Genomic DNA, 47500 nt, shown 5'->3' on the forward strand with positions numbered 1-47500 from the left:
AATACTTTACATTACTGACCATCAACAGCCCTGCTAAGGCAACAATTGCAGCAAAGACCATAATAAAACTGATATGTAAATCTTCCGCTGCAACTCCATCCTCACTGATAGCCCACACCGCCCACACAGTACCGGCCACCACACCAGCGGCTGCAGGGCTAGCCAAACCAATAAACCAGCGTTTATCAACCTTGCCTATCTGAGTATTAAAACGTGCTAAACGTAAAGCAGCACAAGCAGCAAAGATAAAAGACACCCCTAACCCTAACTGCCCCATCTCAATTAAGGCCCACTGATAGGCCAGCACCGCAGGCGCCAAGCCAAAGGCCACCATATCTGACAAGGAGTCATACTCGGCGCCGAAGGCACTTTGCGTATTGGTCATACGCGCTACACGCCCATCTAAGCCATCCAAAATCATCGCAATAAAGATAATCATCGCTGCAGTATTGAATTGCCCAGACATGGTGCAAACCAATGAGTAAAATCCTGCAAACAAATTGGCCGTAGTAAATAAATTCGGTAACAAGTAAACACCACGGTGACGTGCCTTTTCCCCATCGGGATTTTGCACCTCCTCCACATGCTCACCCACCGGTAACACACCTTCAATTTTGGCCGTTAAAGGTTTCTCTTGTTTGTCACTCATAAAACCGTTCCGCTATTGATAAAAGATAATGACCACACTACCACTAACCTAGAGTTTTTTCTCAGGCTGTTATCACCCTGCAACAAAAAAGCGCAGCTAAATAGCTGCGCTTCAGACTGCTGACAAACCCCTCGTTCCCATCGAGGGGTTTGTTTTTTATACTGGGCACACATCTGCTGCAGGAGTTGTACAGTGTTACGTGATCGCCCCCAGACCCAGTCCGAACTCGAATTTGTCTGTATTGACGAGCTGGTTCCTTCTGACCATTTACTACGCAAAGTAGATCGTCATATCGATTTCTCGTTTATCCATGATCTGGTCAAAGACTTGTACTGCGCGAACAACGGTCGCCCAGCGCTGGATCCAACCCTACTGTTTAAACTGCTGCTTATAGGCTATTTATTCGGTATTCGTAGTGAACGTCAGTTGATTCGTGAGGTTCAGGTCAATGTAGCCTACCGCTGGTTCCTCGGTTTAAACCTGACCGACAAAGTCCCTGATGCCAGCACCCTTAGCCAGAACCGTCGCCGCCGCTTTAATGACTCGGATATCTACCAGCAAATTTTTGATGAAATCGTCTTGCAGGCGATGCAGCGTAAGTTGGTATCCGGCACGGTACTGTATACCGATTCAACCCACCTGAAAGCCAATGCTAACAAGGGGAAATGGGTCAAAGCACACGCCGTTTCAGAACGGCAAGCCTATATGGATAAGTTGGATCAGGCGATCGAGGAGGATCGCCTAGCCCACGGAAAAAAGCCCTTGCCGCCGCCATCGAGCGAACCTCAGGTGCGGGAAATCAAACAAAGTAAGACCGACCCTGAAAGCGGCTTTATGACTCGGGATAATAAGCCCAAAGGCTTCTTCTATCTTGACCATCGTACGGTGGATACCAAAGCCAATATCATTACCGATGTGCATGTCACGGCGGGTAACGTCCACGACGCAGTGCCCTATTTGGCCCGATTGGAACGGCAGACACAGCGTTTTGGCTTTAACGTCCAGTATGTTGGTCTAGATGCAGGCTATCACACCACAGCCATCAGCAAGGGTCTGGAAGACAAAGGGGTAAAAGCGGTGTTTGGCTATCGGCGACCGACCCATCGCCAAGGGTACTTGCGTAAACGTGAGTTTATCTATATTGCCGAAACAGACCAGTATGTGTGCCCACAAGGACAGGCTTTGATTTACAGTACAACCAACCGAGAAGGGTATCGCCACTATGTATCTGATCCAGCTGTGTGCCGACAATGCCCGCTGCTTTCACGCTGTACTCAGAACGCCAAACAACAAAAAACGGTCACCCGTCATGTGTGGGAAGGCAGCAGAGAACGGCAGGATGCTAACCGGCTGACGCCTTGGGGCAAGGCGATCTATCAGAGGCGCAAAGAAACAGTAGAGCGAAGCTTTGCTGATGCCAAAGAGCTGCATCAATACCGCTACGCGCGGTATCGTGGTCGTCACAAAGTGCAGGCGCAATGCCTGATGACTGCCGCGGCACAAAACATCAAGAAAATCGCACTATTGGCAGGATAATCCCGCTTTTGTAAACCTCTTGCCCTCATGAGTGCCTGTTTACACGCCTACTTAAGCTCAGATACGCCCAATTTACTTTAAAAAATCTTGGAGCAAAAACTTCCGCTCTTTGAACGCTTATCCCATTTGAGTGCTTATCCCAAAAGAAAAAGCGGCATTGAAGTGCATAAAACAACAAACCCCACCAAAAAAGCGGGGTTTGTCAGCTACCTGAAGCGCAGCTAAATAGCTGCGCTTTTAAGTGGCTTGTTGAATTAGTTTTTAGACTTATCAACAATCTTGTTTGCTGCAATCCAAGGCATCATCGCACGCAGCTTCTCACCCACTTCTTCAATAGGGTGTGCCGCGTTATTGCGACGGTTAGCAGTCATGGATGGATAGTTCATTGCACCCTCAGTAATGAACATCTTCGCGTACTCACCATTTTGAATGCGCTTTAGTGCATTACGCATGGCTTTACGTGACTCTTCGTTAATCACTTCTGGACCGGTAACGTACTCACCGTACTCAGCGTTGTTGGAGATTGAGTAGTTCATGTTGGCAATACCGCCTTCGAACATCAAGTCAACAATCAGCTTCAACTCGTGCAAGCACTCAAAATAAGCCATTTCTGGCGCATAACCTGCTTCAGTTAATACTTCGAAACCAGCTTTAACTAACTCAACTGCACCACCGCAAAGAACCGCTTGCTCACCGAACAGGTCAGTTTCAGTTTCATCTTTAAAGGTTGTTTCGATGATACCGGTACGACCACCACCTACACCGCTGGCGTATGACAGAGCTACGTTTTTCGCATTACCAGAAGCATCTTGGTAGATAGCGATTAAGTCAGGAATACCACCGCCTTTAACGAACTCAGAACGCACCGTGTGACCTGGGGCCTTAGGCGCAATCATGATCACGTCTAAGTCAGCACGTGGTACTACTTGGTTGTAGTGAATTGAGAAGCCGTGGGCAAAGGCTAAGGTAGCGCCTTGCTTTAAGTTTGGCTCTAACTCTTCTTTATACAGCTGACCTTGGAACTCGTCTGGGGTTAACACCATCACCACATCAGCTGCCGCTACCGCACTGGCTACATCGCTAACTTTTAAGCCATGAGCTTCGGCCTTAGCAATTGAAGAAGAACCTGCACGTAGACCCACAGTAACGTCAACGCCTGAATCTTTCAGGTTACACGCGTGCGCGTGACCTTGAGAACCGTAACCGATAATTGCAACTTTCTTACCCTTGATGATATTCAGATCGCAATCTTTATCGTAATAAACTTTCATTGAAGCTCCTAAAATAATTCACAAGCACAGCTAAGGCCTGGTTTTTAAAATAATGTTACTGTGTTTTATACGTTCAGTACTTTATCACCACGGGACAAGCCCGTAGCACCGCTACGTACCACTTCAATTACAGCTGCCGTGCCAATCGCTTGGATAAAGCTATCTAGCTTATCGGCCGTACCGGTTAACTGAATGGTGTAAATGCTGGGTGTCACATCAACAATTTGGCCACGAAAAATATCCGTCGTGCGCTTTACTTCTGCACGTTGAGCGCCACTTGCTTTGACTTTAATCAGCATTAGCTCACGCTCAATATGCGCGCTTTCACTGAGATCAACCAGCTTAACCACCTCAATTAACTTATTGAGGTTTTTGGTGATTTGCTCAATCACATCATCCTTACCAATGGTGGTTAAGGTTAGGCGCGACAAGCTAGGGTCTTCTGTCGCGGCTACGGTCAAGCTTTCAATGTTGTAGTTACGCTGCGAAAACAAGCCAACCACACGAGACAACGCACCTGGCTCGTTTTCTAGCAGCAAGGAAATAATATGTCTCATTAGGTACGCTCCGTTTTACTTAACCACATATCGCGCATTGCGCCATCACGAATCTGCATAGGATAGACGTGCTCACTGGTATCTACGTAAATATCCATAAACACTAAGCGATTTTTCATTGCAAAAGCTTCTTCCATGGCGGGTTTTAAATCGTCTAGTTTTGAGACGGTCATGCCCACATGACCATAAGCTTCAGCCAGCTTCATAAAGTCAGGCAATGACTCCATATACGAGTGGGAATACCGACTGTTGTACTGCATATCTTGCCACTGGCGCACCATGCCCAGCACACCGTTGTTTAGGTTAATAATTTTAACCGGTAGGTCGTACTGTAAGCAGGTGGAAAGCTCTTGAATATTCATCTGAATACTGCCTTCACCGGTAACGCAGGCCACATCTTCATCAGGGAAGTTCAGCTTAACGCCCATGGCCGCCGGCAAACCAAAACCCATGGTGCCAAGACCACCTGAGTTGATCCAACGGTTTGGCTTATTAAAGCGATAATGTTGCGCAGCAAACATTTGGTGCTGCCCAACATCTGACGTAATAAAGGCATCACCCTTGGTCACTTCACACAGTACTTCGATGGCTCTTTGCGGCTTAATGATCACGCCATCGCCTTCATCGAAGGGGAATAAGCGACCATTGCCACGCCACTCATCAATCTGCTTCCACCAGCTTGCCATAGCTTGTTGATCTTGGGTATTGCCCAACTCTTTCAGCACTGACAACATTTCGGTCAACACATTGTCGACCGGGCCAACAATAGGAATATCAGCCTTAATCAGCTTAGAAATGGACGCCGGATCAATATCTACATGGATAATCTTTGCATTCGGACAGAACTTCGCCGCACCGTTAATTACCCGGTCATCAAAGCGCGCGCCAACGGCTAAAATCACATCACTGTGGTGCATCGCTACGTTAGCCAGATAGCTGCCGTGCATTCCTAACATACCTAAGAACTGGCGATCCGTACCTGGGTAGCCACCAAGCCCCATCAGTGTATTGGTTACTGGTAGATTCAGCTGTTTCGCTAATTCGGTTAAAGGTCCCGAACCGTTACCTAAAATAACCCCACCACCGGAGTATAGGATTGGACGCTTAGCAGACAACAGCATTTCAACTGCTTTACGAATTTGCCCTGAATGTCCACGCGTAGCCGGCGCATAGGAGCGCAATTTAGCTTTTTTCGGATAGCTGTACTCAAACTTATCCACCGGGTTAGTCATATCTTTCGGGATATCAATAACCACAGGGCCTGGACGCCCTGACTCAGCGATATAGAATGCTTTTTTAATAATCTCAGGAATTTCTGCAGGATCTTTAACAATAAAGCTATGCTTTACGATAGGGCGCGAAATACCAATCATATCGGTTTCTTGGAACGCATCTGTTCCAACCATATCGCTCGCTACCTGCCCGGCAATGACAACCATAGGAATGGAGTCCATATAAGCCGTTGCGATACCAGTCACCGCATTGGTTGCACCAGGACCTGAGGTAACTAGCACCACACCTGCTTTACCAGTTGCACGTCCATAAGCATCGGCCATATGGGTCGCTGCTTGCTCGTGACGTACAAGAATATGCGTAAGCTCTGGTTCTTTAAACAGAGCATCATACACATGTAATAAGGCACCACCTGGGTAGCCATAGATATACTTAACACCTTCGTCGCGCAAAGAACGAACAACCATTTCTGCGCCAGATAACAATTCCACTGTACACACCTCTAAAACGCCAGAGGACTGTTTACCCCTGTAAACAATCTAAGTTAGGGACTGCTTGTTCATTGGTGGCGAGGATCTTCGCCGTTCTATCGAGCTACTGAACTAAGCAGCGTCAGACAAGTTAACTCACTTATCCACCCAGCGCGAGGTAACGCGATAAGGGTATAGCGGGCGGCGCGGGTACACACCTTAATGAACAACTGCGCGAGCCTTTTTGAAGCCACAGCACAGTGAATGCTCGATTGTTAGGATTAAGGCAGTGTAAGTCAATACTTAGAGCTGCCCATCCATAGATTTTGGTATTAAAACAACAATTTATATTGCAAATTAGCAGATTCAACTAACTTCCAGCGACGGTCATTTGCTCGAGCAAAACTGAGCCTGTGCAAATATTGGCGCGTTTCTCTAGATCATTGCCAATCGCCACCATATCTCTAAACAGCTGCTTTAAGTTGCCAGCAATAGTCACTTCATGGACAGGAAACTGAATTTCCCCATGCTCAACCCAAAAACCTGCTGCACCGCGTGAATAATCACCGGTCACCATATTTAGTCCTTGCCCCATCAGCTCAGTGACCAACAGGCCTTTATCCATTTGTCGCAGTAAGCCCGCCAAGTCCTGATCACCATGACTAACAAATACGTTACGGGCTCCGCCTGAGTTAGCGGTACTGTGCATCCCTAACTTGCGTGCTGAATAAGTACTCAACAAGTAACTTTCAAGCATGCCCTGTTGCACAATATGCTTGTCAAAAGTAGCCAGTCCATCGCCATCAAATGCCGAACTAGATAAGCCTCCAAGCAACTGCGGCTGCTCATACAAATTAAACCACTCAGGAAACAGTTGCTGACCTAAAGCACCTTCTAGAAAGGAAGACTTGCGGTACAGATTGCCTCCAGAAATAGCACCCAACAAACTGCCAAGTAAGCCACTGGCTAATTGTGCTGAAAAAATCACTGGCACTTTACAGGTAGCAATACTGCGCGAACCTAAGCGAGCCAAGGTACGCTCTGCTGCTTTACGTCCAATGACCTCCGGTGCATCGAGCAACTCGCCACGACGATTAAAGTCATACCAGTAATCGCGCTGCATTTCTCCTTGCTGCTCAGCAATCAATACGCTACTTAAGCTATGCTGAGTGCCCACATGGCCGCCAATAAAGCCATGACTATTACCATATACACTGCAACTGGCATAACTACTGAGATTCGTCGCATCGGCCTGCTTAATCCGCGAATCAACCGCCAAACCGGCAGCCTCGCATGCCAACGCTGCCTCTATCGCTTGCTCGGGCGTGATAGCCCAAGGGTGCCACAGATCTAAATCAGGCAACTCGGTAGCCATTAACTCAGCGTCTGCTAAACCGGAGAACTCATCTTCAGAAGTATGCTTTGCAATCGCCAACGCTGCAGCTACGGTTTCTTTAATGGCCTTTTCACCGGTCGTAGTGGTGCTCGCTGAACCTTTGCGTTTACCAGCATAAACAGTAATACCAAAGCCTTGATCACGGTTAAACTCAACCGTTTCAACGTCACCTTGACGGACACTGGTCGACAACCCTTCAGAGACCGACACCGACACTTCACACGCAGTGGCCCCTTGCTTTTTGGCTTGCGCTAGAATGTCGCTCACCTGCTGCTGTAAATGTGGCAGTAAGCTCGGTTCTACTGCTTGCGTGTTACTCATATTTCACTCCAATTGTTTGCTGCTTCTACTGTCATGCCCGCGAGACTGTTATTATGCAAGCTTGTTAACAGGATAAATACCCATGTCTGACCAGATTGATAATCAAGAAGACTTGCTTGAAGAAAAAAGCAAATCGCAAATTAAACGGGAAATGCTCGAGCTGCAAGCGCTTGGCGCGCGCTTATCAACCTTAAGCCCCGAACTGCTAAATAAACTTCCTTTAAGTGATGCGCTGCTCAAAGCCTTAGAAGAAGCTAAACGCCACACAGCACATATTGCTAAAAAACGACACAATCAGTTTCTTGGCAAACTGCTGCGCAGTCATGATGTGGAAGCAATTATGCAGCTGGTTAACTTAGCCGACCATAGCACCCGCGAATATAATGAGCGTTTTCATCTCTTAGAGCGCTGGCGTGATCGCTTACTAACCGAGGGCGACGCCGCCTTGCAACCCTTTATTGAAGCCTATCCTGAAACTGACATTCAGCATTTACGTGGACTGATTCGCCATGCACAGCATGAAGCTAAGCGCAACAAGCCGCCAACTGCTTCGCGTAAAATTTTCCGTTACTTACGTGAACTAGACGAATCTCAGCGCGGCTTAAAATAAAACGCGTGGCCTAGGCCACGCCGTCCCGCTTACTGTCACTTGCTATGGCGGTTAAACACCCGTACCCCCTACGGTGATCGCTTCTAGCTTTAAACTCGGCTGTCCCACGCCAACAGGTACCGACTGCCCTGCTTTACCACACATCCCAACGCCACTGTCTAACGCTAGATCATTACCCACCATCGACACTCCGCGCATCGCCTCTGGGCCGTTACCAATCAAGGTAGCGCCCTTTACCGGCGCAGTAATTTTACCATCTTCAATTAAATACGCTTCACTGGTTGAGAACACAAACTTACCACTAGTGATATCAACCTGCCCGCCACCTAAGTTGGCACAGTACAGCCCTTTTTTAATTGAACGAATCATTTCTTCCGGCTCACTTTCACCGGCCAACATATAGGTATTGGTCATCCGTGGCATAGGCAAGTGCGCATAAGACTCACGCCGCCCATTACCAGTTGACTGCATACCCATTAACCGCGCATTGGTTTTATCTTGCATATAACCGCGTAAAACACCGTTTTCAATTAAGGTGGTGCATTCACTGGGCACTCCCTCATCATCGATACTCAATGAGCCGCGCCGCTCGGGTAAGGTACCGTCATCAACAATAGTACACAGTGGCGAAGCCACTTGTTGACCGAGCTGGCCACTATAGTTAGAGCTACCCTTGCGATTAAAATCACCCTCTAAACCATGACCAACCGCCTCATGCAGGAGCACACCACTCCAGCCTGGCCCTAAAATGATTGGTAAGCTGCCGGCTGGAGCAGCAATCGCCTCTAAATTAACCAATGCTTGGCGCAGTGCCTCACGGGCATAGTCCATCACTCGGTCTTGCGCTAAAAAGTAAGCATAATCTACCCGACCACCGCCACCAAAACTACCGCGCTCGCGGCGCCCCTGCTGCTCGACAATGACACTGACATTAAAACGTACTTGCGGGCGAATATCCGCAGCTAAGCTGCCATCGAGCGCCGCAACTAAAATCTGCTCCCAAGAGCCGGTTAAGCTAACACTCACCTGACAAATACGTGGATCAAGGGCCCGAGTGGCCTGATCTACCCGCTGTAACAGTTGCACTTTCTCTTCGCGCGACACTCCATCTAACGGGTTGGTCTGCTGATAGAGAGGGCTCGGCTGAGCTTGCACAAAGCCTTGGATCCCTAACTGCGCTCCACTACGTGAAATACTACGTGCAGCGTGTGCGGCTTGAGTAAGTGCGTGTTCATTAATCGCATTACTATAGGAAAACCCCGTTTTTTCGCCGGTTTGCGCGCGCACGCCCACTCCCTGATCAACACTGAAGCTGCCATTTTTAACAATGCCATCTTCTAAGGCCCAGGTTTCGGCAATGCGATGCTGAAAATACAAATCGGCTGCATCTATTCCAGGCCCAGCCAGCTGGCCTAAGATCCGTGGTAAACAGTCCACAGATAAATTACCCGGCGCCAGCAACTGTTGACTGACGGTGGATACTAAATCGCTCATTTTTACTCCTTGCATGGTGCTCAATCTGAGCCCAGCAGTGTTTTTTTATGTGCCACCACGGGCATGCGCTGTCGAATATCGTGCAAATAGTCTAAATCACAATCAGCCACTAGCACAGCCTCACCTACGCTCGCTTGCTGTAAAACTTCGCCCCAAGGGCTGACTAACAGCGAATGCCCAAAAGTTTGCCGCCCATTTGGATGATCACCGCCTTGCCCAGCAGCTAATAGATAGCACTGCGTTTCAATTGCTCGGGCCCGCACCAGCACCTCCCAATGCGCAGCACCGGTTACTTGGGTAAAGGCTGAAGGCAAGGCTATACACTCGGCACCCAAGCGCCGTAACTCGGCAAATAACTCAGGAAAGCGCAAGTCATAACACACACCTAAGCCTAAACGGCCAATTGGTGTACTTACTACACTCAGCGAGTCTCCGGGACAATAAGTAGCTGACTCACGGTAACCTCCCTGCTGATCCAAGACTGTGGCATCAAACAGATGCTGTTTATCATACTGGCTAACAATTTGTCCTTGGGCATTAAATAGCCAACAACGTGCCCAATATTTATCCAACGTAGGGTTATACACTGGCACACTGCCCGCTACTAACCATAAACCTAAGGTTTGCGTGATCTGCTGCGCCCAGGCTTGCACTATAGAAGCTGCCTGCATCAGCTGTTCAGAAACCATACCAAAGGTAGCAAAGTTTTCGGGCAGTACTGCCAATTGCGCGCCCTGTTGCCTCGCTTGGATCAGTAACTGCTGGGCCTGACGTAAATTGCTGGCTAAGTCAGGTACACTCAGCATTTGAATTACCGCTGCCTGCATAACATGGTCCTAGATCAATCGCTGGTTAATCATCATCGACTCATTAAACGCTTTCGCCTATGAATCCCCCAAAACAACTCATTGCCTGCAGCCTGCGTGATTTTCCCGAGTGGCATAAGCAGCGTAGTCGGTATGCCGTTTGGACACTGTTATTAGACCAGCCTGAGCTGCAGCAACAACTTGAGCGTTGTCAGCGCCACCTAAGTGCTTGGCTGCATCCGCAGCAACGGCAACTGCATTTAACTTTGTACGTGGCAGGCTTTCCCAGCCATACTCCACGCTACGCTGACTGCATCAGCTGGCAACAACTGCGCTTACAGCAACAGGCTATTAGGCAACTTGGGCTGCAGCCGTTCAGGTTACAACTCACGCAACTCGAAACCTTTGCCCATGCTCCCTACATTAAAGTCGCTAATAACTCACAGCTGACAGCTATCCGCCAATGCTTAGCTCACATCAGCCCTGAGCAACGTTTTAGTGAGTATCTTCCACATATCACTTTGGGTTTGTATCGCCGAGCCCCAAGCCTTGAGCAATTTAATAGGCTGCGTCAAAGCTGCCCTTTTACACCAAGCCACTGGAGCGTACGCAGCCTTTATTTACAGAGTTATTTGGCTACAGATCAGCTGGGGCCACTGCAAACGCACTGGCATTACCGGTTTTAATCTTTCAGCACCAACGGCTTTTCATCGCTTTCATCGGCTTCACCTAAGATGAGGTTTTTATTTTTAGTCGCAGTAACCGCAGGAAAGCGCGACGAGGCAAAGCGCACCACCAGTACTGACAACGCCAGCAATAAAATAGCCCCAGAGACGTACACCACGCCCATATCTGGGCGATTATGGTGGGAAATATCAGAAATCATTAAGCGCGTTAACGCGGTAATCGCCACATAAATTAAAAAACGCACCGGCATATGGTTGGTTTTAAAGTAAATCCCCACCATCGCCCCTAATTCTAAATAAATAAACAGCAGCAAAATGTCATCAATCGTAATCTGTGACTGCCCAAGCATCTTCATCACTGTCAGCAAAGAAGCCCAAGCAGTAATGCCGCCAATTACAAATAGCGCCAAATAATGGAAAGCATCCACTAACAGGTTACCCACGGATTCAGCTTGCTCGTGCATTGCTTGACGCAGTTGTTCTGCTTTATTGCGTTTCATTACCTATTCCTTGCCTTGCAGTTTAAACAAAATATCGCTACTGTATAAAAAAACAGCTAACTATGAGCAGCATCCATGGCCATTGAAACCCTTTACCGCAGCACGCGTGATCCCAAGACCTTATTTATGGAAAAAAACTTAGCCGACCAACATGACAAAATGCTCGAGCTGGCCGAACGCCTCACTGACTTAATTGGTGATGCCGTGCCAGCGCTAACCGAAGATCACTGTGAAGAAGTAGCGATTTACTTAGCTAAACACCGCGACATCTTCGCCCGAGCCTTTCGCAACCAACTCAAAGCCTTAGACGAGTTGACACCCAGCTCAGAAACGCCTGAAGCTTAACTTTTTTTCGGTGGCGTGGGCAGTGGAAAGTTCATCACATTACCGCTGCCAGTCGCTTCACTGATTTTAGCCACCCCTAGCCGCTCAACCTCATCAATACGAATAATTGCCTGAAGTGGAATATAACTACGCACTACCCCTTCAAACTGAGTTTTCAGGCGCTCTTCGCTAGGATCCACCACAATCTGATTACGCTCACCAAAGATGATCTCTTCCACCTCTAAAAAGCCCCAAAGCTCACTTTGAAAAATCGACTTTGCAAAAATCTCAAACACTTCGCCTTGATTTAAAAAGATCACCTTAAAAATAGGACTCTCTGCTGCGCTCATGCACGACTCTCTGTTCAGGTTAAAAGCAGCAAAGCTTAGCACAGGGCTGAGTCAGCTGTAATTATCTACGCTAAAGCTACGCGCCAGTTTATGGCCTCTGGTATCATTCGCCATCTTGAATTTTATCTGGCCGGCCTTGAGCTGACCGTTTGTATTAGCTGGAACCTAACATGCTGCCAACCGAACTGACCGATACCGCCTATCAAGCGCAACTTGCACACAAAAAGCAGCGCCTAAGTGCTTTGCTTGCGCCTTTTGCCGCCCCTGAAATTCAGGTATTTGCCTCACCCTTACAGCATTTTAGATTGCGCGCTGAGTTTAGAATCTGGCGCGAAGGTGATCAGCGACATTACGCGATGTTTGCACCTGGCAGCAAAAATGATGTAATTCTGCTTGAGCAGCTGCCAATTGCTAGCGAAAAAATCAACCAACTGATGCCACAAATTAAAGCAGCCTGGCAAGCCAATCAAAAACTCTGCCATAAGCTATTTCAGGCAGAATTTCTAACCACTTTATCCGGTGAAGCCCTAGTCACCTTGTGTTATCACTGCCCAGTCGATAATGATTGGCAAGCCGCTGCCCAGCCAGTCGCTGAACAATTAGGAATTTCTTTGATTGGCCGCTCTCGCGGTAAACGCCTAGTCGTAGGCCAAGACTATGTCACCGAGCAGCTCACGATTAATCAGCGCCGCTTTAGTTATCGCCAGCCTGAAGGCAGCTTCACTCAGCCCAATGGTGTGATGAATCAGCAGATGATCAGCTGGGCCTGCAAACAACTTGGCCAGCAAGAAGATGACTTGCTAGAACTCTATTGCGGCAATGGTAATTTCACTTTACCTATGTCCACTCAGGTGCGCCGCGTGCTGGCCACAGAGATTAGCAAAACGTCGGTCAAAGCGGCAATGGCTAACCTGACTGAAAACCAGATTGATAATATTCAACTGGCGCGGCTTTCAGCAGAAGAGTTCACCCAAGCTCTCACTGGTGTGCGTGAGTTTCGCCGTTTACAAGAAGCGAACATTGAGCTCGGCAGTTATCAATTTGGCACTGTGTTTGTTGATCCACCACGGGCGGGCATGGATAGTGCAACCTGCGAGCTGATTCGTCAGTTTCCACGGATTATTTACGTCTCCTGCAATCCAGCAACCCTAGCCAAGAATATTGAGCAACTCGCCAGTACCCACCGCCTAACGGCCAGTGCATTATTTGATCAGTTCCCCTGGACTGAGCATATTGAAAGTGGCGTGGTGCTTGAGCGCCGCTGAGGTCTACCCTCTAACGCCAGCCGGTAGCGCACCAGGTCACTACCGGCAGTGATGCCTAACAGTGCTCTTTTTGATTAAGCGCCCATTGATACAAGGCATTTTTTCTGGCGCCAGTAATCTCTGCTGCTAGCTGCGCGGCTTTTTTCAATGGCAACTCGGCCATTAATAGCTGTATCACTCGCAGCGCCTCTGCCGATAGTTCTTGAGCTTCAGCTTTAGCTGCGCCAGCAATTAATAATACGCACTCTCCCCGTTGCTGATTACTATCTGCGGCAATCCACTGCTGTAACTCTGCTAATGGCAACTGACGGATGGTTTCAAAGGTTTTAGTCAGCTCACGCCCCAATACCGCTAAGCGCTCACCACCAAAAATTGCTACGCAATCGGTCACGCACTCTAAAATGCGATGCGGCGCTTCATAAAAGATCAACGTTTGGCTGGCTTCTTTTAACTCAGTCAGCTTGGTCTGCCGCGCAGTGGCTTTGGCGGGTAAAAAACCTTCAAAACTAAAGCGATCCGAAGGTAATCCTGCGGCTGACAAAGCCGTAATCACTGCACTAGGGCCAGGCACTGGCACTACCCGAACGCCTGCCTGCTGCGCCTGCTTAACCAAATGAAAGCCTGGATCAGAAATTAAGGGCGTACCCGCATCAGACACCAAAGCAATCGACTCTCCGGCCAGTAAGCGCTGCACTAATCGACCGCCTTCTTCTCGCTCATTATGATCATGACACGCCACTAACGGGGTTTTAATCGAAAAGTGTTGCAGCAGGCGCTGACTATGACGCGTATCCTCAGCTGCAATCAAATCAACCTCAGCTAGCACCCGTAACGCTCGGGCGCTGATGTCTTCTAAATTACCTATTGGCGTCGCTACAACAAATAGCTGGCCGGCGATGTCAGATGATTGTTCGTAGTTCACAACGCGCACCATTGAAATAAAAGTGGTTATTGTAACCTGATTATCACTTACAAGATCGCACCCTTTGCTTGGCTTAGGTACAATTGTTCGCCTTGTTGCTCACTAGGAGTTTGCTAAATGTTTGCCCCCTCAAAAATATTCAGGACGTTCATCGCCTTAGGCACGCTCAGCTTATTATCTGGCTGCTTACAATCATTGCCGCAAAAAAATAGCAGTACACCCGCTCAACCTACGCAAACTGCTGAGCAGCTACTGGCTCAAGCGCAACAACAAGCACCTGCTAGTGCAAGCAGCAGCCGATTAGAGGCCGCTGATTTATTTAGTCTACAAGGGCAGCCAATCCAAGCTAAGCAAGCATTAAGTCTAGTCGACCCAACGCTATTAACCTCTGAGCAACAGTTGCTTTTACAGCTAATTAGCGCCGAGTTAGCCTTAAACGAGCAGCGCACTGAGCAAGCTCATCGCGCACTGCAGGCCGCTAAATCAGCAGCCGCTATTCCCGAGCAATTAGCCCAGCGCTTTAGCTTAGCCGAAGCAAATCTATTAGAGCAACAAAAGCAGCCCGAACAGGCGTTGCAGTTACGGCTAGCGCTGAATCAAGACTTGGATACACCTTATCTAGCCCAACACAACCGTGAGGCAATTTGGCGGCTAGTCAATCAATTGCCATTAGCGTCTTTTACTAGTGCCAACCCTGAACTGCAGCAATGGGTTGAGCTGGCTAAACTAGTGCGTCAGCCGGCCCCTTTAAAAATGCAACAGCAAGCAATTGAGGCGTGGCAGCACAGCCATCCACAGCATCCTGCTAGCCTGTATCCGCCGCAAGCAATTACCCATTTATTAAGCCTGAGTAGTGATCAACTGCAACACATTGGTTTAGTTTTACCGAGCAGCGGCCCCTTTGCAGTGCCAGCGCAAGCCATTCGCGAAGGCTTTGTTACTGCCCAAGCGCAAGATGGCAGTGAAGCTCCTTTTATTAGTTTTTACGATAGCACCCAACTGACTAATCTAGATGTCTTCTATCAAACGGCTAAATCCGATGGCGTAGAACTACTGGTGGGGCCATGGGAGCGTGAGCTGATTAGCCAAATCGGTAACAAAACCACGTTCGCCATCCCTACCCTAGCCTTAAATTATTTACCAGCCACTGAGCCTTCAATCAATCCCAACTTGTATCAGTTTGGGATCTCACCGGAAGATGAGGCGCGCCAAGTTGCCTTACAAGCAGCCAATGAAGGCTTGACCAAAGCGGCTATTATCAGCCTCCCAGATCATCCGCTCAGCCAACGCGCTACGGCAGCGTTTACCCACACCTTTCAACAAATGGGAGGCAGTATCACCCAAACCATTCAGTTAGCACCTGGTAATCCGCTACAACAAATAATCACCAAGCAACTAGCGAGTGATCAAGAAGCCGAGTTTGTGTTTTTACAAACTTCTCCACCTCTAGCAAAACGCTTACTGCCCTTTATTCAGCGTGATGACTTACCGCTACCGGTGTATGCCATTTCAGTGGCTATCTCAGACTTTAATCAGGATCCGAGCGCAGAGTTAAACGGAGTGCGCTTTACCGAGATTCCTTGGTTTATTGAAGACTCTGCTCTAAAAAATGACATCATTCAAAAATGGCCCGCAGCCAAAGGCAATATGGGGCGTTTTTATGCTTTTGGTGCCGACGCCTATCAGTTAGCTAAACATTATCAGCAATTAAGCCGTATCGCCCACACACAAATTAATGGCTTAACCGGTACCTTATTGCTCAATAACAAACAGCAAATTGAACGTTACACGGACTGGGTTGAACTTCAAGACGGCAAACTCATCGAACTGCCTAATTATGCAACCCCCTAATACCCGACAGCTAGGACAGCACTATGAGGTGCTAGCAGCGCAGTACCTCCAACGTGCGGGATTAGCCTTGTTGCAAACAAATTGGAGTTGTCGCTACGGGGAAATTGATCTGATTTGTGGCCAAGATAATTTACTGATTTTTGTTGAAGTTCGCTTTCGCCGCCACCATCAATGGGGTGGCGCCCTTGAAAGTATTACGGCGCTCAAACAGCAAAAACTAACCCGTAGCGCCCAAGCTTTTTTGCAGCAGCATCCTCACTATCAACACCTAGCGTGTCGTTTTGATGCTGTGTTTATTTCAAAAATGCCGGATAATTCATTAGACTTCAATTGGATTGAAAACGCCTTTGGCGTTTAACTCACTTTTTATTGCTAAGGCCTTTTTATGCAGTCTCGAATTCAGCAAATGTTCCAAGCGAGTATTGATACCAAACAACTTGCCCTTAAAACTCTCCCTGAGTTCATTGAGCAGGCCAGCTTAGTGATGGTCAGCACCTTACTCAATGGCGGTAAAATTCTTGCCTGTGGCAATGGTGGTTCAGCCGGCGATGCCCAGCACTTCTCTTCTGAGATGCTGAACCGCTTCGAACGCGAGCGCCCTAGCTTGCCTGCACTGGCATTAACCACTGACAGCTCAACCATCACTTCAATCGCCAATGATTACAGCTATGCTGAGGTGTTTTCCAAGCAGGTACGGGCCCTTGGGCAAGCCGAAGATGTGCTGTTAGCCATCTCCACCAGCGGTAACTCAGAGAACGTCATTCAAGCCATTCATGCCGCCCATGACCGCAACATGCACGTTATCGCCTTAACCGGGCGCGATGGCGGTAATATGGCGCCCTTGTTGTTACCAACCGACGTTGAAATTCGCGTCCCTTCACCGGTAACAGCACGGGTCCAAGAAGTACACTTATTGGTTATCCACAGTCTCTGCGACTTGATTGATCGTCAATTATTTGGAAGCGAAGAATGATTAAGAAAATTCTTACAGTCAGTGCGCTGGCTATTTTAGTTAGCGCCTGTGGCATGCGTAGTATCGGTAACAACTTGGATGACAAAGTGATTCCGATGCAAGTCAATCGCGCCATCAAAGATGCCCACGTCGACCTTAACAGCACCACTTCCCATATTGTGACCACCAGCTATAACGGCATTGTCTTGCTAGCCGGTCAAACGCCTCGCAACGAGCTGAAAGAGTTAGCCGGTAAAGCCGCTAAGAATGTTGTTGACGTGAAAAAAGTCTATAACGAAATTACTATTGAGCAACCCACCACCATGGGCGCCCGAAGTAATGATGCGTTTTTAACTTCAGCCATTAAAACCCGCTTACTGGCTTACGCTGATGTGCCTTCAGCTAAAATTAAGGTCGTCACCGAAAATGGTGTCGTCTATTTAATGGGGATTTTAACCAGAGCTGAAGCTAATCGCGCAACAAACGTGGTTAAAGATGTAGCCGGTGTGCAGCGCATTGTGCGCTTATTTGAGTACATTGATTAATCTGTCGCGTGGCCACTTGCCGAGCCTTTCATGCAACAGGCAAAACAAGTAGCCACTAGCTAGCCCAGGCTATAGCGCAGCAACATAAACAGCGCCATCCCGCCGCCAATTGTTAGCAAGGTATGGCGCGTGCTAGCGGTGATGACAATGCAGCCAATTCCGGCTAGCAAATAGGCATTGTTCCACTGCAACGCCCACTCTCCCTCTGGCATGACCAAACCTGGGACAATAATGGCCGTCAATACTGAGATCGGTACATAATTAAGGGCTTGGGTTATTTTGGGGCTAAAACGCATCTGCGCAAATGCAAAAAAACTGTAGCGGATCGCAAAGGTAATCAATGCCATACCCACAATACTTAACCAAATTTTCATTAGCCTTTCACCCAACGCTGACAATGCACCCCAGCTAAAACTCCAGCCAATGCCGACAGCATCAAACCAATTTTATAGGGCAAGCTAAAGCTGATTAAAGACACCGCAGCGGCCACTAGCGCTGCACACAATTGCGGTTTATGTTTTAACTGCGGCACCACAATCCCAATAAAGGTTGCCAGCATGGCAAAATCTAAACCCCAACTGGCTAGTTCTGGCACGGCCTGACCAAAGGCAACGCCTAGCAAGGTAAACACCTGCCAGCCCGTGTACATCATACCCACTGAGCCTAAAAAATAAGCCTGATGGTACGGCTGCTGCTCGGCTTGCAAATAATTCTGCTGCACAACAGCAAAGGATTCATCGGTTAAGCCAAAAGCCAACAGTATTCGCCAACGTCTTGGCAAATTACGCACATACGGCTGTAAAGTAGCGCTATACAGTGCATGCCGTAAATTAACGACCAAGGTCGTCAATAAAATAACCATGACACTGGCACTAGCGCCCAACAAACTCAGCACAATAAACTGCGCGGATCCGGCAAATACTAAGAGCGACATTGCCACCGCCTGGCCTGGGGTCAGGCCTGCCGATAAAGCCAGCGCGCCATAAATGACGCCAAAAGGCGCGGCGCCGACTAGCATCGGAAAACTATCGCGGGCGCCCTTAATCAATTGCCGAGAAAATGTCATATCACGCTCAAAACCAAATAATAAGGTAGTATAAACTAATTGTTTTCCCGGCTTTTGCCTTAGACGATTTATGCATAAAAAAAGGCCATCACAATGATGACCTTTCATTTACTCAGTGCGCTGACTAAGGATTAATCCACCCAAACTCGCGCATTGCGGAACATCCGTAACCAAGCGCCATCCTCTTGCCACTCCTCAGGGTACCAAGAGTTTTGCACCGCACGGAATACCCGCTCAGGGTGCGGCATCATAATGGTTGCACGTCCATCACGGCTGGTTAAGCCAGTAATACCACGCGCCGAGCCATTAGGGTTAGCTGGGAAAGCTTCCGTGACTTTGCCGTAGTTATCCACATAACGTAAGCCCACGCAGCCGGATAAATCAGACTCAAGCAGTGCTTCTTGGCTTGGGTATTCCACTTGCCCTTCACCATGGGCAACCACTACAGGTAAACGCGATCCGGCCATTCCTTGCAGGAAGATTGATGGCGACTCTTGCACTTCAACCATGGCTACCCGTGCTTCAAACTGCTCGGAACGGTTACGCACAAAGCGCGGCCAGAATTCTGCCCCAGGAATCAGCTCTTGAAGGTTAGACAGCATTTGACAACCATTACATACGCCTAAGGTAAAGCTATCGGCCCGCTCAAAGAAAGCAGCAAAGTTATCGCGCGCTTTGTTATTAAACAGAATCGATTTAGACCAGCCACCGCCAGCCCCTAAAACGTCACCGTAAGAGAAGCCACCACAAGCCGCTAAGCCTTTAAAGCTCGCCAAATCAATGCGACCTGCCAGAATATCGCTCATATGTACGTCAACAGCTGCAAAGCCTGCCTTATCAAAGGCAGCAGCCATTTCCACATGGCCATTCACACCCTGCTCACGCAACACAGCTACTTTAGGACGCACACCTTTATTGATGTATAGCGCAGCAATATTTTGGTTGATATCAAATGTTACTTTGGCCGACAAGCCAGGATCTTGCTCGTCTAATAGCGCATCAAATTCTTGCTCAGCACATTCTTCGTTGTCCCGTAAGCGCTGAATCTGGTAACTGGTTTCAGTCCAGATACGCTGTAAAATACGCCGCTCACCAACAAATAAGTCATTGCCAGCAAAGCTAATGCGTACTTGGCCACCGGTTACCGGCTGCCCAATAGGCTTAACGCAATCAGCTAAACCATTTTGCTCAAACACAGCCAATACCGCTGCACGGTCAGCTTGAGCAATTTGAATCACTGCTCCTAACTCTTCGTTAAATAACGCTGCCATGGCATCGTCTGCAGAAGAGCACAACTCATCCAGCGTGAGCTGTAAACCACAATGACCGGCAAACACCATTTCAATCGCAGCAGCAGCTAATCCGCCATCTGAGCGGTCATGGTAAGCCAGTAGTTTGCCTTGTTGATTTAACGCTTGGATTGAGTCGAAGAATCCTTTGAGATCGGCAGCACGATCAACGTCTGGTACGCTCTGACCTACTTGGCTATAAACCTGCGCCAAAATAGAAGCCCCCATCCGATTTTGCCCGCGGCCCAAATCAATCACTAGAAGTTCGCTAGCGCCTTTGTCTAAACGCAGCTCTGGAGTCAAGGTGCGACGCACATCTTGAACCGGTGCAAAGCCTGTAATCACCAACGATAACGGAGAAATCACGGCTTTATCTTGGCCTTGCTCTTGCCAGTTGGTTTGCATCGACATCGAGTCTTTGCCCACTGGAATAGTAATGCCAAGCTCAGGGCAAAGTTCCATACCGACTGCTTTTACCGTTTCGTACAGACGTACATCTTCGCCCGGATGCCCAGCTGCCGCCATCCAGTTCGCGGATAAACGAATATCAGACACCTTAGCGATAGCGGCTGCGGCTAAGTTAGTGACCACTTCACCAACCGCCATACGACCAGATGCAGGCGCATCTAATACGGCCAATGGTGTACGCTCACCCATCGCCATGGCTTCACCAGTGTATACATCAAAACTGGTGGCCGTCACCGCACAATCTGCCACTGGTACTTGCCACGGTCCCACAAACTGATCACGAGCGACCAGCCCAGTCACAGAACGATCACCAATGGTGATTAAGAATTTTTTGCTAGCCACGGCTGGATGACGTAAAACACGTTCAATCGCCTCTTGCATAGGCGCTGCAGCGGCGGAGAAATCATCGCCGATCTCAGCTTCACGGGTAACCGAACGATGCATCCGTGGTGCTTTACCTAATAAGACCTCCAGCGGCATGTCCACTGGCTTATTATTAAAATGACTGTCTTCTACGGTGAGCTGGCGTTCTTCAGTGGCCTCACCGACTACGGCAAACGGGCAACGTTCACGCTCACAGATCTCTGTAAAGAGCGCCAAATCTTTGGCATCAACCGACAGTACATAACGCTCTTGGGATTCGTTACACCAAATCTCAAGCGGGCTCATGCCTGGCTCATCATTCGGAATATTGCGTAAGTTAAATACGCCACCGCGTCCCGCATCATTCACCAACTCAGGGAAAGCGTTAGATAAACCGCCGGCACCCACGTCGTGAATAAACTTGATCGGGTTGTTCTCTCCCATTTGCCAGCAGCGATCGATCACTTCTTGGCAGCGACGCTCCATTTCTGGGTTATCCCGTTGCACCGAAGCAAAATCTAAGTCAGCCGAGCTACTACCGGTTGCCATGGAGGAAGCAGCACCGCCACCTAAACCAATCAGCATCGCAGGACCACCCAGCACAATCAGCTTGCCACCAACGGAGATTTCGTCTTTCTGAACGTGATCCTCACGGATATTCCCCATACCACCAGCCAACATAATCGGCTTGTGGTAACCCCGCACTTCTTCACCGCGTGGGGTATTAATGCTTTGCTCAAAGGTACGGAAATAACCGGTTAACGCAGGACGGCCAAATTCGTTGTTAAACGCCGCACCGCCTAAAGGACCTTCAAGCATGATATCCAGCGGCGTTACGATACGCTCTGGCTTACCGTAGGCTTTTTCCCATGGCTGCTCAAACCCTGGAATATTTAAGTTGGAAACAGTAAATCCGGTTAAACCCGCTTTCGGTTTAGCGCCGCGACCAGTCGCCCCTTCATCACGGATCTCACCACCAGAACCGGTTGATGCGCCAGGGAAAGGAGCAATCGCGGTGGGGTGGTTGTGGGTTTCAACCTTCATCAAAATATGCACGGGCTGCTCAATCGCCGCATATTCTTTAGTGTCAGGATTAGGATAGAAACGACCAGCAGTAAATCCTTCCATTACTGCCGCGTTATCTTTATATGCTGACAGCACACCTTCACTGTTCATTTGATAGGTGTTTTTAATCATCGCAAACAGGGACTTTTCTTGGGCTTCGCCATCAATATCCCAGCTGGCATTAAAGATTTTATGGCGGCAATGCTCTGAGTTCGCCTGAGCAAACATCATCAGCTCAACATCATTAGGATTGCGGCCTAACTTAGTAAAGCTTTCGACTAAGTAATCAATTTCATCTTCAGCTAACGCAAGGCCTAAACTAATATTTGCCGCAACTAATGCCTCACGCCCTTCAGTTAATACCGGTACCGAACTCATTGGCTTCGGCTGAGCATGGTTAAATAACGCCGAAGCTTCTTCCATAGCACCAAGCACTAACTCAGTCATCCGATCATGCAGGCTAGCGGCTAATTGTTGGGCGTCGGCATCGGATAACTCACCCGCCACGTAATAGGCAATCCCGCGCTCAATTCGCTCAATCTTGGCCAAACCACAGTTTTGGGCAATATCTGTTGCCTTACTTGACCAAGGAGAAATCGTGCCAAAACGCGGCACTACGAGGAATAATCGACCTGCAGGCTCTTGCTGAGCAACGGTAGGACCGTACTGCAAAAGACGACTAAGGGTTTGCCCTTCTTCACTGCTTAATGCCGAAGATACTTCTACAAAGTGAGCAAACTCGGCATACAAACCAGTAACAGCAGGAACTTTTTGGGTTAATTGCTCGAGCAATTTTCCGTGTCGAAACGGGGAAAGAGCGGGTGCGCCGCGCAAAATCAGCATCGTTGTGACAGCCTCTAACGAGTGAGTGCAAAATGACTGGCTATTCTAGTCAGCATCCACTGATTTAGCCATTCAAATTCAGGTGTTGGTCAGAATGAAATCATGAAAAACCAGCCAAAGAGTGCAGTCAATTAAGCCACAAGACCTTGTGTTTTAATCTAAAGTACAACTTAACCGCGAATAATTACTCTTTGAATGTTCTTCTTAAGATTCAGTATACTGCGCCAATGTTACCACAAGCCTTGCGCCGCCACGCGCTCTTCTACGTAATTTTCCTAGGCTTACTGCTGTTAAGTCTGGCCAGCTGTTCACGCCCTGAGCCCACCTTACTTGAGCACGTTTTACGCTCTGGCGAATTGCATATTATTACCCGTAACAGTCCTGCCACCTATTTTCAAGACCGCAATGGTGAAACTGGCTTTGAATACGAACTAGCCAATCAGTTTGCCAAGCATCTTGGTGTGCGCTTAAAAGTTGAAACGGTAGACAACTTAGATGAGCTGTATCAACGCTTAGCCAGTGAACAGTCCGGCACGCCTATTCTGGCAGCGGCTGGCTTGGTAAAAACCCAGCTCCGTAGCGATCAAGTGATGTATTCCAATGGTTATCTTGAAGTCAAACCTCAGATTATTTATCGTCAAGGCGCTGAGCGACCCAAAAATGTTGCACAGCTGATCGGTAAAAAAATCACTGTTTTACAAGGCGGCTACCATGCCGAAATTATGCGTGATCAACAGCACCAACATCCTGAGCTGAAATTTAATCAATCAGATAAAGTGGAAATTGTTGATCTATTACGCTTAGTCAATGAGCGCAAAATTGATGCCACCCTAGTTAGTTCTAATGAGCTGGCGATTAACCAAGTGTATTTTTCAGAAGTACGGGTGGCCTTTACCCTAAAGCCGTTTCAGCAACAGGTGTGGGCTATGGCTAAGTCAGAAGATACTAGCCTGCTGGCTGCAGCGAACGAGTTTCTGAGCCTAGAGAGCACCAAGGAGCTGCTGCAGCAACTTGAAGAGCGTTACTACGGCCATTTAGATACGCTTGGCTATGTAGGCGCTTATACTTTTGCCCGTCATTTGAAACAGCGCTTGCCCAGTTTTGAGCGTTTCTTTAAGCAAGCAGCCAAAGAGCTAGAGCTGGATTGGCGCTTACTCGCAGCCATGGGTTATCAAGAGTCACACTGGCAGCCAGAAGCCACCTCAAAAACCGGCGTGCGCGGCCTAATGATGCTGACCTTGCCAACCGCTAAAGAAATGGGGGTCACCGACCGCCTTGACCCCAAACAGAGTATTTTTGGCGGTGCGCGCTACATCAAAAAAATCATTCAAGACTTGCCCGCAGGCATCCATGAAGACGATCGTATTTGGTTTGCCCTAGCTGCCTATAACATAGGTATGGGGCACCTCTATGATGCGCGTGGATTAGCCAGCCAAGAAGGCCTCGACCCTGATCGCTGGTTAGATGTTAAGCAAATGCTCCCTCGTCTTGCGGAAAAAAAATGGTACAGCCAAACCCGTCATGGCTATGCCCGTGGCGGTGAGCCTGTTCATTTTGTAAATAACATCCGCCGTTATTACGACATCCTCACGTGGTCAACTCAACCTCAACCTGAAAACAGCACCCTAAATACTCAGCAACTGCATACGCCTGCAATTAAACAGTAATCTCAAGGCCCTTAGTTAACCTGGGCTCTTTGTTGGACGGTTGCTCGGCTAATGGCTGATTGGCGGCTGCTTGTTTAATGAACATAGCCTGCTGCACAAATTGCAGCATACACAGTGCAATTAACTCGCCATCATGCCCTTTAGCATAAGACGCTAGCGCTGCAGCGAGCTGAATCGGCGTATAACGCTCGCGGCGAGTTGCCAATAAGCCTTTAGCAAAGGCTGGAGTAAACTCAGGATGCCCTTGAAAACACAGAACCTGATGCCCGATATAAAACGCCGCATAGGGACAAAACTCGCTACTTAACAACAGCTCTGCTTGGCTAGGCAGTTGTTGCACCTGATCTTGATGGCTGACCAACAAACGCACCTGCTGCAGCTGGGGATTCCACCAACTGGGCGTCGCCTGCAATTGATAAGGATGACTGCCAATCCCCCAGCCTTGGCTAGCGCGCGCACTGACACCGCCTAACGCTAAAGCTATTAATTGATGACCAAAGCAAATACCTAATAGGACTTTTGACTGCTGATAAGCCTGCTGTACATAGGCTCGTAGTTGCTGCACCCAAGCTTCATCCGAAAAGGAATCGGCTTTACTGCCAGTAATTAAATAGGCATCAAACGCTGCATCAGCTTCTGGATAGTGGCCCTGCAATACATCAAACACCTGAAACGAAAGCGTGACTGGCGGTAGCAGCTGCTTAGCGGCCTTAGTCAAGAGGTGCTGAAACATATTTCCATAACTGAGATAGTCTGCTTGCAGATTGGGATGAATCGTATCTGCCTGCAAAATAGCAATGCGCATCTATTTTTCACTCATACGGGGTTCAGTAAAAACTACAAAGCCCGACCCTAGCATCTAGAATCAGGCTTTGTTAGTGCAGTAAAGCGTAGCTATCTGCTCAGGTTGGGTTTACTGCTGTTCTTCCGCTAAGAAGAACCAAGTATCCAACACCGAGTCAGGGTTTAGCGAGACGCTGGCAATGCCCTGCTCCATCAACCAACGAGCTAAGTCGGGATGATCAGAAGGTCCTTGGCCGCAAATTCCGATGTACTTACCCGCCTTATTACAAGCTTGGATCGCCATCGATAATAGTTTTTTGACCGCGGGGTTACGCTCATCAAATAAGTGCGCAATGATTCCAGAGTCGCGATCTAAGCCTAACGCCAGCTGGGTCATATCGTTGGAACCAATGGAGAAACCATCGAAGAAGGCTAAAAACTCTTCCGCTAAGAGTGCGTTTGAAGGCAATTCGCACATCATAATCACTCGTAAACCATTCTCGCCGCGCTTTAAGCCATACTCGGCAAGCAAATCAATCACTTGTGAGGCTTCGCCTAGCGTACGCACGAATGGCACCATTAACTCAACGTTGGTTAAGCCCATTTCATCGCGCACACGCTTCATCGCTCGGCATTCTAGCTCAAAGCAATCACGGAAAGAGTCGCTGATATAGCGCGAAGCGCCACGGAAACCGAGCATCGGGTTTTCTTCTTCCGGCTCGTACAGTTTGCCACCAATTAAGTTGGCATACTCATTGGACTTAAAGTCTGACAGACGCACAATAACTTTCTTTGGCCAAAAAGCAGCGGCTAACGTACTGACACCTTCAACCAATTTGTCCACATAGAAATCAACGGGACTAGCATAGCCGGCGGTGCGTTTTTCAATACTGTCTTTAATGTCTGGCGCTAGCGTCTCAAAATTAAGTAAGGCTTTAGGGTGTACGCCAATCATGCGGTTAATAATAAACTCTAAACGCGCTAAGCCAACCCCCTCATTAGGCAGCTGGGCAAAATCAAATGCTCGATCAGGATTACCAACGTTCATCATAATATCGAACGGAATATCCGGCATGGCATCAACCGAATTAGTACGCACGTCAAAACCAAGCTGTCCCTCGAAGACAAAGCCGGTATCCCCCTCAGCGCAGGAAACCGTCACTCCTTGGCCATCAATTAATAAGTCGGTAGCATTACCGCAACCAACCACCGCCGGAATACCTAGTTCACGGGCAATAATCGCCGCGTGACAAGTGCGCCCACCGCGGTTAGTTACAATCGCGCTGGCGCGCTTCATTACCGGCTCCCAATCAGGATCGGTCATATCAGAAACCAGCACATCACCTGGCTGAACTTTTTCCATTTCCGCAATATCACGGATCACACGTACCGGACCTGCGCCAATTCGCTGCCCAATGGCACGTCCTTCAACCAGAATCTTACCGGTTTCTTTAAGCAGGTAACGCTCCATCACATTGATATTGCTGCGACTTTTTACTGTTTCAGGACGCGCCTGAACAATATATAGCTGGCCATCATCACCATCTTTAGCCCACTCAATATCCATTGGACAACCGTAGTGCTGCTCAATAATCATCGCCTGCTTAGCAAGGTTTTCAACTTCCGCATCAGATAAAGCAAAGCGTGCGCGCTCAGCTGCATCCACTTCAACGGTTTTCACTGACTTACCGGCGGCCGCTTCTTCGCCATAAATCATTTTGATGGCTTTACTGCCTAAATTACGGCGTAAGATAGCTGGACGGCCTGCTGTCAGGGTTGGTTTATGCACATAAAACTCATCTGGGTTTACTGCCCCCTGAACTACAGTTTCACCTAAACCATAAGCGCCGGTAATAAATACGACATCACGAAAGCCCGACTCAGTATCTAAGGTAAACATTACCCCAGCGGTGCCAGTTTCAGAGCGCACCATACGCTGCACGCCTGCTGAGAGTGCTACTTCTTTGTGATCAAAACCTTGGTGCACGCGATAGGAAATAGCGCGGTCATTAAATAGCGAGGCAAATACCTCTTTCGCTGCGCGAATTACGTTATCTACGCCACGAATATTTAAAAAAGTTTCTTGCTGCCCAGCAAAGGATGCATCGGGCAAATCTTCTGCAGTAGCTGAGGAGCGAACCGCCACCGCCATATTTTGATTGCCATTGGCCATTTTTTCAAAAGCCGCCCGAATATCCGCCTCTAACTGCGCGGGAAACTCGGCTTCCATAATCCACTGTCTTATCTGCTTACCCGCTTCAGCCAAAGCAGTGACATCATCTACATCCAGCTGATCTAGCAACTCATGGATCCGCTGATCTAATTGATTCTGCTCGATAAAGTCACGATACGCTTGTGCTGTCGTAGCAAAACCACCGGGAACAGATACACCTGCGCCAGCTAAATTACTGATCATTTCGCCAAGGGAAGCATTTTTACCCCCTACACGCTCAACGTCATGATTGCCGAGTTCTTCGAGGGGAATTACATATTCAACCAAGGTGATGTCTCCACTTCTGTGTAAGTCAGACCAGACAAAATGGCGCAGCTACTGGTCTTGTTTAGGGAAAATAGGTCACAATACTGCCGACTACTGCCCGGCAAGCTGGGCCATAATAGCTGAGAAACGTTCCCAACTTAAGGCTAAAGCTCATGAAACGCACCGCTTTTTTTATTTCCGACGGCACAGGCATCACGGCTGAAACCCTTGGACAAAGCTTACTTGCACAGTTTGGCAATATTGAATTTCGCCGCCTGACTCGTCCCTATATCGATAGCGTCGAAAAAGCTCAGGCCATGGTACAGCAAATTAATGCGGTCGCAGAAGCAGAAAATATGCGACCAATTGTCTTCGACACCATCGTTAATAACGAGATTCGCGACATTTTAGCCGGTGCCAATGCCTTTAAAGTGGATATTTTTTCATCCTTTTTATCCCCGTTAGAAGCCGAGCTTAATGCCAGCTCCTCTTACTCAGTGGGCAAATCCCATGCGATTACCCACACCAATAACTACATGGAACGCATTGAAGCGGTTAACTTCGCCCTAGATAACGATGATGGCGCTAGAACCAGACACTACAACAGTGCTGATATCATTCTTCTTGGCGTATCACGTTGCGGTAAAACCCCTACCTGCTTATATATGGCGATGCAGTATGGAATTCGCGCAGCTAACTATCCGTTTACCGAAGAAGATATGGAGCGTTTAGTGCTGTCTCCAGCATTGCGTGACAACAAAGATAAACTCTTTGGCTTAACCATTGATCCCGATCGTTTGGCGGCAATACGCCATGAGCGCAAGCCTAATAGTCGCTATGCAAGCTATGCCCAGTGTGAGTTTGAAGTACGTGAGGTAGAAAAACTGTTTCAGCGCGAAGGGATTAACTTTATTAATACCACCCAGTTTTCGGTGGAAGAGATTTCAGCCAAAATCTTAGTCGAAAAAGGCATTGAACGGCGCTTTAAGTAATCTTTAAAGCCTAAGAGTGGTAATAAGTCGAACTTGGTTAAAGTCCGACTTACCCTACTCTCCAAACTTCACTGTACGAAGCCTCTATAACGGCTTATTGCCGCGGATCACCCGTAATAAAATGATAATGACAGCAATAACCAATAATATATGAATAAAGCCGCCAATCGTGTAGGAAGACACTAATCCTAAAACCCAGAGAACTAGCAATATCAACGCAATAGTATAAAGCATGATGCATATCCTTCTCTTGCTGTTAAGTCATCGTTTGCCCTAAGCAAACTGTTAGTATTTTGATCTTGCACACTTATCTAGAGAAGCTGGCCACTTATTTAGTTCAGTAAAAAACCGCTCTGTACTACTTATCGTTAAATATTCAGCATAAAAAAAGCCGCTGCCAGTCAGCTGGCAACGGCTTAGGTTAAACTGCCATTACGCTAATCTTCCCATTGATCCTCAGCGTAAGAGAATATTGGTAACGACCATTGATACTTGATCGCGGCTAGACGCATACTTAAACCAAAGGCAAAGGAAACCAATAAATTGAGGTTTTCATTGACCCCATAGGCGCGCATCACCAAGTACAAAATTGCCACTAAAAAGGACACGCTAGCATAGAGCTCGTGGCGTAAGACCTGAGGCGTGCGGTTACACATAATATCGCGCAAAATCCCGCCAAATATCCCGGTGGTAATTCCTGCCATGATCACCACCGGCGTTGGATAATCTAAGCGCAGCGCCACATCACAACCAATAATGGTAAAGGCCACCAGCCCCATGGCATCCACCAATAAAAACACCCGATTCAGCCGATGCATAAAGCGAGCAATAAGCATGGTTAGCAAGCCTGCACCAATGGTGAGATAAATATAAATGGGATGTTGGGTCCAGGTCACTGGAAAATTTCCCAGCAACATATCGCGCACTGTACCACCGCCTAAGGCGGTTAAGAACGCAATTAACGCCACACCGAATAAATCCATATTACGGCGACCCGCGGCTAAAGCTCCAGACATGGCTTCAGCAGTAATAGCAATCATAAAGATATAGCTAAGCACACAGACACTCCTGCGAGAAATGCGCCTCCCCCTCTGTCCTGTGTACCTGAGAGTTTATGCTGCTCGCCCATCACGGATAAGTCAGAGTCAGCTTGCCCCTTCGGTGGATGCTGCTTTGCCAAGCAAAGCCATCGCTCTCCAGTTGGCGATCATAAATTGTGTTGCAGTACATGGGCCTGAGCGTTTATGGGAGTTTGCGCCTTCGGCGGAGGACTAGCCTCTCTCTCCTGCAAGGCGCGCATTATACAAAAAAAACACTCGCTGCACAGCTCTAGCCAAGCGCTTAGTCGCTTAACTGGCTGGATTCAGAGTAGTGGTTAACCACTGCTGTAAAATTCGCTGCTGCGGCGGCGCATAACCTTGCAAAGCGGCGGCTAGCCCTTGCGCTTGTAAGGTTTGAACAAAAGGCGCCAACTCAAGGCCATCCACATGCCAAATACCTAAGGGTTGATCAGGTGTTACCACTACCGCACGCCCAACAATGTAGTTATGCTCTAGCACCGGTTGCTCACGCACTTGAATTTGTTCAAGCCCAACTTGCTGATGCATAACTTCAGTATCAGGCCATTGCCGACGCGCCTGCCAAAAAGGCTGCTCGAGCCAGTGCTGCTCCATTTGATAAAAGTCCCGGCCTAAGCGAGCAAAGCGCATAAATAAATTTTCTACCCGGGTTTGATGAAACTGTTGTGCTAACGGCTGATTCTCTGGCCGTTGCAATAGGGTATGGATCACTGCCGGTGCTTGTAAGGCTGAAGATAATGACTGAAAAATGCCATTGCCTGACAAAGGATCCACCGCCATCGCTGCATCACCAATGCGGATCCAGCGCTCACCTACGGCAGCCTGACTTAAGGTTGAAGTACTACTGCGTGCATGTAAGTCAATCTGCTCAATGCTTGGCTGCTCGGCAAAAAACTGCTGTGAAACACTACAGGCTGCACGGCGCTGAGCACAATAGTCGATCAATTGCTGCTTGCTAGGTAAATTCGCACTGGCAACATCTAACGTCAGCTGCCAATAACAGCGGCCATCTGCTAGCTGCGCCATCCAGCTCCAACCATCAGCTAGGCTAGTGACTGTAGTTTTAGGCGGTGCGCTTTGTCCTTGCCAGCGATTTAATAAACTAATGGTTTCTGGTCCCCGCAGCCCTTTACCCGAAGCAGGCGCTTGGCGACCTCTGGCTTCTACTAAAAAATCTGCACTGAGCCTTTGTCCATCTTTAAGCTGGATCTGAAACCCCGCCTCATGTGCCACCACCTTAATTGCGCTTTGCTCAATGACCTTAATACCTGCCTGCCTGAGTTGGGCTATTAGTGCAGCATCAAATAACGGTCGATCGAGCAAAAATTCTTGATTCTGTGCACTACTATCACCATTCCAACTGACTTGACGCAAACAGGCTTGATTAACACTGGCCAGTGCTAATTCCAAGCCTGCTTGTTTTAATCCATGCAACACTCGCTCTGAGATACCTTCCACCGCAGCAAAACTACGGGCGCTCGTGACTACCGTGACCGTATAGCCTAAGCGCTGCAAACCCAGTGCGCACACGGTGCCTGCTGGCCCTGCCCCTAACACGACAATCTGTTGCATGCTAACCTCTATGCGTTGCTCTGAATTAACTTAGATTATCCTCTAAAACTGCGTCATAAATAGCAACTGGCTATACAGGTTTCGCTTGTTGTCTTTTAACTGAGCTCCGCCTTGACTGACATATTTTTTCGGCTTGTATAACCCCATTACCGGAATAATCGATAAGTGTTGATTGACGTCCCACTGCGCATAAATATCAAACTCGCTACCTGATAAATCACCTTGTTTTTTATCGAGTGTATTAAATTTAAAAGCCAATGCGCCCAAGGTCAGATCCTCGCGTGGCTGAGCTGTTACACCCACATGATGCACCTTGGTATTGCTATTAAATGGTCCAGCATAGTTAGCTGCTACTTCACCTTGGAACCAAGTACCAAAACCCGTACTTAAACCATAAAATAGTGGGTCAAACCCTTTGGAAAAACGACTATAACGATAGGTTGCCGTAGGCTGCCAAGGGGTATCCGCAAACGTCCAGCTAGCTTGGGTAAACCAAGCATTTTCTGTATCGCCGCTACGCTTTTTCTGCCGAGCATACTCGGCCGATAGATCAAGGTTATCAACGCCAAAGCTACTATTACCACGTAAGCTGTAGACCTTCATACCTTTCCGCTCGAGCTGAAACTCATCGGCGTACTCTTTATCGACATCTTTTCCTTTAATGTAGGTGGCGCCAATCGTCCCCATCTCCCCTACATGCTCCAGGTTAGCCACATGCAAAGCGGTTTTTGCCTGGGCTTTGTTTTCTGACTTTAAGTACATCAGATCGCCGCGCCAGCCTGTTTCACCGCCAAGGCGAATAATACCGGTGCGCGCAAAGTTATTGCGTGGCGCTAAATAATAGGCACCTCCACGATCTAAAACGCCATCGGCAATTTGGTTCCCCATATTGACCGGGTCACCATGAATTAAAAATCCACTGCCAACTGAAGCAAACTGTCGTCCGGCAGAAATATCCAGCCCATTCTCGCCCAATGCTGAAATAAGCTGGCCCGATTTCCAGCGGGCCCAACCCTCTTCGATCCGAGTGTGTCGCTCCGAACCATCGGTTAAACCAGCGGCATCGCTATTACCCCACGTCCCCGAGCTGACCCAAGCCAAGCCTGCACTCAACTCAGAATCATCCACCAGTTTTTTCCCTGCACTAAAGCCATACTTAAGATAGCCTTCGCGCCAGCTCGTACTTTGTTCTTTAGTCTCGGGGTTGACTGCTGCATAACTACGCTGGCTGTGAAACAGCCCAAACGCAGCCGACACATCTAGGTTTAAGTAACGTGCATCATCTTGATACAGTTCATAGGCTTGCGCACTGGAAGTGGCAGCGATCGCTAATGTGATGGCGCAAGAAAGCACCGAGCGCTTAGTCATAAAGACACTCCTAAAAGATTATTGTTGTTGTTTAGGAAAGGTGTAGGTGCTGACTGATGTCAGCACCTACGAGGTCGCACTTAACGAATAAAGGTCTGTGCTGTCGTAATCGCCATATCACCACCTGGCAAGGTGATGCTGCCAATTTTCTCTAGCGTGTCTGGGTTATGGATACTGATGTCATTCAAGGTACCCACCAGATAAATTTTATCGGCTTTATCGTTAAAGGTAATGCAATAGTAAGTGTGATCTAGCTCTTGAGCTTTCAAAAGCTTCTCATTTTTGATGTCGTACTTAGTTAAACGGTTAAGTACCGCAAACATCGTATTATCATCTTTAGGATCACGGTAACCAGTGAAGTAAATTTCTTCGGCTACAGCAAAGTCTTTGGTTTCTGTTTTACCAGTCGCCAAGTTGACGTTGTAGAAGCCGTACTTCACATCAGCGGTTTCAGGATCTTGCTTCTCATCTTTAAACTTAGGTGCAGTATATAAAATACTGAAGTCGCGAGTTTTTTGCTGGTGTGGCCAGAAATATAAAACATCCGGTGCACCATAGTTTTCACGCTTCCAGTTACGCACTGGAATTGCCACTTCATATTTACCCGTTTGCACATCAACTTTATAGATATCAGGACCGGCTACATATAAAGATCCATCATCAGCAGCCTGCATGGTATAGAGCTGGCGCGGCATCGGGAACTGACGAATAGGCTTCGCTTTGGTTCCGCCATTAGCGTCATATACAAATAAACGCGACTGTTGCACTTCATAGTGATCGCTAAATTTCAGCACTGGGTTGTTGGCAACATACACCTCTTTGCCATCAACACTAACCGCAAACGAGAACATAGAACGCGCATCTTCGTTCGACTGCTGCGCAAACTTAGCGCGGAATTCAATCTCACAGTTATCCACGTTAAAGCCAAACACTTCACTGAACCCATTACCTAACACATAGGCGCGGGTTTTGTCTGGGCTCATTACTACGGTGCCTGGGCCAAACTTACCTGGGATCTTACAGGTTTTATAGAGCTTATCCTCTTTAGCATCAATGATATGCAAGTTATCTGGGTAGTTAGATACCGCTAAATACTCGCTACCCTTAGCTAAAGGTTTGCTTTCATTGAACGCAAAGGCACTTACGCTGCTTAAACATAGCGCGGTTAATGTTGCGCCTAACCACATTTTTTTATTATTCATAACCTTTCCTCATTGGCAGCAAACATTAAACATCTTCAGGGAAAATTGTCTGCAAGTTGCGCCAGTCAGTTGCAGAGTCAGCCGCGTCTTTGTTCCAGTTTGGGTGCGTGCTCATAATGTCGGGGAGCTGTGCTGGCCACCAGCAAGGATCCGCGCAACCGTATAAGTCAGCTTCCATTGGCTGACACAGAGAGCTAATGCCGCCAAAGGCATCGACTTCCCAACCTGGGTCAACGGTTGCTGTACAGCCAGCGACAATGCTCATCGCTAAAACTTCGTCTTGACGATTTTCAGCAACAGCTTCGGTAAGGTGTTGTGCTTTATTATTGATCGGCTTTAAGTGTTTCATAATTAATGCCCCTTGCGTGGAGTGATGTAGGTGCCAATAAAGGCAGGGTTTTTCGCCATAATGCGGCTATAAACCTCGATACCAAAATCCACCCAGTCACGCATTAGTTCGCAATAGTGATAGGTCGGGTGTGTTGGGTCGCCATAGCGAGCATAACTTTCGTGATAGCAGCCGCCTGAGCAAAGATTACGAATCCGACAGGTTTGACAGCCAGTATTAGTACGATCTAAACGCGCTGACAAAAAGTCATTCAGCTCGACTTGTTTCACACCTTGGTTCAAGACGTTGCCAAAAGTTGGCATTTCAGAACCAGTAAAGCGGTGACACAGGTTTAACTCGCCCTTATGATCAACAGCCAGCATTTTCAAACCAGCGCCGCAGGGCAATAGTTTTTTATGCCCTTCGTGAATGTCTGTAATCATCTGGTGCAGGTTGGAGAAGCCAATATTTTCATGACGCAAGGCCGCATCTAAATAGCGACGACCTAAAGCCTTCATATTGGCAAACACCTGCTCTACTTCTTCGCCTGATAAGTTAAAGCTGCTGATGTCTCCAGTAGTTACTGGAGCAAAGCCTACTTCAGCAAAGCCCACTTCATTAAATAAGTGGTCCCAGATAGTTTCTACATCCGTTATGCCTTTGGTTAAGGTTACACGAGCGCCCACTGGGCGACTGTTATAACGGGCCAATAGCATATCGGCTTTGCGACGCACCACATCGTAAGTACCCTGACCACCCACCGTGATCCGATTACGGTCATGCACCGTTTTAGGCCCATCAATACTGATCGATAAACCAAAGCGGTGAGCATTTAAGTAATCCACGATTTCTTCGGTAAGCAAGGTCGCGTTGGTCGTCATCACAAAGTCTACGCCTTTGCCGAGTGCGCCCAAACGCCGCTCACAGTAGTCAACCATGTGTTCGATTAACGGACGATTACTTAAGGGCTCACCACCAAAGAACACCACGGTATAACGCGGCTCATCCGGTGACTCCTTAAGCAACATCTCAACCGAAGCTTCTGCTGTTTCTGCACCCATTTTTTTGCCAGCCGAAGGCTTATCTAAATCTTCTTTATAGCAATAAGTACAGCTCAGATTGCAGCCGGTATTGACGTTTAAAACCACAGTATTCAGTGCGGTTTTCTCAACCCGTTTATTTCGAATTTCAGGCGTTAGCGGCCTGCCATCGCTGACTACTTCTAAAGCAATTAACTCTTCTAATGTTTGTTTGACATCTTGCGAGTTAAAACGCCCAGCTAAGCGGGTTTGTAATTCTTGCTCAGAACACTCGCCCTGACGCAAGCTGGCAATCACTCCCGAAGTAATTTCATCGCTGGCAAACAATGAACTACTGGGAATATGAAACAGCATGCGCATAGCGTCTACCTGCACTTCATGCAGGTTGTGCTCCACTAAGTTTAATCTCGCACCCATGACTTCACCCTTTTAGACTTATTATTGTGTTACGCATTATGGAATCGGAGGTAGATTCCAGCGCTGTACGGTGACCACCATATGGCTTTCAGCTTCATGGGTTTTACCGTCTTCAGTGACTTTAGCAATCACTTTTAAGTTACCCACGTTACTGGCCATCATCTTCCGCTCAGGGTTAGGTCCCGCGCCAGCTGGTGTAAAGACGCCTGTTTCAGTATCCATGGTTCCAGCAAAACGTAGATCCTCGGCTGCTACCGCTTTTTCATCCCAAGCATCGACTGACCAAGTGGCAGGCATTACGCCTAAACGATAAGGCTTACCTTCCGCGTTCACGGCCCAAGCTTCTGCATCAAAGCGACCTTCAACCTTTTCTACCGTGCCGCCATTACCACCTAAGCGCGCAATCGAGTAGTCAGGTAAGACTTTAATATTGTCAATCGCTTGATAAACCGCCAGCTCAGCACCTTTAGCTTTACCTACTTGCAAGCTATGGGAACCTAATTTGGCATCTGCAGCGACTTTAACCCGTACTTGCATTTGCTCAGCGCTTGCCTGCTCAACGGAAAGCACTTCAATGCCTTTACCAAAGTCAGGTTTACCACTTAAGCCAGCACCAACTAAAGTTAATACTGCTTCACTACCAGCTTTAACATAGCTTGGCTGTACTGCTAACAAACGTGTTTGGCCTTGTTGTGCGGCAACGAAGTCTAAACCACGCTCATCGTTTTTACGCTCAAACATTCGACCTTTCATTTCGCCATTAACAGCTGCAAACACCTGGCGCATCACTACGCCATCAATGGTGATATTAGCTCGCCATTCATAGCCGTTATATAAAATACCGGTACCTTCCCCAACAAATGGCTGACCGTCCGCATACTCACCTTTAACAGTGACTTTAAACTGATCATTGCCTGTTGGTTCGACAGTCATCGCACCACGCACTTCGCCTTTACCGGTGTAGTGGCCGCTAAAGCTCCACGAACCTTTCAAGCTTTCAGCCGCAGGCTTATCTTTCTGCCACTTATCCCAGTCTTTAGAATCAATTGGATAGCGCTCAGCTAACTCAGGCGCAGTTTTATTAATTGCAATATCAAACCAGTCACGATCACGCGACAGCGCTTGATATTCTAATGAAGCCCATTGACCTAAGTGGAAGTTAATCAGCTGCTGCCATTCTTTGGTTGGACGACGCTGTAAAGCCACGCGTGCTCCAGAGTGACAACGTGCGCACATTTCACCGAGTTCCTCCCCGCGGAATGACTCAACGGTATTTAAACGGCGCTCTAAAGCGTAACGTACACCCTCTGTTTCGCTAGGTGCCAAACCTTGAGTATCAGCTAAGTACTTAACCACACTACGGCGGTCTTCATTGCTAATCTCTAAGCCATGGGCAACTTGCATACGCACCACGGTCATCAACCAACCCTCAGGGGTTTTACGCTGATAACTGATGCGGCTAAGTTTTTCATCATCTTGCTTTTGATGGCAAACAGCACAGGTTTCTTGCAAGATTTGCTTCCCAGGACGCGCCTGCTCAGCAAAACTCGACGTTGAAGCTCCCATGACTGCTAATGCAAGCATAGTGGGCATCAGGCACTGCCGTAGTTGTGTCTTCATCAAGACCTCCACTTATTCTTATTCTCGTTTTAGAAATGGCAAACGCGTCACACGATTGCATCACTCCACACCTTTATTGGTAAGCGATTTTCATGCCAACTCAACACAAAACCTTTAAAATCAATTACTTACCAAATAAAGCAAGGTCTTTTAAAGCACTAACTGAGTTTTTTACGATTTTTTTTAATCCAGCTGTAGCAAGTTAAAACACTTAATTCTTATTTGGAAACATGTTTTTGCTCAAGCACTATTTAAACTGCGCTAGATTCATAGAACAGCCCCTATGTGATGGGGTGCGTCAGGATCAACACTCGCTGTCTCACTTTGCGACACTGTCTTGAGCAAAGACTCACTCTGCATTAGCTCTACAACCTCAAAACCGCTCGCAAGGCCATGGGTTAAGGCGGTTTAATTAGAATGGCACGCACTTTGCTTAATTCTAAGTATCACTAATAAAAAAGAGAGATTCTACTATGTCAGTACCTACACCCTCCGCTGCTACCCAAGCATTTATTAGCCAACCTATTGGCCTGTTCATCAATAATGAGTTTGTGTTTAGCGATAGCGGTAACACCCTAGAGCTCAATAACCCAGCAACTGGTGAGCATGTGGCCAGCGTAGCTCACGGTGGAATCAGTGATATGGAGCGCGCTGTCGCTAGCGCGCGTCAAGCATTTGATGATTCTGAATGGTCACGTATGCGTCCTCGTGAGCGCCAAAATTTGCTCTGGAAACTTGCTGATTTAATGGAGCGCGACGGCCAAGTATTAGCTGAACTGGAGTGTCTCAATAACGGTAAAAGCGCAGCAGTAGCCCGCGCGATGGACGTACAGCTGTGCATCGACTTTTTACGCTATATGGCCGGTTGGGCAACTAAATTAGGCGGCAGCACCGTTGAACCATCCTTACCTTTACTACCCGATGCCCACTTCCATGGCTTTACTCGTCGTGAGCCGATTGGCGTAGTCGGTGCTATTGTTGCTTGGAACTTTCCTCTTTTATTAGCTTGCTGGAAAATTGCCCCAGCCCTTGCTACTGGCTGTACCATTGTCATTAAACCAGCCGATGAAACGCCACTAAGCTTGCTCAAGCTAGCCGAATTAGTCAAAGAAGCCGGCTACCCAGCGGGTGTACTTAACGTAATCACTGGTCCTGGCTCTGTAGTTGGCGCAGCACTCAGCAGCCATCCACAGGTGAACAAGCTAACCTTCACTGGTTCAACCCAAGTGGGCCAAACCATCGGTAAAGCGGCCATGGATAACATGACCCGCGTTACCTTAGAATTGGGCGGTAAGTCTCCTGTACTGGTACTCGAAGATGCCAACTTAGAAGAAGCCATTGCTGGAGCAGCGCAAGCAATTTTCTTTAACCACGGTCAAGTATGCAGCGCCGGTTCTCGCCTTTATGTACACCGCAAACATTATGAAACTGTGGTACAAGGCATTGCCGAAATTGCCAATAACATGAAGCTCGGTAACGCTATGGATCCATCCGTGGATATGGGTCCACTGATCTCTAAAAAGCAGCAAAATAGTGTGCAGCGCTTTATTGATCAAGGCCGCGCTGAAGGTGCACGTATTGTTTGTGGTGGCGAATCCTTCAGCCCAGGCTTCTTTGTTAAACCAACGGTTATTGCTGATGTAAAACAAGACAGCGAGTTGGTGCAAGAAGAAATTTTTGGCCCAGTACTGGTTTGTCAGCCCTTTGACACCTTAGAAGAAGCCGTACAATTAGCTAATGACAACATTTATGGCTTAGGTGCTAGTATCTGGTCCAATGACCTTGCAGCCGTGCACCGTTTAATTCCACAAATTAAATCAGGCTCAGTATGGGTTAACTGCCACAGCGCTTTAGACCCAGTTCTGCCATTTGGTGGTTATAAACTTTCTGGTTTAGGTCGCGAAATGGGTGAGGAAGTCATCTCAGCTTACACTGAGCACAAATCTGTACTGATTAAAGTCTAACCCTCCAAGTAACAATAAACGAGCCAGCTATTGCTGGCTCGTTTGCGTTGAGCCGATTAACCTTCCAGTGTATTTTTCGCCCATAAGCCAGCAAAATGCGCGCAGGCCATACTGGATCCTACGTGCTGTTTCGGTCCATGCCCGTGGGCGCCAAACTGGGCATTGCCCACCTTCAAACGATAAAACTGGGCAGGCTCAGTACAACGCCCATCACTGGTGATGCTAATCACTTCAGGATAAGCCGCAGGATAAACCTTAGGCCCCATCGCAGGGCTAGAAGCCATCAATAACACCCCCAGCGCCTTTGCTCTTTGCAAGGCCGCATGCAAGCTAGGCTGCGGCTCCCGTAGACCAAGACTTAAGTTAATTAGCTCTACCTGCTGCTCTAACAACCAATCAATCCCTGCCACCACCTGCTCAACCGAGGTACGATGATCCTGATCAAATACCTGTGCTACAGCAAACCGCGTCCTGGGCTGATGCATGCGAATAATCTCGATAACTGCACTACCATGACCGGTAACATCAGGCTGCACAGGAGTTTGCTCTACTCCTTTAGCGGTCAGCATAAGACGTTGACTGGCAAATATATAAGACGCTTGCTCTGGGCTATAGCCACTATCGACGATGCCAATGCGCTTAAACATGACTTATCACCCTGGCTAAATTTTTCTGTATCAATTGGCCATCACGCAAGAGCCAGCAAGCATCAGCTTGCTGCCAGGTATGACTGCGATGACTAATAACAATCCGTGTGCAGCGGGCAAATAAGCGATCGACTTCTTGCATGATACGCTGCTCTGTTGCTTCATCCACCGCTGAAGTCGCTTCATCTAGAATCAGTAATATTGGTTGCTGTAATAATGCCCGAGCAATTGCAATACGCTGTTTCTGCCCACCTGACAATTGCTGCCCACGCTCGGCAAGTGGAGTATCAATGCCTTGCGGTAGCTGATCAAGCAATCCTTGCAACTGCACCTGCTGCAACACCGCTAAAATTTCTGCATCAGTCGCTGCAGGCGCCACATAGCGTAAGTTGTCCGCTAAGCTGCCACGAAACAATACAATGTCTTGGCTAACCACTGCGACTTTGCGCCGAAACGCGGCTAAATCAAACTGCTGAATATCCTGTCCATCCAGCAAAATAACCCCTTCTTGCGGCAAATAAAAGCGCTGCAATAAATCAATCAAGGTGCTTTTTCCAGCCCCTGAACCACCAACCAAGGCAATTTTTTGCCGCGCTTGAAATTGCGCATTTACCTGAGACAAGGTCGGCTCAGCCCTTCCTTGATGAGTAAAGCTTACGCCCTGCAATTCAATCCTGCCTGGTGACTCAATTGGCAACGGACGCGCTTGTTCACTCGTTACAGCAATTGGTGCTGCTTGTAACTCTTGCACCCTAGTCAGGCTGACACTCATTCGCTGAATGGAAACATATAACCCTAACAAGCTTTGTGCCGGTCCAATCACCATACCCAAATAGGTCGAAAAAGCGATTAAAGCTCCAAGCTGCCAAGTCCCTTGAATCACCCAATAGCCGCCAATAATAAAGGCCGTTGCCCGAGTAATGGAGGTCAAAAGATTGGGTACCGCCTGCGTAAAAAACTCAGTTAACTGTAAACGCAGCAATTGCTGTAAATAATTACCTGATAACTCACGCAAACGCCTAGCTTCACGCTCTTCTTGCACTGCGGCTTGAATAAATTTCATCGCTGGTAACGTTTCCACCATGAACGAAGAAATATCACTGGCCTTTTCACGTAGCGCTCGACTATTGCTTTCAACTTTACGTCGCATCCAACGCAGCCACAGCAACTCAAGTGGCACTAGCACTAAAACTAATAAAGCCAACTTCCAAGACAGGCTTACCAACAAAATAAGCGCGCCTAATAATCCTAATAGATTGGAAATTGCCGAAAATAACGCATCCACAGCAAATCGCTGAATTTCAGCGACATCACCGTCTAAGCGTGTAAACAAATCGCCCATTCGCCATTGACTATAAAAACTAGGCGACAGTTTTTGTAAGTGTTGATAGAGCGCATCACGTAACGAAAATAAAATCCGTCCAGATAACCGGGTATGGAAGTAGCGACTCACCCCCGATAGCACAGTGCCTAGTATGCCTACACTCACCATCGCTAAGGCGACTACTAGCAAGGCATTAAAGTTACCCGCAACCAAGCCATCATCAATCAACATTTTAGTCAGCCACGGCTGCAACAAAGTAATGCCAGAGGCGATTAATGACAGCAGTAATAACCCATAAATAGCAGTTCGATGTGGTTTTACAAACTGGTACAGCCAGTGCAGGGCATCCGCTAATCGTGCCTGTTCTTGGCTACTAATCAGCTTTGCTAGCCAGCGCGCCATATGTTGTCCAACTGCTTTAATTTACGATATAAGGTGGCTCGGCTAATGCCTAGCTCACGCGCTGCCGCACTAACATTGCCTTCATGATTCATTAGAGCTTGGCGAATTAATTCGTTTTCATTGCTACGAATGCAGGTACCAGCATCTTGCGGTAAGGCTTCTTGTAATTCTTCTAACAAAGTATCGGGTAAATCATCTAAATTGAAATACTGCTGTTCAGGCTCAGCTAGAGCAGCCAAAGTGCGCATCACCATTTCTAGCTGGCGAATATTTCCTGGCCAATGATAATCTGCAAATAAGCGCTGCAAATCAGCACTTAAGGTCACTTTAGTAAAACCTTCTCTGGCTAAAAACAATTCGCATAACTGAGATAAATCATTCCGCTGTCTGAGTGCCGGCAGCTGCATGCTCATGCCGTTAATTCGATAGTACAAATCTTCCCGAAACGATTTATCCGCAACATGTTGCCGCAAATCACGGTGAGTCGCACAGATTAAACCAATATTTAACGGCTGCTCTTGAGCCCCACCTAAAGGAGTAAAATGACGCTCTTGCAGTACACGTAATAAACGCGCCTGTAGCTCAACAGGCATATCTCCGACCTCATCTAGGAATAACGTGCCACCCTGCGCCTGCTGCAGGCGACCAGCCATTCCGCCACGACGCGCACCGGTGAACGCTCCCTCTTTATAACCAAATAGCTCAGACTCGATTAAACCTTCAGGTATAGCTGCACAGTTAACCGCAACAAAAGGCTGCCCTGCACGACTACTTTGATTATGCAGATGACGGGCAATGACCTCTTTACCTGTGCCGGTCTCACCCAATAATAAGATAGGTAAATTTTTGGCAAAGCCACGTTGAGCGAGTCCTAAGTTTTTCTCAAACTTTGGGTTGGCAGAAGTCAGATAGCTCGGCTGTTTTTTCACTTTAGTCGGTGCATAACTGGCTAAAGCATCAGTTTCTGGCATTTGCAGAATTTTATAAAACAGCTTACCGCGCTTGGTTTTCAAGCTGCCATATAAGCCTTTAGTAATCCGTTTCAGTGCGGGCACTCGCCCACCTAAAAAAGTCTCGCAGGATTGCCCTAACAATAACTCCCTTGGCTGGCCTAAGAGCTCACAGGCGGCATCATTCACGGCCATAATATGGCCATCTAAACTCACTGAGAGTAAACCCTGCCAGGGTGAATCCAAATAATTAGGACTGCAATGAAAAGCCAAACGTATATGCTCGCTTTGACTACTGATAAACAGACGTCGATCAATATAGCTGGCGGTCAAGGTCAGCATCAGCAAGCTGTCTTGAGTCTCAGGTAAAGCGCCTTTACGCGCCAAGCTCAAAACGCCAGTCACAGCACCATTGGCATCATTGAGCAACACCGAGGAGCATGAGTAACGCTCTAAACGTTCTAGAAAGTGCTCGCCGCAGTTAATCAACATAGGCTGCGCTTCTACCAAGGCGGTTCCCAGTGCGTTAGTCCCGCGGATACTCTCACTCCAACATACCCCAGGCGCTACATCACTGATTTCTTGCTGCTGCTCAGAGCGCCCTTCCACACTTAAAATCGTTGCTTCGCGGTTGGCTAAAATAAATAGCGCATCACTTTGAAAGCTAGCGAACTGCTCGGTAAGTCGCTCTAAAACAGGCTCTGCTGCATCTAATAATAATCCATTATTTTTTCTCAACTCAGCCAAGCTAATTTGCTGTTTTAGACACGAATCGGCACTGGCATTTACCCCATACGCCGTACTTCGTGCTCGCGCAGCTTTAATAATTTGTGGGTAACTTAAACGCGACCACATAGTGTTCATCATGGAGGCGGTATATCCCTGCCCAGCATCAATATTTTTTATTGTCATATTTTTAACCAGCTACTACTGAGTGCTTATGCCTTATCTTACCAACCTTAAAGAGAATCGGTTGCATAAATAGCTTAAACTTTAGATCAGCTTAAAGGGCAAAATATTGAGTTATCGATAGTCAGGAAGGTGATCTAACTGCCAGAAAAGCAGATAGTGTAGAAAATGGCGTCCCCGAGAGGAATTGAACCTCCGACCTAGCGCTTAGGAGGCACTTGCTCTATCCGACTGAGCTACGGGGACATGCTGAATATTTTAACAGTTAGAGACAGCCTCTGCTGCTATAAATTTGCTTTTTAGCTCACTCAACCTAAGCTTTGATCAGACTAAGGAAAGTAGGAGCAGCACAACGCAGGAGGCGTATCACTCAAGGATGAGCATGTAATCCATGAACATTAGGCAAAAAAAATCCCCTGTCGCGATGTGCGTACAGGGGATTTTTTGTTTGGCGCTTGACGATGACCTACTCTCACATGGGGAAACCCCACACTACCATCGGCGATACATCGTTTCACTACTGAGTTCGGGAAGGGATCAGGTGGTTCCAACGCTCTATGGTCGTCAAGCAATTCTTTAGAAGGTCCGTTGTGGGCTGCGCAGGTGTGCCTCGGCTTAGTCGTGCCTTCGAATTAGGTATGTAATAGTAGTTGATTCGGTGTTTTGAGTTCAACTAAATTTTCGTTTGTTTTGGTATCAACCAGACCCAAATTGTTTGGGTGTTATATGGTCAAGCCTCACGGGCAATTAGTATTGGTTAGCTCAACGCCTCACAGCGCTTACACACCCAACCTATCAACGTCGTAGTCTTCGACGGCCCTTTAGGGGATTCAAGATCCCAGTGAGATCTCATCTTGAGGCACGCTTCCCGCTTAGATGCTTTCAGCGGTTATCGTTTCCGAACATAGCTACCCGGCAATGCCACTGGCGTGACAACCGGAACACCAGAGGTTCGTCCACTCCGGTCCTCTCGTACTAGGAGCAGCCCCTCTCAAATCTCAAACGTCCACGGCAGATAGGGACCGAACTGTCTCACGACGTTCTAAACCCAGCTCGCGTACCACTTTAAATGGCGAACAGCCATACCCTTGGGACCGGCTTCAGCCCCAGGATGTGATGAGCCGACATCGAGGTGCCAAACACCGCCGTCGATATGAACTCTTGGGCGGTATCAGCCTGTTATCCCCGGAGTACCTTTTATCCGTTGAGCGATGGCCCTTCCATACAGAACCACCGGATCACTAAGACCTACTTTCGTACCTGCTCGACTTGTTGGTCTCGCAGTTAAGCGCGCTTTTGCCTTTATACTCTTAGACCGATTTCCGACCGGCCCGAGCGCACCTTCGTACTCCTCCGTTACTCTTTAGGAGGAGACCGCCCCAGTCAAACTACCCACCATACACTGTCTTCGATCCGGCTTACGGACCTGAGTTAGAACCTCAAAGTTGCCAGGGTGGTATTTCAAGGATGGCTCCACTGCAACTGGCGTCACAGTTTCAAAGCCTCCCACCTATCCTACACAAACAACTTCAAAGTCCAGTGCAAAGCTATAGTAAAGGTTCACGGGGTCTTTCCGTCTTGCCGCGGATACACTGCATCTTCACAGCGATTTCAATTTCACTGAGTCTCGGGTGGAGACAGCGCCGCCATCGTTACGCCATTCGTGCAGGTCGGAACTTACCCGACAAGGAATTTCGCTACCTTAGGACCGTTATAGTTACGGCCGCCGTTTACCGGGGCTTCGATCAAGAGCTTCGCTTGCGCTAACCCCATCAATTAACCTTCCGGCACCGGGCAGGCGTCAGACCCTATACGTCCACTTTCGTGTTTGCAGAGTCCTGTGTTTTTAATAAACAGTCGCAGCGGCCTGGTATCTTCGACCAGCCAGAGCTTACGGAGCAAGTCCTTCACCCTAGCCGGCGCACCTTCTCCCGAAGTTACGGTGCCATTTTGCCTAGTTCCTTCACCCGAGTTCTCTCAAGCGCCTTGGTATTCTCTACCCGACCACCTGTGTCGGTTTGGGGTACGGTTCCTAACTATCTGAAGCTTAGAAGATTTTCTTGGAAGCATGGCATCAACCACTTCATCCTCATAAGAGGACTCGTCATCAGCTCTCGGCTTTAAGATCCCGGATTTGCCTAAGATCTCAGCCTACTGCCTTAAACACGGACAACCAACGCCGCGCTGGCCTAGCCTTCTCCGTCTCTCCATCGCAATAGTTAGAAGTACAGGAATATTAACCTGTTTCCCATCGATTACACTTCTCAGTCTCACCTTAGGGGCCGACTCACCCTGCGTCGATTAACGTGGCGCAGGAAACCTTGGTCTTTCGGCGTGGAAGTTTTTCACTCCCATTATCGTTACTCATGTCAGCATTCGCACTTCTGATACCTCCAGCAAGCTTCTCAACTCACCTTCACAGGCTTACAGAACGCTCCTCTACCGCACACTCAAAAGAGTGCACCCGTAGCTTCGGTGTATGGTTTGAGCCCCGTTACATCTTCCGCGCAGGCCGACTCGACTAGTGAGCTATTACGCTTTCTTTAAAGGGTGGCTGCTTCTAAGCCAACCTCCTAGCTGTCTAAGCCTTCCCACATCGTTTCCCACTTAACCATAACTTTGGGACCTTAGCTGACGGTCTGGGTTGTTTCCCTTTCCACGACGGACGTTAGCACCCGCCGTGTGTCTCCCATGCTCGCACTTGCTGGTATTCGGAGTTTGCATCGGGTTGGTAAGTCGAGATGACCCCCTAGCCGAAACAGTGCTCTACCCCCAGCAGTGATACATGAGGCGCTACCTAAATAGCTTTCGAGGAGAACCAGCTATCTCCGGACTTGATTAGCCTTTCACTCCGATCCACAGGTCATCCCCTAATTTTTCAACATTAGTGGGTTCGGTCCTCCAGTTAGTGTTACCCAACCTTCAACCTGCCCATGGATAGATCGTCCGGTTTCGGGTCTATACCCAGCGACTATTCGCCCTATTAAGACTCGCTTTCGCTACGCCTTCCCTATTCGGTTAAGCTTGCCACTGAATATAAGTCGCTGACCCATTATACAAAAGGTACGCAGTCACAGAACAAAGTCTGCTCCTACTGCTTGTACGCATACGGTTTCAGGTTCTATTTCACTCCCCTCTCCGGGGTTCTTTTCGCCTTTCCCTCACGGTACTGGTTCACTATCGGTCAGTCAGTAGTATTTAGCCTTGGAGGATGGTCCCCCCATATTCAGACAAAGTTTCTCGTGCTCCGTCCTACTCGATTTCACTTCTATAACGTTTTCGTATACAGGACTATCACCTACTATGGTCACGTTTCCCACCGTGTTTTACTAACGTTAAAGAAGCTTAAGGGCTGGTCCCCGTTCGCTCGCCACTACTAAGGGAATCTCAATTGATTTCTTTTCCTCCGGGTACTTAGATGTTTCAGTTCCCCGGGTTCGCCTCTTGCACCTATGTATTCAGTACAAGATACCTAACTTATGTTAGGTGGGTTTCCCCATTCAGAGATCTCCGGATCAAAGGTTATTTGCCACCTCCCCGAAGCTTATCGCAGGCTATCACGTCTTTCATCGCCTCTGACTGCCAAGGCATCCGCCGTATGCGCTTATTCACTTGACCATATAACCCCAAACAATCTGCTTCACAGCGATTATTCAAAGTCAGTCGTGAATGGTTTGATACTTTCGCCGAAAATTCGCTTGAACTCGCAAATTTTACCTTAGCCTAATCATTACCAGTGAAAGTAATGAATTAGTCTTTTTTACTTCTATCACATACCTAAATTTTTAAAGAACAGTTCTGATTAAAAAATCAGAAATCAATATTTCAATCAAGCAAAGAAATACTCATTTCTGATCTCTCGTCACAGTTACATGTAATGTATTGGTGGAGCCATGCGGGATCGAACCGCAGACCTCCTGCGTGC

38 protein-coding genes, 2 tRNA genes, 2 rRNA genes and 2 riboswitches (2 of these 44 cut by a window edge) are annotated in these 47500 nt (G+C 48.0%); of the genes, 12 read left to right on the plus strand and 30 right to left on the minus strand.

Annotation, left to right across the window (positions count from 1 at the left end):
- Nucleotides 1-649, minus strand: the 5' portion of a protein-coding gene (gene pssA, locus AC2T15_RS08505) for a CDP-diacylglycerol--serine O-phosphatidyltransferase (RefSeq protein ID WP_053103575.1). 209 nt of this gene lie to the left of the window's left edge; the window shows 649 of its 858 coding nt (coding positions 1-649); the start codon lies at nt 647-649; its stop codon lies off the left edge, out of view.
- A 192-nt stretch (nt 650-841) separates the two neighbouring features.
- On the opposite strand from pssA, the gene AC2T15_RS08510 reads away from it, so the two are divergent.
- Complete coding sequence (locus AC2T15_RS08510) at nt 842-2185, plus strand: IS1182 family transposase (protein WP_486778048.1); 1344 nt, start codon at nt 842-844, stop codon at nt 2183-2185.
- Nucleotides 2186-2439: 254 nt separating this feature from the next.
- Here the strand turns inward: AC2T15_RS08510 and ilvC are convergent, their stop codons facing one another.
- The 4 genes from ilvC to pmbA form a co-directional block, all read right to left on the minus strand.
- Entirely contained in the window at nt 2440-3456 is a 1017-nt protein-coding gene (gene ilvC / locus AC2T15_RS08515) for a ketol-acid reductoisomerase (RefSeq protein ID WP_053101428.1), read from the minus strand.
- Nucleotides 3457-3521: 65 nt separating this feature from the next.
- The gene (gene ilvN, locus AC2T15_RS08520) at nt 3522-4013 is read right to left on the minus strand and encodes an acetolactate synthase small subunit (RefSeq protein WP_486778049.1); all 492 of its coding nucleotides are present in this window, start codon (nt 4011-4013) and stop codon (nt 3522-3524) included.
- Complete coding sequence (locus tag AC2T15_RS08525; RefSeq protein ID WP_053101426.1) at nt 4013-5737, minus strand: acetolactate synthase 3 large subunit; 1725 nt, start codon at nt 5735-5737, stop codon at nt 4013-4015. Before AC2T15_RS08525 ends, ilvN begins: the two co-directional genes overlap by 1 nt.
- Nucleotides 5738-6086: 349 nt before the next feature.
- A complete protein-coding gene (gene pmbA, locus AC2T15_RS08530) occupies nt 6087-7433 on the minus strand; it encodes a metalloprotease PmbA (RefSeq protein WP_486778050.1) in 1347 nt (448 codons plus the stop codon).
- Between the two features lie 82 nt (nt 7434-7515).
- Here pmbA and yjgA point away from each other — a divergent pair, with 82 nt between their 5' ends.
- A complete protein-coding gene (gene yjgA, locus AC2T15_RS08535) occupies nt 7516-8043 on the plus strand; it encodes a ribosome biogenesis factor YjgA (protein ID WP_053101424.1) in 528 nt (175 codons plus the stop codon).
- Between the two features lie 51 nt (nt 8044-8094).
- On the opposite strand, the gene tldD is transcribed toward yjgA, so the two are convergent.
- Nucleotides 8095-9537 carry a metalloprotease TldD gene (gene tldD, locus AC2T15_RS08540; RefSeq protein WP_486778051.1) on the minus strand — a complete coding sequence of 481 codons (1443 nt, stop codon included), beginning with the start codon at nt 9535-9537 and terminating at the stop codon, nt 8095-8097.
- Nucleotides 9538-9557: 20 nt separating this feature from the next.
- Nucleotides 9558-10364: a carbon-nitrogen hydrolase family protein gene (locus AC2T15_RS08545; protein ID WP_053101422.1), complete on the minus strand. Its 807-nt coding sequence runs from the start codon at nt 10362-10364 to the stop codon at nt 9558-9560.
- Between the two features lie 59 nt (nt 10365-10423).
- On the opposite strand from AC2T15_RS08545, the gene AC2T15_RS08550 reads away from it, so the two are divergent.
- The gene (locus tag AC2T15_RS08550) at nt 10424-11029 is read left to right on the plus strand and encodes a 2'-5' RNA ligase family protein (protein ID WP_486778052.1); all 606 of its coding nucleotides are present in this window, start codon (nt 10424-10426) and stop codon (nt 11027-11029) included.
- Here the strand turns inward: AC2T15_RS08550 and AC2T15_RS08555 are convergent.
- Nucleotides 11026-11529: a phosphate-starvation-inducible protein PsiE gene (locus AC2T15_RS08555; protein WP_486778053.1), complete on the minus strand. Its 504-nt coding sequence runs from the start codon at nt 11527-11529 to the stop codon at nt 11026-11028. The two genes, AC2T15_RS08550 and AC2T15_RS08555, sit on opposite strands and share 4 nt — an antisense overlap.
- A 75-nt stretch (nt 11530-11604) precedes the next feature.
- On the opposite strand from AC2T15_RS08555, the gene AC2T15_RS08560 reads away from it, so the two are divergent.
- Entirely contained in the window at nt 11605-11874 is a 270-nt protein-coding gene (locus AC2T15_RS08560; protein WP_053101419.1) for a YebG family protein, read from the plus strand.
- Here the strand turns inward: AC2T15_RS08560 and AC2T15_RS08565 are convergent.
- The gene (locus AC2T15_RS08565; protein ID WP_053101418.1) at nt 11871-12203 is read right to left on the minus strand and encodes a DUF1820 family protein; all 333 of its coding nucleotides are present in this window, start codon (nt 12201-12203) and stop codon (nt 11871-11873) included. The two genes, AC2T15_RS08560 and AC2T15_RS08565, sit on opposite strands and share 4 nt — an antisense overlap.
- A 170-nt stretch (nt 12204-12373) precedes the next feature.
- Between AC2T15_RS08565 and trmA the strand changes: the two genes are divergently transcribed.
- Nucleotides 12374-13468, plus strand: a complete 1095-nt coding sequence (gene trmA / locus AC2T15_RS08570) for a tRNA (uridine(54)-C5)-methyltransferase TrmA (protein ID WP_486778054.1) — start codon at nt 12374-12376, stop codon at nt 13466-13468.
- Nucleotides 13469-13523: 55 nt separating this feature from the next.
- Here the strand turns inward: trmA and rsmI are convergent, their stop codons facing one another.
- Nucleotides 13524-14390 (minus strand): 16S rRNA (cytidine(1402)-2'-O)-methyltransferase, encoded by an 867-nt coding sequence (gene rsmI / locus AC2T15_RS08575; RefSeq protein WP_486778055.1) that lies wholly within the window; start codon nt 14388-14390, stop codon nt 13524-13526.
- A 117-nt stretch (nt 14391-14507) separates the two neighbouring features.
- Here rsmI and AC2T15_RS08580 point away from each other — a divergent pair, with 117 nt between their 5' ends.
- Genes AC2T15_RS08580 through AC2T15_RS08595 form a run of 4 tightly spaced genes read left to right on the plus strand, consistent with a single transcriptional unit; the run spans nt 14508 to nt 17738 of the window.
- Nucleotides 14508-16241, plus strand: coding sequence for a penicillin-binding protein activator (locus AC2T15_RS08580; RefSeq protein ID WP_486778056.1), 1734 nt, complete (start codon nt 14508-14510; stop codon nt 16239-16241).
- Nucleotides 16228-16599: a YraN family protein gene (locus AC2T15_RS08585; RefSeq protein WP_053101414.1), complete on the plus strand. Its 372-nt coding sequence runs from the start codon at nt 16228-16230 to the stop codon at nt 16597-16599. The genes AC2T15_RS08580 and AC2T15_RS08585 overlap by 14 nt, the downstream gene beginning before the upstream one ends.
- Before the next feature lie 27 nt (nt 16600-16626).
- Entirely contained in the window at nt 16627-17214 is a 588-nt protein-coding gene (locus tag AC2T15_RS08590; RefSeq protein WP_053103568.1) for a phosphoheptose isomerase, read from the plus strand.
- Complete coding sequence (locus AC2T15_RS08595) at nt 17211-17738, plus strand: BON domain-containing protein (RefSeq protein WP_486778057.1); 528 nt, start codon at nt 17211-17213, stop codon at nt 17736-17738. Before AC2T15_RS08590 ends, AC2T15_RS08595 begins: the two co-directional genes overlap by 4 nt.
- A 59-nt stretch (nt 17739-17797) precedes the next feature.
- On the opposite strand, the gene AC2T15_RS08600 is transcribed toward AC2T15_RS08595, so the two are convergent.
- From AC2T15_RS08600 to purL, 3 genes are all read right to left on the minus strand, one after another.
- Complete coding sequence (locus AC2T15_RS08600; protein WP_486778058.1) at nt 17798-18112, minus strand: AzlD domain-containing protein; 315 nt, start codon at nt 18110-18112, stop codon at nt 17798-17800.
- Nucleotides 18112-18804, minus strand: a complete 693-nt coding sequence (locus tag AC2T15_RS08605; protein WP_486778059.1) for an AzlC family ABC transporter permease — start codon at nt 18802-18804, stop codon at nt 18112-18114. The genes AC2T15_RS08600 and AC2T15_RS08605 overlap by 1 nt, the downstream gene beginning before the upstream one ends.
- A 131-nt stretch (nt 18805-18935) precedes the next feature.
- Entirely contained in the window at nt 18936-22832 is a 3897-nt protein-coding gene (gene purL / locus AC2T15_RS08610) for a phosphoribosylformylglycinamidine synthase (RefSeq protein WP_486778060.1), read from the minus strand.
- 227 nt (nt 22833-23059) lie between these two features.
- Between purL and mltF the strand changes: the two genes are divergently transcribed.
- Nucleotides 23060-24499: a membrane-bound lytic murein transglycosylase MltF gene (mltF, locus tag AC2T15_RS08615; RefSeq protein WP_486778061.1), complete on the plus strand. Its 1440-nt coding sequence runs from the start codon at nt 23060-23062 to the stop codon at nt 24497-24499.
- On the opposite strand, the gene AC2T15_RS08620 is transcribed toward mltF, so the two are convergent.
- Together AC2T15_RS08620 and ppsA are read right to left on the minus strand one after the other, a co-directional pair.
- Nucleotides 24489-25304 carry a glutamine amidotransferase-related protein gene (locus AC2T15_RS08620; protein ID WP_486778062.1) on the minus strand — a complete coding sequence of 272 codons (816 nt, stop codon included), beginning with the start codon at nt 25302-25304 and terminating at the stop codon, nt 24489-24491. The two genes, mltF and AC2T15_RS08620, sit on opposite strands and share 11 nt — an antisense overlap.
- 108 nt (nt 25305-25412) lie before the next feature.
- Nucleotides 25413-27782: a phosphoenolpyruvate synthase gene (gene ppsA / locus AC2T15_RS08625; RefSeq protein WP_053100076.1), complete on the minus strand. Its 2370-nt coding sequence runs from the start codon at nt 27780-27782 to the stop codon at nt 25413-25415.
- Nucleotides 27783-27934: 152 nt separating this feature from the next.
- Between ppsA and ppsR the strand changes: the two genes are divergently transcribed.
- Complete coding sequence (ppsR, locus tag AC2T15_RS08630; RefSeq protein ID WP_053105905.1) at nt 27935-28753, plus strand: posphoenolpyruvate synthetase regulatory kinase/phosphorylase PpsR; 819 nt, start codon at nt 27935-27937, stop codon at nt 28751-28753.
- A gap of 84 nt (nt 28754-28837) precedes the next feature.
- Here ppsR and AC2T15_RS08635 read toward each other — a convergent pair whose 3' ends face one another.
- The 8 genes from AC2T15_RS08635 to peaA form a co-directional block, all read right to left on the minus strand.
- Complete coding sequence (locus AC2T15_RS08635) at nt 28838-28987, minus strand: lmo0937 family membrane protein (protein ID WP_148561491.1); 150 nt, start codon at nt 28985-28987, stop codon at nt 28838-28840.
- Between the two features lie 203 nt (nt 28988-29190).
- Entirely contained in the window at nt 29191-29793 is a 603-nt protein-coding gene (locus AC2T15_RS08640) for a trimeric intracellular cation channel family protein (RefSeq protein ID WP_286594464.1), read from the minus strand.
- 41 nt (nt 29794-29834) lie between these two features.
- Nucleotides 29835-29963: riboswitch (glycine riboswitch) on the minus strand.
- A 2-nt stretch (nt 29964-29965) separates the two neighbouring features.
- Nucleotides 29966-30051: riboswitch (glycine riboswitch) on the minus strand.
- A 51-nt stretch (nt 30052-30102) separates the two neighbouring features.
- A complete protein-coding gene (gene qhpG / locus AC2T15_RS08645) occupies nt 30103-31404 on the minus strand; it encodes a flavin-dependent monooxygenase QhpG (RefSeq protein WP_486778063.1) in 1302 nt (433 codons plus the stop codon).
- A 42-nt stretch (nt 31405-31446) separates the two neighbouring features.
- Entirely contained in the window at nt 31447-32772 is a 1326-nt protein-coding gene (locus AC2T15_RS08650; protein WP_486778064.1) for an alginate export family protein, read from the minus strand.
- Between the two features lie 80 nt (nt 32773-32852).
- Complete coding sequence (gene peaD, locus AC2T15_RS08655) at nt 32853-33974, minus strand: quinohemoprotein amine dehydrogenase subunit beta (protein ID WP_053100082.1); 1122 nt, start codon at nt 33972-33974, stop codon at nt 32853-32855.
- Nucleotides 33975-33999: 25 nt separating this feature from the next.
- Nucleotides 34000-34323, minus strand: coding sequence for a quinohemoprotein amine dehydrogenase subunit gamma (gene qhpC / locus AC2T15_RS08660; RefSeq protein ID WP_053100083.1), 324 nt, complete (start codon nt 34321-34323; stop codon nt 34000-34002).
- A 2-nt stretch (nt 34324-34325) separates the two neighbouring features.
- The gene (gene peaB, locus AC2T15_RS08665; protein WP_486778065.1) at nt 34326-35759 is read right to left on the minus strand and encodes a quinohemoprotein amine dehydrogenase maturation protein; all 1434 of its coding nucleotides are present in this window, start codon (nt 35757-35759) and stop codon (nt 34326-34328) included.
- A gap of 36 nt (nt 35760-35795) precedes the next feature.
- Complete coding sequence (gene peaA, locus AC2T15_RS08670; RefSeq protein WP_053100085.1) at nt 35796-37379, minus strand: quinohemoprotein amine dehydrogenase subunit alpha; 1584 nt, start codon at nt 37377-37379, stop codon at nt 35796-35798.
- 473 nt (nt 37380-37852) lie between these two features.
- On the opposite strand from peaA, the gene AC2T15_RS08675 reads away from it, so the two are divergent.
- Nucleotides 37853-39343, plus strand: coding sequence for an aldehyde dehydrogenase family protein (locus AC2T15_RS08675; protein WP_486778066.1), 1491 nt, complete (start codon nt 37853-37855; stop codon nt 39341-39343).
- Nucleotides 39344-39399: 56 nt separating this feature from the next.
- On the opposite strand, the gene qhpE is transcribed toward AC2T15_RS08675, so the two are convergent.
- From qhpE to AC2T15_RS08710, 7 genes are all read right to left on the minus strand, one after another.
- Complete coding sequence (gene qhpE, locus AC2T15_RS08680; RefSeq protein ID WP_486778067.1) at nt 39400-39990, minus strand: subtilisin-like serine protease QhpE; 591 nt, start codon at nt 39988-39990, stop codon at nt 39400-39402.
- Nucleotides 39983-41716 carry an ABC transporter ATP-binding protein gene (locus tag AC2T15_RS08685; RefSeq protein ID WP_486778068.1) on the minus strand — a complete coding sequence of 578 codons (1734 nt, stop codon included), beginning with the start codon at nt 41714-41716 and terminating at the stop codon, nt 39983-39985. The genes qhpE and AC2T15_RS08685 overlap by 8 nt, the downstream gene beginning before the upstream one ends.
- Nucleotides 41701-43578 carry a sigma-54-dependent Fis family transcriptional regulator gene (locus tag AC2T15_RS08690; protein WP_486778069.1) on the minus strand — a complete coding sequence of 626 codons (1878 nt, stop codon included), beginning with the start codon at nt 43576-43578 and terminating at the stop codon, nt 41701-41703. The genes AC2T15_RS08685 and AC2T15_RS08690 overlap by 16 nt, the downstream gene beginning before the upstream one ends.
- Nucleotides 43579-43744: 166 nt before the next feature.
- Nucleotides 43745-43821: transfer RNA gene (locus AC2T15_RS08695), tRNA-Arg, on the minus strand.
- 207 nt (nt 43822-44028) lie between these two features.
- Nucleotides 44029-44144, minus strand: a 5S ribosomal RNA gene (gene rrf, locus AC2T15_RS08700).
- Nucleotides 44145-44301: 157 nt separating this feature from the next.
- Nucleotides 44302-47193: ribosomal RNA gene (locus tag AC2T15_RS08705) — 23S ribosomal RNA — on the minus strand.
- Between the two features lie 265 nt (nt 47194-47458).
- Nucleotides 47459-47500 (minus strand) — tRNA-Ala (locus AC2T15_RS08710) (it continues 34 nt past the right edge of the window).

The organism is Thiopseudomonas sp. SA1F2-1K (genome assembly GCF_057443035.1).

What these genes read in the sequence shown, in the direction of transcription:
- ilvN (WP_486778049.1), bottom strand. Translation starts at nt 4,013, where the DNA reads ATGAGACATATTATTTCCTTGCTGCTAGAAAACGAGCCAGGTGCGTTG.
- AC2T15_RS08685 (WP_486778068.1), bottom strand. Translation starts at nt 41,716, where the DNA reads ATGGCGCGCTGGCTAGCAAAGCTGATTAGTAGCCAAGAACAGGCACGA.
- AC2T15_RS08560 (WP_053101419.1), top strand. Translation starts at nt 11,605, where the DNA reads ATGGCCATTGAAACCCTTTACCGCAGCACGCGTGATCCCAAGACCTTA.
- AC2T15_RS08555 (WP_486778053.1), bottom strand. Translation starts at nt 11,529, where the DNA reads ATGAAACGCAATAAAGCAGAACAACTGCGTCAAGCAATGCACGAGCAA.
- AC2T15_RS08675 (WP_486778066.1), top strand. Translation starts at nt 37,853, where the DNA reads ATGTCAGTACCTACACCCTCCGCTGCTACCCAAGCATTTATTAGCCAA.
- AC2T15_RS08545 (WP_053101422.1), bottom strand. Translation starts at nt 10,364, where the DNA reads ATGCAGGCAGCGGTAATTCAAATGCTGAGTGTACCTGACTTAGCCAGC.
- mltF (WP_486778061.1), top strand. Translation starts at nt 23,060, where the DNA reads ATGTTACCACAAGCCTTGCGCCGCCACGCGCTCTTCTACGTAATTTTC.
- AC2T15_RS08635 (WP_148561491.1), bottom strand. Translation starts at nt 28,987, where the DNA reads ATGCTTTATACTATTGCGTTGATATTGCTAGTTCTCTGGGTTTTAGGA.
- AC2T15_RS08590 (WP_053103568.1), top strand. Translation starts at nt 16,627, where the DNA reads ATGCAGTCTCGAATTCAGCAAATGTTCCAAGCGAGTATTGATACCAAA.
- AC2T15_RS08550 (WP_486778052.1), top strand. Translation starts at nt 10,424, where the DNA reads ATGAATCCCCCAAAACAACTCATTGCCTGCAGCCTGCGTGATTTTCCC.
- purL (WP_486778060.1), bottom strand. Translation starts at nt 22,832, where the DNA reads ATGCTGATTTTGCGCGGCGCACCCGCTCTTTCCCCGTTTCGACACGGA.
- AC2T15_RS08565 (WP_053101418.1), bottom strand. Translation starts at nt 12,203, where the DNA reads ATGAGCGCAGCAGAGAGTCCTATTTTTAAGGTGATCTTTTTAAATCAA.
- trmA (WP_486778054.1), top strand. Translation starts at nt 12,374, where the DNA reads ATGCTGCCAACCGAACTGACCGATACCGCCTATCAAGCGCAACTTGCA.
- qhpE (WP_486778067.1), bottom strand. Translation starts at nt 39,990, where the DNA reads ATGTTTAAGCGCATTGGCATCGTCGATAGTGGCTATAGCCCAGAGCAA.
- peaA (WP_053100085.1), bottom strand. Translation starts at nt 37,379, where the DNA reads ATGAAGACACAACTACGGCAGTGCCTGATGCCCACTATGCTTGCATTA.
- AC2T15_RS08580 (WP_486778056.1), top strand. Translation starts at nt 14,508, where the DNA reads ATGTTTGCCCCCTCAAAAATATTCAGGACGTTCATCGCCTTAGGCACG.
- peaD (WP_053100082.1), bottom strand. Translation starts at nt 33,974, where the DNA reads ATGAATAATAAAAAAATGTGGTTAGGCGCAACATTAACCGCGCTATGT.
- AC2T15_RS08595 (WP_486778057.1), top strand. Translation starts at nt 17,211, where the DNA reads ATGATTAAGAAAATTCTTACAGTCAGTGCGCTGGCTATTTTAGTTAGC.
- AC2T15_RS08640 (WP_286594464.1), bottom strand. Translation starts at nt 29,793, where the DNA reads ATGATTGCTATTACTGCTGAAGCCATGTCTGGAGCTTTAGCCGCGGGT.
- AC2T15_RS08585 (WP_053101414.1), top strand. Translation starts at nt 16,228, where the DNA reads ATGCAACCCCCTAATACCCGACAGCTAGGACAGCACTATGAGGTGCTA.
- AC2T15_RS08650 (WP_486778064.1), bottom strand. Translation starts at nt 32,772, where the DNA reads ATGACTAAGCGCTCGGTGCTTTCTTGCGCCATCACATTAGCGATCGCT.
- AC2T15_RS08690 (WP_486778069.1), bottom strand. Translation starts at nt 43,578, where the DNA reads ATGACAATAAAAAATATTGATGCTGGGCAGGGATATACCGCCTCCATG.
- ppsR (WP_053105905.1), top strand. Translation starts at nt 27,935, where the DNA reads ATGAAACGCACCGCTTTTTTTATTTCCGACGGCACAGGCATCACGGCT.
- qhpC (WP_053100083.1), bottom strand. Translation starts at nt 34,323, where the DNA reads ATGAAACACTTAAAGCCGATCAATAATAAAGCACAACACCTTACCGAA.
- AC2T15_RS08620 (WP_486778062.1), bottom strand. Translation starts at nt 25,304, where the DNA reads ATGCGCATTGCTATTTTGCAGGCAGATACGATTCATCCCAATCTGCAA.
- tldD (WP_486778051.1), bottom strand. Translation starts at nt 9,537, where the DNA reads ATGAGCGATTTAGTATCCACCGTCAGTCAACAGTTGCTGGCGCCGGGT.
- ilvC (WP_053101428.1), bottom strand. Translation starts at nt 3,456, where the DNA reads ATGAAAGTTTATTACGATAAAGATTGCGATCTGAATATCATCAAGGGT.
- AC2T15_RS08600 (WP_486778058.1), bottom strand. Translation starts at nt 18,112, where the DNA reads ATGAAAATTTGGTTAAGTATTGTGGGTATGGCATTGATTACCTTTGCG.
- yjgA (WP_053101424.1), top strand. Translation starts at nt 7,516, where the DNA reads ATGTCTGACCAGATTGATAATCAAGAAGACTTGCTTGAAGAAAAAAGC.
- peaB (WP_486778065.1), bottom strand. Translation starts at nt 35,759, where the DNA reads ATGGGTGCGAGATTAAACTTAGTGGAGCACAACCTGCATGAAGTGCAG.
- pmbA (WP_486778050.1), bottom strand. Translation starts at nt 7,433, where the DNA reads ATGAGTAACACGCAAGCAGTAGAACCGAGCTTACTGCCACATTTACAG.
- AC2T15_RS08605 (WP_486778059.1), bottom strand. Translation starts at nt 18,804, where the DNA reads ATGACATTTTCTCGGCAATTGATTAAGGGCGCCCGCGATAGTTTTCCG.
- qhpG (WP_486778063.1), bottom strand. Translation starts at nt 31,404, where the DNA reads ATGCAACAGATTGTCGTGTTAGGGGCAGGGCCAGCAGGCACCGTGTGC.